The sequence below is a fragment of the Cellulomonas gelida genome (assembly GCF_006538725.1).
Lineage (GTDB): Bacteria > Actinomycetota > Actinomycetes > Actinomycetales > Cellulomonadaceae > Cellulomonas > Cellulomonas gelida.
Window position 1 is genome coordinate 1 of the sequence record NZ_BJLQ01000015.1, and the last position, 57,242, is coordinate 57,242.

Annotated in this window: 50 protein-coding genes (1 of these 50 running past the window's edge); 31 read left to right on the forward strand and 19 right to left on the reverse strand. The window is 72.8% G+C overall.

Going from position 1 to position 57,242, the window contains the following annotated elements:
• The first annotated feature begins 173 nt into the window (after nt 1–173).
• Together CGE01nite_RS08525 and CGE01nite_RS08530 are read left to right on the forward strand one after the other, a co-directional pair.
• On the forward strand, nt 174–1,043 hold the full coding sequence (locus tag CGE01nite_RS08525; RefSeq protein ID WP_141370254.1) for an AraC family transcriptional regulator: 870 nt from the start codon (nt 174–176) through the stop codon (nt 1,041–1,043).
• Nucleotides 1,044–1,239: 196 nt separating this feature from the next.
• Complete coding sequence (locus CGE01nite_RS08530; protein WP_141370256.1) at nt 1,240–1,755, forward strand: GNAT family N-acetyltransferase; 516 nt, start codon at nt 1,240–1,242, stop codon at nt 1,753–1,755.
• Between the two features lie 142 nt (nt 1,756–1,897).
• On the opposite strand, the gene CGE01nite_RS08535 is transcribed toward CGE01nite_RS08530, so the two are convergent.
• Nucleotides 1,898–3,034, reverse strand: a complete 1,137-nt coding sequence (locus tag CGE01nite_RS08535; protein WP_141370258.1) for an epoxide hydrolase family protein — start codon at nt 3,032–3,034, stop codon at nt 1,898–1,900.
• Nucleotides 3,035–3,098: 64 nt separating this feature from the next.
• Between CGE01nite_RS08535 and CGE01nite_RS08540 the strand changes: the two genes are divergently transcribed.
• On the forward strand, nt 3,099–4,061 hold the full coding sequence (locus CGE01nite_RS08540) for a helix-turn-helix transcriptional regulator (RefSeq protein ID WP_141370260.1): 963 nt from the start codon (nt 3,099–3,101) through the stop codon (nt 4,059–4,061).
• A gap of 37 nt (nt 4,062–4,098) precedes the next feature.
• Here CGE01nite_RS08540 and CGE01nite_RS08545 read toward each other — a convergent pair whose 3' ends face one another.
• Nucleotides 4,099–5,865 carry a hypothetical protein gene (locus tag CGE01nite_RS08545; RefSeq protein ID WP_141370262.1) on the reverse strand — a complete coding sequence of 589 codons (1,767 nt, stop codon included), beginning with the start codon at nt 5,863–5,865 and terminating at the stop codon, nt 4,099–4,101.
• A gap of 326 nt (nt 5,866–6,191) precedes the next feature.
• Nucleotides 6,192–7,367 carry an RICIN domain-containing protein gene (locus tag CGE01nite_RS08550; protein WP_141370264.1) on the reverse strand — a complete coding sequence of 392 codons (1,176 nt, stop codon included), beginning with the start codon at nt 7,365–7,367 and terminating at the stop codon, nt 6,192–6,194.
• A gap of 268 nt (nt 7,368–7,635) precedes the next feature.
• Here CGE01nite_RS08550 and CGE01nite_RS08555 point away from each other — a divergent pair, with 268 nt between their 5' ends.
• Nucleotides 7,636–9,324, forward strand: a complete 1,689-nt coding sequence (locus tag CGE01nite_RS08555) for a cellulose binding domain-containing protein (protein WP_229747581.1) — start codon at nt 7,636–7,638, stop codon at nt 9,322–9,324.
• Between the two features lie 168 nt (nt 9,325–9,492).
• Here the strand turns inward: CGE01nite_RS08555 and CGE01nite_RS08560 are convergent, their stop codons facing one another.
• Nucleotides 9,493–10,374: an alpha/beta fold hydrolase gene (locus CGE01nite_RS08560; protein ID WP_141370268.1), complete on the reverse strand. Its 882-nt coding sequence runs from the start codon at nt 10,372–10,374 to the stop codon at nt 9,493–9,495.
• A gap of 88 nt (nt 10,375–10,462) precedes the next feature.
• Between CGE01nite_RS08560 and CGE01nite_RS08565 the strand changes: the two genes are divergently transcribed.
• From CGE01nite_RS08565 to CGE01nite_RS08575, 3 genes are all read left to right on the forward strand, one after another.
• Complete coding sequence (locus tag CGE01nite_RS08565; protein WP_141370270.1) at nt 10,463–10,948, forward strand: MarR family winged helix-turn-helix transcriptional regulator; 486 nt, start codon at nt 10,463–10,465, stop codon at nt 10,946–10,948.
• A 15-nt stretch (nt 10,949–10,963) separates the two neighbouring features.
• On the forward strand, nt 10,964–11,632 hold the full coding sequence (gene pdxH / locus CGE01nite_RS08570; RefSeq protein ID WP_229747582.1) for a pyridoxamine 5'-phosphate oxidase: 669 nt from the start codon (nt 10,964–10,966) through the stop codon (nt 11,630–11,632).
• Nucleotides 11,633–12,150: 518 nt separating this feature from the next.
• Nucleotides 12,151–12,333, forward strand: coding sequence for a hypothetical protein (locus tag CGE01nite_RS08575; RefSeq protein ID WP_141370274.1), 183 nt, complete (start codon nt 12,151–12,153; stop codon nt 12,331–12,333).
• 372 nt (nt 12,334–12,705) lie between these two features.
• Here the strand turns inward: CGE01nite_RS08575 and CGE01nite_RS08580 are convergent, their stop codons facing one another.
• From CGE01nite_RS08580 to CGE01nite_RS08590, 3 genes are all read right to left on the reverse strand, one after another.
• The gene (locus CGE01nite_RS08580; protein ID WP_141370276.1) at nt 12,706–12,927 is read right to left on the reverse strand and encodes a VOC family protein; all 222 of its coding nucleotides are present in this window, start codon (nt 12,925–12,927) and stop codon (nt 12,706–12,708) included.
• 209 nt (nt 12,928–13,136) lie between these two features.
• Complete coding sequence (locus tag CGE01nite_RS08585) at nt 13,137–14,201, reverse strand: hypothetical protein (protein WP_141370278.1); 1,065 nt, start codon at nt 14,199–14,201, stop codon at nt 13,137–13,139.
• 190 nt (nt 14,202–14,391) lie between these two features.
• Complete coding sequence (locus CGE01nite_RS08590) at nt 14,392–16,275, reverse strand: DUF2075 domain-containing protein (protein ID WP_218022611.1); 1,884 nt, start codon at nt 16,273–16,275, stop codon at nt 14,392–14,394.
• Nucleotides 16,276–16,677: 402 nt separating this feature from the next.
• Between CGE01nite_RS08590 and CGE01nite_RS08595 the strand changes: the two genes are divergently transcribed.
• Nucleotides 16,678–16,977, forward strand: coding sequence for a hypothetical protein (locus CGE01nite_RS08595; RefSeq protein WP_141370279.1), 300 nt, complete (start codon nt 16,678–16,680; stop codon nt 16,975–16,977).
• Nucleotides 16,978–17,026: 49 nt separating this feature from the next.
• The gene (locus CGE01nite_RS08600; protein WP_218022612.1) at nt 17,027–18,085 is read left to right on the forward strand and encodes an HNH endonuclease; all 1,059 of its coding nucleotides are present in this window, start codon (nt 17,027–17,029) and stop codon (nt 18,083–18,085) included.
• 995 nt (nt 18,086–19,080) lie between these two features.
• Here CGE01nite_RS08600 and CGE01nite_RS08605 read toward each other — a convergent pair.
• Together CGE01nite_RS08605 and CGE01nite_RS08610 are read right to left on the reverse strand one after the other, a co-directional pair.
• Complete coding sequence (locus tag CGE01nite_RS08605; RefSeq protein WP_141370281.1) at nt 19,081–19,779, reverse strand: ABC transporter ATP-binding protein; 699 nt, start codon at nt 19,777–19,779, stop codon at nt 19,081–19,083.
• A gap of 16 nt (nt 19,780–19,795) precedes the next feature.
• Nucleotides 19,796–20,890, reverse strand: coding sequence for an ABC transporter permease (locus CGE01nite_RS08610; RefSeq protein WP_141370283.1), 1,095 nt, complete (start codon nt 20,888–20,890; stop codon nt 19,796–19,798).
• 151 nt (nt 20,891–21,041) lie between these two features.
• Between CGE01nite_RS08610 and CGE01nite_RS08615 the strand changes: the two genes are divergently transcribed.
• The 7 genes from CGE01nite_RS08615 (at nt 21,042) to CGE01nite_RS08645 (ending at nt 28,904) form a co-directional block, all read left to right on the forward strand.
• Nucleotides 21,042–22,352: a sensor histidine kinase gene (locus CGE01nite_RS08615; protein WP_141370285.1), complete on the forward strand. Its 1,311-nt coding sequence runs from the start codon at nt 21,042–21,044 to the stop codon at nt 22,350–22,352.
• The gene (locus CGE01nite_RS08620; RefSeq protein ID WP_141370287.1) at nt 22,349–22,975 is read left to right on the forward strand and encodes a response regulator; all 627 of its coding nucleotides are present in this window, start codon (nt 22,349–22,351) and stop codon (nt 22,973–22,975) included. The genes CGE01nite_RS08615 and CGE01nite_RS08620 overlap by 4 nt, the downstream gene beginning before the upstream one ends.
• A gap of 208 nt (nt 22,976–23,183) precedes the next feature.
• Nucleotides 23,184–25,043: a molecular chaperone DnaK gene (gene dnaK, locus CGE01nite_RS08625; RefSeq protein ID WP_048341315.1), complete on the forward strand. Its 1,860-nt coding sequence runs from the start codon at nt 23,184–23,186 to the stop codon at nt 25,041–25,043.
• Complete coding sequence (locus CGE01nite_RS08630; protein WP_048341314.1) at nt 25,040–25,675, forward strand: nucleotide exchange factor GrpE; 636 nt, start codon at nt 25,040–25,042, stop codon at nt 25,673–25,675. Before dnaK ends, CGE01nite_RS08630 begins: the two co-directional genes overlap by 4 nt.
• Nucleotides 25,676–25,709: 34 nt before the next feature.
• Entirely contained in the window at nt 25,710–26,681 is a 972-nt protein-coding gene (locus CGE01nite_RS08635; protein WP_048341313.1) for a DnaJ C-terminal domain-containing protein, read from the forward strand.
• A 61-nt stretch (nt 26,682–26,742) separates the two neighbouring features.
• Nucleotides 26,743–27,180 (forward strand): heat shock protein transcriptional repressor HspR, encoded by a 438-nt coding sequence (locus CGE01nite_RS08640; protein WP_141370289.1) that lies wholly within the window; start codon nt 26,743–26,745, stop codon nt 27,178–27,180.
• 122 nt (nt 27,181–27,302) lie between these two features.
• Entirely contained in the window at nt 27,303–28,904 is a 1,602-nt protein-coding gene (locus CGE01nite_RS08645; protein WP_229747585.1) for an FGGY family carbohydrate kinase, read from the forward strand.
• A gap of 40 nt (nt 28,905–28,944) precedes the next feature.
• Here the strand turns inward: CGE01nite_RS08645 and CGE01nite_RS08650 are convergent, their stop codons facing one another.
• Nucleotides 28,945–29,928, reverse strand: a complete 984-nt coding sequence (locus tag CGE01nite_RS08650; RefSeq protein WP_141370293.1) for a GlxA family transcriptional regulator — start codon at nt 29,926–29,928, stop codon at nt 28,945–28,947.
• Between the two features lie 71 nt (nt 29,929–29,999).
• Between CGE01nite_RS08650 and CGE01nite_RS08655 the strand changes: the two genes are divergently transcribed.
• The 4 genes from CGE01nite_RS08655 to CGE01nite_RS08670 all read left to right on the forward strand — a co-directional run bounded on the left by CGE01nite_RS08655 (nt 30,000) and on the right by CGE01nite_RS08670 (nt 35,741).
• Nucleotides 30,000–31,250, forward strand: a complete 1,251-nt coding sequence (locus tag CGE01nite_RS08655) for an MFS transporter (protein ID WP_141370295.1) — start codon at nt 30,000–30,002, stop codon at nt 31,248–31,250.
• A 43-nt stretch (nt 31,251–31,293) separates the two neighbouring features.
• Nucleotides 31,294–33,576, forward strand: coding sequence for a SpoIIE family protein phosphatase (locus tag CGE01nite_RS08660; RefSeq protein WP_229747586.1), 2,283 nt, complete (start codon nt 31,294–31,296; stop codon nt 33,574–33,576).
• 333 nt (nt 33,577–33,909) lie between these two features.
• A complete protein-coding gene (locus tag CGE01nite_RS08665; RefSeq protein WP_141370297.1) occupies nt 33,910–34,914 on the forward strand; it encodes an ATP-binding cassette domain-containing protein in 1,005 nt (334 codons plus the stop codon).
• Nucleotides 34,911–35,741 carry an ABC transporter permease gene (locus CGE01nite_RS08670; protein WP_141370299.1) on the forward strand — a complete coding sequence of 277 codons (831 nt, stop codon included), beginning with the start codon at nt 34,911–34,913 and terminating at the stop codon, nt 35,739–35,741. The genes CGE01nite_RS08665 and CGE01nite_RS08670 overlap by 4 nt, the downstream gene beginning before the upstream one ends.
• Nucleotides 35,742–35,814: 73 nt before the next feature.
• Here the strand turns inward: CGE01nite_RS08670 and CGE01nite_RS08675 are convergent, their stop codons facing one another.
• A complete protein-coding gene (locus CGE01nite_RS08675; protein WP_229747587.1) occupies nt 35,815–39,093 on the reverse strand; it encodes an AfsR/SARP family transcriptional regulator in 3,279 nt (1,092 codons plus the stop codon).
• Nucleotides 39,094–39,204: 111 nt separating this feature from the next.
• Here CGE01nite_RS08675 and CGE01nite_RS08680 point away from each other — a divergent pair, with 111 nt between their 5' ends.
• From CGE01nite_RS08680 to CGE01nite_RS08705, 6 genes are all read left to right on the forward strand, one after another.
• A complete protein-coding gene (locus CGE01nite_RS08680; protein WP_048341644.1) occupies nt 39,205–40,077 on the forward strand; it encodes an SDR family oxidoreductase in 873 nt (290 codons plus the stop codon).
• 433 nt (nt 40,078–40,510) lie between these two features.
• Nucleotides 40,511–40,768, forward strand: a complete 258-nt coding sequence (nrdH, locus tag CGE01nite_RS08685) for a glutaredoxin-like protein NrdH (protein WP_048341645.1) — start codon at nt 40,511–40,513, stop codon at nt 40,766–40,768.
• A gap of 78 nt (nt 40,769–40,846) precedes the next feature.
• A complete protein-coding gene (gene nrdI, locus CGE01nite_RS08690) occupies nt 40,847–41,263 on the forward strand; it encodes a class Ib ribonucleoside-diphosphate reductase assembly flavoprotein NrdI (protein WP_048341646.1) in 417 nt (138 codons plus the stop codon).
• A complete protein-coding gene (gene nrdE / locus CGE01nite_RS08695) occupies nt 41,233–43,380 on the forward strand; it encodes a class 1b ribonucleoside-diphosphate reductase subunit alpha (protein WP_048341647.1) in 2,148 nt (715 codons plus the stop codon). The genes nrdI and nrdE overlap by 31 nt, the downstream gene beginning before the upstream one ends.
• Before the next feature lie 48 nt (nt 43,381–43,428).
• Nucleotides 43,429–44,409: a class 1b ribonucleoside-diphosphate reductase subunit beta gene (gene nrdF / locus CGE01nite_RS08700; RefSeq protein WP_048341648.1), complete on the forward strand. Its 981-nt coding sequence runs from the start codon at nt 43,429–43,431 to the stop codon at nt 44,407–44,409.
• A gap of 193 nt (nt 44,410–44,602) precedes the next feature.
• Complete coding sequence (locus tag CGE01nite_RS08705) at nt 44,603–45,760, forward strand: hypothetical protein (RefSeq protein ID WP_141370301.1); 1,158 nt, start codon at nt 44,603–44,605, stop codon at nt 45,758–45,760.
• A 54-nt stretch (nt 45,761–45,814) separates the two neighbouring features.
• Here CGE01nite_RS08705 and CGE01nite_RS08710 read toward each other — a convergent pair whose 3' ends face one another.
• Entirely contained in the window at nt 45,815–46,840 is a 1,026-nt protein-coding gene (locus tag CGE01nite_RS08710) for an endo alpha-1,4 polygalactosaminidase (RefSeq protein WP_229747589.1), read from the reverse strand.
• A 208-nt stretch (nt 46,841–47,048) separates the two neighbouring features.
• Here CGE01nite_RS08710 and CGE01nite_RS08720 point away from each other — a divergent pair, with 208 nt between their 5' ends.
• Nucleotides 47,049–47,483 carry a hypothetical protein gene (locus CGE01nite_RS08720; RefSeq protein WP_048341167.1) on the forward strand — a complete coding sequence of 145 codons (435 nt, stop codon included), beginning with the start codon at nt 47,049–47,051 and terminating at the stop codon, nt 47,481–47,483.
• Nucleotides 47,484–47,492: 9 nt separating this feature from the next.
• A complete protein-coding gene (locus CGE01nite_RS08725; protein WP_141370303.1) occupies nt 47,493–48,494 on the forward strand; it encodes a hypothetical protein in 1,002 nt (333 codons plus the stop codon).
• Here CGE01nite_RS08725 and CGE01nite_RS08730 read toward each other — a convergent pair.
• The 5 genes from CGE01nite_RS08730 to CGE01nite_RS08750 form a co-directional block, all read right to left on the reverse strand.
• Nucleotides 48,469–49,074 carry a TetR-like C-terminal domain-containing protein gene (locus CGE01nite_RS08730; RefSeq protein WP_141370305.1) on the reverse strand — a complete coding sequence of 202 codons (606 nt, stop codon included), beginning with the start codon at nt 49,072–49,074 and terminating at the stop codon, nt 48,469–48,471. The genes CGE01nite_RS08725 and CGE01nite_RS08730 overlap by 26 nt on opposite strands.
• A complete protein-coding gene (locus tag CGE01nite_RS08735) occupies nt 49,067–49,900 on the reverse strand; it encodes an alpha/beta fold hydrolase (protein WP_141370307.1) in 834 nt (277 codons plus the stop codon). The genes CGE01nite_RS08730 and CGE01nite_RS08735 overlap by 8 nt, the downstream gene beginning before the upstream one ends.
• Nucleotides 49,901–50,093: 193 nt before the next feature.
• Nucleotides 50,094–52,274, reverse strand: a complete 2,181-nt coding sequence (gene helR, locus CGE01nite_RS08740; protein WP_141370308.1) for an RNA polymerase recycling motor ATPase HelR — start codon at nt 52,272–52,274, stop codon at nt 50,094–50,096.
• Between the two features lie 186 nt (nt 52,275–52,460).
• Complete coding sequence (locus CGE01nite_RS08745; RefSeq protein WP_229747590.1) at nt 52,461–53,231, reverse strand: GTP pyrophosphokinase; 771 nt, start codon at nt 53,229–53,231, stop codon at nt 52,461–52,463.
• Nucleotides 53,232–53,313: 82 nt separating this feature from the next.
• Complete coding sequence (locus CGE01nite_RS08750; protein WP_048341174.1) at nt 53,314–53,754, reverse strand: ScoMcrA-related endonuclease; 441 nt, start codon at nt 53,752–53,754, stop codon at nt 53,314–53,316.
• Between the two features lie 253 nt (nt 53,755–54,007).
• Here CGE01nite_RS08750 and CGE01nite_RS08755 point away from each other — a divergent pair, with 253 nt between their 5' ends.
• Entirely contained in the window at nt 54,008–54,625 is a 618-nt protein-coding gene (locus CGE01nite_RS08755) for a GNAT family N-acetyltransferase (RefSeq protein WP_170210929.1), read from the forward strand.
• A gap of 214 nt (nt 54,626–54,839) precedes the next feature.
• Nucleotides 54,840–55,139, forward strand: a complete 300-nt coding sequence (locus CGE01nite_RS08760) for a DUF1540 domain-containing protein (RefSeq protein WP_048341176.1) — start codon at nt 54,840–54,842, stop codon at nt 55,137–55,139.
• Nucleotides 55,140–55,196: 57 nt separating this feature from the next.
• Here CGE01nite_RS08760 and CGE01nite_RS08765 read toward each other — a convergent pair whose 3' ends face one another.
• Nucleotides 55,197–56,141: a phosphotransferase gene (locus tag CGE01nite_RS08765; protein ID WP_141370312.1), complete on the reverse strand. Its 945-nt coding sequence runs from the start codon at nt 56,139–56,141 to the stop codon at nt 55,197–55,199.
• A gap of 102 nt (nt 56,142–56,243) precedes the next feature.
• On the reverse strand, nt 56,244–56,999 hold the full coding sequence (locus tag CGE01nite_RS08770; RefSeq protein WP_141370314.1) for a hypothetical protein: 756 nt from the start codon (nt 56,997–56,999) through the stop codon (nt 56,244–56,246).
• A gap of 173 nt (nt 57,000–57,172) precedes the next feature.
• Here CGE01nite_RS08770 and CGE01nite_RS08775 point away from each other — a divergent pair, with 173 nt between their 5' ends.
• Nucleotides 57,173–57,242, forward strand: the start of a protein-coding gene (locus tag CGE01nite_RS08775; protein WP_141370316.1) for a sigma-70 family RNA polymerase sigma factor. Its footprint extends 3,869 nt past the window's final position; only the first 70 of its 3,939 coding nucleotides appear in the window; it begins with the start codon at nt 57,173–57,175; its stop codon lies off the right edge, out of view.

Sequence of the window (57,242 nt, forward strand, 5' to 3'; positions counted from 1 at the left end):
GCCGACCTCGGTTCGTCGGGCCGCGTCGTCGGGCTGCGGCGCCGACGCAGCGTTCGTCGGGAGAGGGCCGCGCGCGACTCGTCGGCCGCGGCGCGCGACTGATCGAGACGAACCGCGATGATCGGGTCCCAGGCGTGCGAGCACGGGGACAGTGGTCGTCGGAAGGGAGCACCGTGATCACCTGGCTCAACCAGCTCGTGGACCTCGTCGAGGACGACCTCACCGAGGACCTCGGCGTCGACCGGCTCGCCGCCCGGCTCGGGACCACCGAGTACCACCTGCGGCGGATGTTCTCGGCGCTGGCCGGGATGCCGTTGTCGGAGTACGTGCGGCGCCGGCGGATGACAGCGGCCGCGGCGGACCTCGTCGCCGGGTCCGACGACCTGCTGACCCTCGCCGTGCGCTACGGCTACGGGTCCGCCGAGGCGTTCGGCCGGGCGTTCCAGGCCGTGCACGGCGTCAGCCCGGGCCAGGCCCGTCGCGACGGTGGCCCCTTCCGCACCCAACCCTGTCTCAGGTTCCGCCTGACCGTCGAAGGAGCAGCTCCCATGGACGTCCGCCTCGTCACCCGACCCGCCTTCCACCTGGCCGGCCACGCCGCCCGCGTCCCGCTCGTGCACCAGGGCGTCAACCCGGCCATCGCGCAGCACGTGTCGTCGCTTGAGCCGCAGGAGCACCAGCGGCTCAAGTCGCTGGGCGACACCGAGCCGCACGGTCTGCTCGCCGTGAGCGCCGATCTCGACCCGGACCGCCGCGAGGGCTCCGAGCTCACCTACCTGCACGGCGTCGCGCTCGCCGACGCCCTCGCGGTTCCCGACGACCTCGACGTCCTGCCGGTCGAGGCCGGCGCGTGGGCGGTCTTCCGAGCGTCCGGTCCCTACCCGGACGCGTTGCAGACCCTGTGGGCCGCGACCGCGACCGAGTGGTTCCCGTCGAACCCCTGGCGCCTGCGGCCCGGGCCGGAGATCGTCGTGGTGGTCGACCGCGCCGAGGACTTCAGCACCGCGACGGTCGAGCTCTGGCTGCCGGTCGAGCCGAGCTGAGCCGGCCCGTCAGAGCGGCATGTCCCCGAGCTGGCCGACGCCCGTCAGGGCAGGACAGGACCGCGCCGACGACGACCGCCACGACGTGCGGCAGGACGACGTGCGGCACGTGCCAGGACCGGCGGATCAGCCGCCTGACCGTGGCGGGGTCGAGTCGCCGCTCGGCGTCGCGGCCTCGTCGTGACACCATCGCCGCATGGCGGCGATCCGCGGGCTGGGCACCCTCGAGACCGAACGCCTCGTGCTGCGGCCCCGACAGGTCGACGAGGCCGCGACCTACCGCTACCTGTGGACGGAGAGGGACCCGCGGGTGCCTCCGCACCGAAGGATCGACGCCGACGGCCGGCCGACCGTGGCGGAGATCGCTGCGCTGATCGAGGACGAGCCCGGACTCCTCGCCGTCCAGCGCAGGGACACGGCCGAGGTGATCGGGTACTGCGGCCTGACCGGCTACGGGAGCGCGTCGCCCGACGAGCAGGAGCTGGCCTTCGAGCTGCTGCGCGCAGCCCACGGCCGCGGCTACGCCACCGAGGCGGGCGGCGCGGTGGTCGCGTGGGCACGCGAGGCGGGCTGCCCCCGGCTGTGGGCGACGGTGTGGGACTGGAACGTGGCGTCGCGCCGGGTGCTCGAGAAGCTCGGGTTCCACGAGACGGGCGCGGTGGTGGCCGAGTCCGTCCACGGCCACAGCCTGGCCACGGTCCGGCAGTTCTGAGAGGCGGTCCTGCGCGCCCGCCCGCCCTGTCCAGCCGGTCGCTCGGTCGCGATCCGCTCGACTCGACCTGCAGCCAGGGTGGCACCGCGGCCCGGACCGGCCGCATCGAAGAGGTCTCTGCGCGGCCGGCCCGGGCGCCGGGTCACGAGAGGCTGCGGACGAAGGTGCGCAGGTCGTCGGCGAGCAGCTCCGTCGCGTCCATCGCGGGGAAGTGGCCCCCCTCGTCGAACTCGCTCCAGTGCGCCGCCGCACCCCACGGGTCCAGCGCGCGGCGCATGAGCGGGTGGGTGTCGAACACGGCCCACCCGGACGGCACCGTGGGGGCGAAGGCGAAGTAGTCGATCGTCGAGTGCTCCGCCTCGTAGTAGAGCTGGGCGCTCGACGCCCCGCCGCGGGTGAACCAGTACAGGCTGACGTTCGTCAGGAGCTGGTCGCGGTCGACCGCCTCGTCGGGCAGCCGGGCGGCGCCGCGCGGGCTGAACTTCTCGGCGATCCAGGCGAGCTGGCCGGCCGGTGAGTCGGTGAGCGCCGGCCCGATCGTGTCGGGACGGTGGTTCTGCAGCTCGAGGTAGCCGCGTTCGCCGACGAGCTCGGCGCGCACGGTCTCGAGCGCGGCGACCTCGTCGTCGGACAGCCCCTCGGGGACGGGGAATTGGTGCCCGACCATGGCGAGCAACCGCCGGTCGCAGCCCACGTGCGTGCCGATGACCCGCTCGGGGTGGCGGGCCGCGAGCAGGCTCGTGGTGCCCGAGCCGATGTCAGTGCCGTGGACCGCGAACCTGTCGTAGCCCAGCCGCGTCATGAGCTGGGCGTAGGCCTCCGCGGTGCGCGCCAGCTCCCAGCCGGTGCCGGACAGCGGCGTGGAGAAGCCGAAACCGGGCAGCGACGGCACGACCACGTGGAAGTCGTCGGTGAGCAAGGGGATCAGGCGCTGGTACTCCACGAACGAGCCGGGCCAGCCGTGGTTGAGCACGAGCGGCGTCGCGTCGGGGTTCGTCGAACGCGCGTGCAGGACGTGGAAGGTCTGGCCGTCGACGACCGTCGTCAGGTGCTCGTGCTCGTTGAGCCGTGCCTCCTGCGCGCGCCAGTCGAACTCGTGCTGCCAGTACTCGGCGAGCTCCCGGAGGTAGGTGAGCGGGATGCCGCGGCTGAAGTCGGTCCGGTCGTCGCGGCCGGGCACGGGGTCGGGCCAGCGGGTGCGCGCCAGGCGCTGGCGAAGGTCGTCGACCTCGGCCTGCGGGATGTCGATGCGGAAGGGGATGAGTGCGTTCTCGGTCATGGAACGAGACGCTCCCAGGCGATGCGGCAGACTTCCTTCCGCGATCGGTGTCAGGATCGCGGCCATGGTGGAGACCTCGGCGCGACTGCTCCGGATGCTCTCGTTGCTGCAGGCCAAGCGCGACTGGACGAGCGCCGAGCTCGCCGCACGCCTGGACGTCAGCACGAGGACCGTGCGGGCCGACGTCACCAAGCTGCGCTCGCTGGGCTACCCGGTGGACGCGCGTCCCGGCGTGGCCGGCGGGTACCGGTTGGTCGCGGGGACGGCGATGCCGCCGCTCCTGCTGGACGACGACGAGACGGTCGCCGTCGCGGTCGCGCTCGGTGCCGCCGCCGGCCGGGGGCTCGCCATGGCGGAGACGTCGCTCACGGCCCTCGCGAAGCTCGAGCAGGTCCTGCCCTCGCGGCTGCGCCGCCGCGTCGAGGCGGTCCGCGACTCCACGAGCGCCGTGCCGACGGCGGGCCCCTCGCTCGACCTGTCGGTGCTCGGCGCGGTGGCCGCCGCCATCCGCGGCCGTGAGCGCCTGCGGTTCGGCTACACCACGCGTCACGGCCGGGCCGCCGCGCGCCACACCGAGCCGCAACGGCTCGTCGCCTGGGGCCCGCTGTGGTACCTGCTCGCGTGGGACCTCGACCGGGACGACTGGCGCGTCTTCCGCGTCGACCGCATGACGCCCCGCCCACCCACGGGTGCCCGGTTCCGGCCGCGCTCGATCGGCGAGGACGAGGCCGTCGCGCTCGTCGTCGCGCGCGTCAGCAAGGCGGCGTGGGCGTACCGCGCGCGGGTCCTGGTCCACGCCCCCGCGGCCACGGTCAGGGCGACGCTCCCGATCTCCCTCGACATCGAGGAGATCGACGGGTCCGCCTGCCGGTTCGAGCTCGGCGCGGACGACCCGGACCGGCTCGCGCTGTGGCTGACCCAGCTCGACGCGGACGTCGAGGTGCTCGACGGCGACGAGCTGGCGCGGGCGTTCGACCGCCTCGCGACGAGGCTGCACCGCGCCGCTCGCGTCACCCCGGCGCGGTGACCTGCATCGACGCCCGTCGGAGCGGACCGGAACGAGGTCAGCGTGGCTTGGGCGGCATCCTCCACGTGAGGGCATAGGGGGTGTCGGCACCCGCGACGGACCGGTAGGCCAGCGCGAGGACGTGCCCGCGCTCGCTCAGGTCGACGACCTTCGCGACACCCTCACCGCTCTCGCCGAGCATCAGCAGGTCGCCCGGCTGCCACACGAACGCCTGGCGCGTCCCCTCAGCGGGGTCCAGCAGGGCGACCCCTGCCACCTGCCCGGCGTCGTTGACCTGGTTGGCGAACGTCTGCAGCCCCTTCGGGCCGACGAGCGTGAGCCTCCCGCGCTGCCACAGGTACGTGCGGCCGAGCGGCCACTCCGAGAGGTGTGACCCGGTGACGACCACGGCCTCGCCGCGCTCGTTGATCGCCGTCGCCCAGGACGCCTCGTCGGCGCGCAGCCCGGGGACGTGCACCTGAGTGATCCGCCCGTCGGCCCAGATCGCCGCCCGGGGTGCCGTGCCGTGGCGCTGGACCGCGCCCGCGACCTGCCCGGCGTCGTTGAGGTCGAGGCCCCACATGGCACCGGTCGCGTCGCGCAGCACGCGTGTGCGTCCCCGTTCGACGACGAAACTCGCCTCGACACCGTCGCGAGTCACACCGAGCCCCAGGAACGTGCCCTGGTCGTTGACGTCCTGGAACCGCAGCGTGCTGTGGCTCTCGATGCCGCAGCCCTGTCCGCCGATGCTCGCGAGTCGCGTGATCGCCGGGCTGACGACGAGGTCCGTCCTGACACCGGCCCGCCACACGTAGGCCGTCTCGGGTCCGATGCGGTCGCCGTCCGCGTCGTAGCGGGTCCCGCCCGTCCAGCCGTTCTCGGTGATGCGGTGCACGGACGAGTTCGTCGCGAGGACGGTCAGGGCGCCGTCCTGCCAGTGGTAGGCGGGGTCCCCGACGATCTCGCCCGCGTTGTTGATGGCGCACGGCTGCCAGTCGCCCTCGAGGTCCGTCGTCGCTCCCTCCTGCCAGATGAACGGCGTCCGGTCCTCGTTCGCCACGTCGCCGTAGTGGTAGCCGACGACCTGGCCGCGGTCGTTCACAGCGGTCGGGACGACGACCCCGTCGTCACCGACGCGCACAGAGCTCTGCGGGTACAGGCGCTCGAGATCGAGGTACGGGCCGAAGGGCTCGTCCCAGCTCTGCGTCAACGTCCGGCCGGGGAGCAGCGTGAACACGTTCGCCTGCTCGAGGGTGTCCTTGTCGTTCGCGAAGTCGGGCGCGTACGGGCCCGGCACGACTGCGCCGACCTTCACGTCCCCTGCCGGAAGGCCGGTGATGCGGTAGCGGTCGCTCTCCGCTCGTACGGACTTCAATGCGTGCCCGGTGACCGAGTCGTACACCGTGACGGTGGCGCCGAGCACGGGGTCGAAGTTCGCGAGCACCTGCCCCTCGATCGCGGCCCCGGCGTTCGCGACCGTGATGCGGTCCGCGTCCTGCAGCCGGTGGCTGCGGGTGTCGCGGACCGTGAGCCGGTGGTGGCCCGTCCCGACGAGCGTCACGCCGGTGAACGTGTGCACCCCGCCGTCCGCCCGCGTGAACGTGTAGTCCGGCGGCAGCGCGCGCACCTGCCGGTCGTCGGTCGAGAAGCTCACCGTGCCGACGTAGGGGCCGGTGTCCCGGCCGGTGGGGCGGAGCCGGACGGTGACGTCGAACGGGACACCCGCGACGACGCGCGTGGGTGCGGACAGGCTGACGACGTGACCTCGTCCCGTCGCGGCGGCGGGCGATGCGGCGACCAGCCCGAGCGCGGCGAGACCGAGCACCGCGACCGACCACCGTCCAGCTCCCCTCCGAGCCGCTCTGGTGTGTCGTCCTCCTCGCGAGGTCGCCATGTCGTGCGCTCCTCCCGGGGCAGAGCGAGGCGGCGCCTCGACTCTCGCTGCCCCTTGACCCCGGGGTAGACCGCGGTCGCCGAGCGGCACAACTCTCAGTGGCGACTTCACCCTGCTCGGCACGCGCGCGTCGGAGCTCACCCACCGCGACGGTCCGGACGAAAGGGACCAATGCCCCAACGTCCGGCGTCGTCGGCGGCGGGTCCTCGTCGGACCTGCCGGCCAGTGCGGGTGCCCCCGGTCTCAGTCCGCCCTTCTCAGCCCACCTTGACGAGCTGCCACTGCTGGTTGGCGCCGTTCCAGTCGGAGTACTGGACGATGTTCCCGCCGTCGGCCGTGGAAGCGCCCTGCACCTCGACGGCCTTGCCGCTGTGGCGGGCGATCAGCTGGACGTACCCGTCGATCGTCTGGATGCTGAACTGCTGGTTGGCGGCGTTGTTGTCGCTCCACTGGATGATCGCCGCACCGTCGGCGGTGGACCTGGCGGACACGTCGAGGATCTTGCCCGACAGCCGCGACTTCACCTTGTAGTAGCCGTTGCCGGCGTTGACGAACTGCCACTGCTGCTGGTTGCCGTTGTTGCGCGACCACTGGGTGATGCGCGCGCCGTCGGCGGTGGAGAAGTTGTAGACGTCGAGGGCCTTGCCGCTGTTGCGGTTGACGAGCGCGTACCAAGCGGAGGTGTCCACGGGACCGGAGCCCTGGCCCGGGTCGGAGCCGCCGCTGGGGTTCCCGATGCTCCCCGGCACGGCGCGCAGCGCGGTGAACCAGGCGGCGGCCATCTTGTCGTAGCCCGTCGCGTTGGGGTGAACGCCGTCGCCCAGGTCGGCGGTGGTCAGCGCCCGGTACATGTCGACGAGGTGGACCTTCTTCCCGGCGGCGGCCCTGCTCGACACGATGCCGGGGATGGCGGAGTTGTAGGCCCGGACCTGCGAGTCGGCGAACGACACCGGGATCAGGGTCGCGACGAACACGTCGGTCTGCGGGGACGTGCTCGTGATCTTGTCGATGACGGACGCGAGCCGGGCGGGTGCGTTCGCCAGGTCGCGGTTCTGGGTGATGTCGTTGGTGCCGATGTGCAGCAGCACGGTGCGCGGCTGGTAGGTCCGTACCCAGTTCACGACGTTGGCGTCGATCTGGTCGATCCGCCAGCCCCCGTGCCCCTCGTGGTCGTGGTCCCACAGGCTGGCCGGGCCGTTGAAGGCCGACCCGACGAAGTCGGTGGTGTAGCCGTACTGCGCCAGGCGCTGCCACAGCCCGACGCGGTAGCCGCCCCCACCGGGGTAGCCCTCCGTGATCGAGTCGCCCAGGGGCATCACGCGCGTGCCCCCGTTGCTCTCGGCGGTGGCGGGCGCGGACTGCGCCACGACACCTCCGGCCAGGGCGACGCAGAGGGTGACGGCGAGCAGCAGCCGTCGGCCGATCCGGTGCATGTCTGCCTCCGATGTGAGCGCTCACAGGGTACGAAATCCCCACTGTGGCACGGGGCTCGTGGGGCCTGCGATCGGCCCAAACGGTTAGGGGCTGGGTCGCTGGACAAGGTCGATCCGGGCCGCGAGAGTCACGCCGACCGGTGACCTCCGGCCCCAGTCCGCCGACTGCCCACGGGGACCGTCGGCGCGCATCGAACGACCAACGGCGATCGGACGAATCATGCGAGGAACTCAATGGCGGCGCCGGCTCTGGCCCGCGGCTCTGGCGGTGGCGACGCTGGTCACCGGGGGGACGGTCGCGGTGGCGCCCGCGGCGACCGCCGCGACCGGCTGCCGGGTGGACTACGTCGTCCCCTCGCAGTGGAACGGCGGTTTCACGGCCAACGTCAAGGTCACCAACCTCGGTGACCCGGTCAGCAGCTGGCTGCTCTCCTGGACCTTTCCCGCGGGCCAGACCGTGACCCAGGCGTGGAACACCACCCTCACCCAGAGCGGCGCCGTGGTCTCCGCGAGGAACGCGTCGTACAACGGCTCGCTGGGCACCGGGGCGTCGGCGGAGATCGGCTTCAACGGCAGCTCCGGCGGCTCCAACCCGGCCCCCACCGCGTTCACGCTGAACGGGACCACGTGCACGGGGTCGACCACCGGCACCCCGACGCCGACACCGACGCCTACCCCCACGCCCACCCCCACGCCCTCCGCCACGCAGACGCCGCCGCCACCGACCTCGTCGGCGGACCTGACCGTCAACACCGGCACCAAGTACCAGACGATCGACGGCTTCGGTGCCGCCGTGTCGATCTGGGGAGGTGCGTGGTCGACGGCCGACACCCAGACGCTCGTCGGGATGGGGGACAACCAGCTGGGCCTGTCCATCGTGCGCACGGGCATCTCGCCGGTCTCGAGCGAGTGGGGAACCCAGGTCAGCGCGCTCAAGACGGCGAAGTCGTACGGCTCGAACGTGAAGATCCTGGCCTCGCCGTGGACCGCGCCCGCGGCGTGGAAGACGAACAACAGCCGCACCGGCGGCGGGTCGCTCAAGTCCGACTACTACGACGACTACGCCAACCACCTGAACAGCTACGTGCAGTACATGCGGAACCAGGGCGTCACGATCGACGTGACGTCGGTGCAGAACGAGCCCGACTGGCACCCCGACTACGACTCGATGGCCTGGACCGGGGAGCAGATGCGTACCTTCGTGCGCGACCAGGGCGCCAAGGTGCAGAACACGAAGCTGATGGTGGCCGAGTCGCTCGGGTTCAACCGGTCCTACAGCGACCCGACGCTCAACGACGCCGCGGCCCGCAACAACATCGGGTACGTCGGCGGCCACATCTACGGCCAGGAGAACGGGCCGAACCTCTCGCCGTACCCGCTCGCCGCGCAGTACGGCAAGAACCAGTGGATGACGGAGTGGAACTACCACCAGGCCGACGGCAACGGCTCGAACATCTGGGGCGACCCGTCGAACGCCGCCGCCTGGAACGAGACCCTCGACAAGGTCATGTACACCGTGGACCGGTCGATGCAGTCCAGCTGGAGCGCGTACGTCTGGTGGTACGGGCGGCGCTACTACTCGTTCATCGGCGACGGTGAGTCGGCGTTCGGCACCACCGGCGGCGCCGTCCTCAAGCGCGGCTGGGCCTTCTCGCAGTACGCCAAGTACGTCCGCCCGGGCTACCAGCGGGTCGGCCTGACGAAGAGCTCGAAGGCGTCCCCGCTCGAGGTCACGGCCTACGAGGGCGACGGCAAGATCACGCTCGTCATGCTCAACCGCTCGACGAGCGCGGTGAACGGCGCCGTCATCCAGGCGCCGCAGGGCGTCAGGTCCGCGCTCCAGACGATGACGTCGCAGTACTCGAGCCGCGCGGCGCGGACCACGAGCGTCAACGGCAGCCAGGTGACGGTCGACGTCCCCGCCCGGAGCATCTCGACCGTCGTCATCACGCTCTGAGCCCTTGAGCGTCCGGCGGACGCGACCGTCCGACGACGGTGCCCCACACCGAGCTGGCGTGGGGCACCGTCGTCGTCGTCGTCGTCGTCGTTGTCGTTGTCGTCGTCGTCGTCGCGGGAGTCCGCCCGACGAGCGCCTGTGGCGAGCCGGGCAGCCGCGCCCCCGGGGTCAGGGCGCGTCGACGGAGCTGGTGAAGTCGAGGATCGCCGCCGCGAGCGCATCGGGAGCCTCCAGCGCGGCGTAGTGACCGACGCCGTCGAGCTGGACCGCGGTGACCTCACCCGCCGTAACCTGACCGAGCGTCGCGGAGGTGAACGGCCCGCCGCCGGCGCCGACGGCGAGCACGGGCACGGTCAGCGGTCGCGATGCCGCCAAGGCCCTGAGGTCGTCGCCCTCGGCCAGCATCGAGCGGTAGAGGCCGACGGCTCCGCGCCAGCCGCCGGGCCGGGCGTACGTGCGGGCGAACTCGTCGACGTCGGCGTCGGTGACGGACCCGGCGACGGCGGTCATGCTCGGGAAGGCCCACTGGCCGAGCAGCTCGCGCTCGCGGCCGGCGAACAGCAGCTGCGGGATGCCGGCCGCCGTCAGGGCGCCGATGTGCCAGGAGCCGCCGTGCGTGACGTCGGCCAGCCCTTCCAGGCCGAACCCGGCCAGGCCCATCTCGATCGCCGTGAGGCTCAGGACGTCCTGCGGGTGCGCGGCCACGAGCCGGAACACGGCCCCTCCGCCGATGTCCTGCGCGCTCACGTGTACTGGCCCCCAGCCGAGGTGCTCGATGAGCCCGTGCAGGTCCTCCGCGGCGGTCGTGCTGTCGTGGTCGTTCTCGGCGGTGCTGGAGTCGCCGAAGCCGCGCAGGTCGACGGCGACGACCCGGTGGGTCCGTGCGAGCAGCGGGATGACCTTGTGGAACGTCCACCAGGTCTCCGGGAAGCCGTGCACGAGCAGGAGGGGCGACCCGGTGGCCCCCGCGGTGACGTAGTGGAGCTGCACACCGTTGATCCGCGCGGTGTGGTGCGCGACGGCGGGGATGGTCGCCTGCGTGGTGCTCATCGTCGACTCCTCAAATAGACAACTAGGTTGTCCATCACAGTAGACAACTTAGTTGTCCATGTCCATCGGGGTGTCTAGGCTCGTCGTCATGTCCCGGTCCGGCGCTGACCTCGCCCTGCTGCTGCTCGGCGGCTTCCGCACGCTCGTGGACGGCGCGATGGCCGAGCTCGCCGCCCGCGGCTACGACGACTTCCGCCCGACCCACGAGTTCGCGATGCGCGCGATCATCGCCGGCGCCGACAGCGCGTCCGACGTCGCACGACGTCTGTCCGTCTCCAAGCAGGCGGCAGCGAAGACCGTCGCGGTGCTCGTCGCGCGCGGCTACGTGTCGAGCGAACCGGACCCGTCCGACGCGCGACGCAACCGGCTCCAGGTCACCGCGCGCGGGCTCGACGTCCTGCGCGAGGGCGAAGCGGTCTTCGAGGACCTGCGCGCCCGGTGGGAGGAGAAGCTGGGCGCCGCGGAGCTCGCGCGCCTCGAGGCGGACCTGGCGACGCTCGTCGGGGACGCCGCGGTGGACCCGGGCGCGCCCGGCTGGGTCGGCCAGGACGCGGTCGCGATCGAGCACGAGTGAGTGAAGGAGGGCGGCGTGCGCAGCGAGTACGCGGGTGAGGGCCTGAGCGAGGACGGCGTGGCGCCGACACCGTTGCGGCAGGTCCGGGCGTGGGTGGCCGACGCACAGGCGCGGCAGGCCGAGCGCGGGGACGTCGTCGAGCCCACCGCGCTGTCCGTCGCGACGGTCGACTCCGACGGGCACGCGAACATCCGCACCGTGCTCATGCGGTTCCTCGACGAGCGCGGGCCCGGCTTCGTCACCGACCTGGGGTCGGCCAAGAGCCGGGAGATCGTCGCCACCGGGTCGGTCGCCGCGTCGCTCACGTGGCCGGCGATGTACCGCGCGGTCCGGTTCCGTGGGCGGGCGGTCCCTGTGGGCCGCGACGAGATCGCCGCCTACTTCGCGACGCGACCCTGGGGGTCGCGGATCAGCGCGTGGGCGTCGGACCAGTCGCAGCCGGTCGCGGACCGGGCGACGCTGGTCGCCGCCTACGAGCGGTACGCCGCGCTCTACCCGGACACCGGCTCCCCCGACGACGTCCCGGTCCCCGACGGGTGGGGCGGCTGGCGGATCGCGTGCGACGAGGTCGAGCTGTGGGCGGGCCGACGCGACCGGCTGCACGACCGGCTCGTCTTCACCCGCGTCGCCGACGGGGATCTCGACACGGCCGGCGCGTGGACGCTCCACCGCCGCCAGCCCTGAGCGCCGCCCCGCCGCGATCGTTGCCTATCCCTCCGCTACCGACCACGACGCTGCTCGGGCTCCGAGAGGACCGGAGGCGGGGACGGCCGTGCAGGTCAACGTCCGCTTCGGGTCCGCGCCGCGCCTCGCAGCGACGACCGCCCACCAGCCCTGACTGTCGACGTCGACACTGATGTCGAGCCCGTCGCCGTCGTCGGCCGGGAGCTCGAGCTGTCTCTGCTCCTGCGCGGCCGCGAGGCACGCGCGACCGTCGGTAAGGCGTACGGATAGTTCCACGACCATGCCATCGGCCACGAGAAGAAGAGCTGGAGCTTGAAGGTCATTCGGGAGCGCGGGACGAGCGCCAAGCCAGCACACATGCAGTTGGCGATCGAGTACCTTACCGGGATCGGCCCCGTGAGCGTCACCATCGACAAGGGCATCCGGTTCAAGGCACACGGCACGCACTACTGGTACGAGACGAGCTGACGATGATCCCTTTCAGTGGACCGTGGTACGAAGGCCTTTGGACTGCGTTGGTGCTCGTCAACGTTGCGTTGATCGTGTTCGCCTACCGAGAGCTCTCGGCCGCGGAGCGGCTGGACGCATGGGCGAAGGTCGCGCTGGGGCTCGCTGCGATCTTCTTGCCGTTCGTCGGCCCAGTGCTCGCGGTGCTCATCGCGCGGGCCTACGGCAGCACGCGGAGGACACGGCCCGCCTGACCCGCTCGGGCGAGGTGGCCCCGGTCGTTGACGATTCTGGCGCGGCTCGGGCGGAGCCTCCGCTCGGCCCACCCGCGACGGCACCTGCCCTCACGTCGCTCTGCACCCTGGCGGCGGTTCACTCCACCCGCGAGCGGACAAGGGAGGCTGGGCTTCCCCGCCTCGGCGCTCCTCGTGCGGGCGTCCTCGGCTGTCGACCGCAGGCCGGGCCGGGGCGGGCGCGACCCAGGAGCGCAGCGGAGCAGGGCGGACGGCGGGGGTAGGCGTTCGCACAGGCTCCGGACGGGGAGGCGCTGGTGCGCACCGCACCAGCGGAGGCAGCGTCGGCCCAGGCACCCGCACACCTCGTCGAGGTGCCACGGCCGTGCTGCGTCAGCCCTGTAGGAGCTCGGGCCGCGGTGCAACCGTCGTGATGCAGAACGGGTGCCCTGCGGGGTCCAGCAGGACCCTCCACCGCGGGTCCGGCTGCGGGTCGGCGAGTCTGGCGCCGAGAGCCACGGCCCGCTCGACAGGCTCGTCCAGCTCGGCCGGGTCGGCGCAGTCCAGGGACACGCCCACGAAGCGCAGGTCGCCGGGCACCGCTGGGGCCGTCATCGCGCCATGGTGTCACCCGGGCGACGAGGGGGTGGAGGTCGCCCCAGCGCCGCCCTGGAGGATTCCCGAGACCTGGTCGCGTCCCGAATGCAGGGATCGTCTCCCGTGCGTGGGCTGCGGTCCGCGCCAGTCATTCGCACGGGGTCGGGACGCGGGAGCCGGTGTGCGGCCGTCTCCCGGCGCTGACCCGGGCCGGGGCGCCCGGCGCCTCAGGTGTGCGCCGGTACCTTCACCAGGATGAGGCGCCGGATGGCAGCACTTGCCTCCTGCGGGGCCGGCAGTCGGATGTACGCGCCGTCCCCGCCGCGGAAGACGCAGTCCACCCCGTACCGGTGGAGCAGTGCGACCGCGGAGTCGTCGGGTTGGTGGGGGAAGAGCGCGGTCAGCACGTCAGGTGGGTCAGAGGCCATTGCCGCGGCGTAGTCGAGCAGCTGGGCCAATGCCTGGCGGACGTGGTGGCGCGCGGCGCTGCTCTTCGCCTCGACGAGCTCGTGCCGACCGCCGATCCAGACGTCGAGGTCCGTGATTCCGACAGCGGTGAGCAGGCGCCTCGCGCTTGCGGCTCGGGGCAGACGGCTGACGTAGTCGTGAACCAGGAGGTTCTCGCCACGGTGCAGCGTGGTCGCCGGGCGCGATGAGACGGTGGCGTCACCAGCGGTGACCACCTCGATGGCGATCTCGCGCACCCATGACAGATCGGTTGCCACCTTGTCGTCTGCGTCCTCGTACTCCTGGAGCGCACGGAAGAGCGCCTCGGAGGCAGGCTCGTCCTCGAGCAGCGGCGCGATGAGGTCGGGGTAGTTCGCGATGATCGCCGCGGCACGGTGGTCGTCGATGTAGGACGGCGTCTGGAACCAGGCAACGCCGGCATCTCGCAGGCCGGCGAGCGGTGCAGCAGCGTGCGCGAACGGCTCCAGGCTGTAGACGTGCAGATAGCTTCCTTCGCGGGGGCGGTTTCGCCACAGGGCGTCCCCGAGCGAGGCGTTCTGCGTCGTGAAGGCGGCACGACCGACGCCCGTCACGTGACCTGTGCCCGTGAGGACGACGACGTCGCCGGGGGCCAGTCGGCGGACGATCGACCCGTGGCGGCCGTACGTCCCCCAGAAGCGTGCCCGGCCGTCCGGGTGCGCCCGTTCGAGCGCGCGGCGGTCGTCGTCGGTGAGTGCCGCCGCCACGGCGCCGGACCGGAAGTCGACCGGTGTCTCGATGGTGGCCTGCCAGTGTTCCCGCGCCTCGGCGTTCGCAGGGCTGACGCCGGTGGGATGGACCAGCACGGCCGGGCCCGACGATGGCGAGGCGGGACGTGGCAGCCCGGACACGGCGGATACCCCCGACCAGCACGAGAACTCGTGCGGAGGGGGCGTGTCCCGTCGGCGTGCGCCGCAGGAAGCCCGTCGAACCGCTTGGTGATGCAGACCCTAGCGAGGGCACCACACCGATCGGTCCAGACGGGCCACGGGCGTGTCACCTGCCCGGCAGGTCCCCGGGTCGGTTGACGAGCTCGCGCAACGCATCGCGGGTCTCCTCGTCCGGCGAGTACAGCAGCGTGCCGACCATCCCGCGGGTGAGCAGCACCTTGTAGACGTGCCGCACCAGGCGGTCGAAGGTGGCGTCGTCCACGCTCGTCCTGCTGCGGAAGTCGGGGTCGCGGTTCTGGTCCCGCCGGGCGACGAACCTGCCGTCCCGCCACACGAGGTCAGGGCCGAGGATGACGCCGTTCCAGTCGTACTCGAAGCCCTGGGCCGTGTAGACGCACCCGACCTGCCCGAAGCCGGCGGGATCGGTCGCCCACAGCGACGACGGAGGTGCCCCGCCGGTGGCGCGGTCGCCCTTGAGGTTCCACGGGCGTGACCAGTCGCCGATCTGGACGTCGGGGACCAGGGTGCCGTCAGGTCGCGGGTCGCTCCAGCGCCAGCAGTAGCCGGCGGTCATACGCGCCTTGAGGCCGGTGTCCTGGTAGGCGCGCAGCCGGGCCTCGAGCTCGTGCGGCGTGTCGACGACGTCGACACGGAAGCCCGGCTCGTCCGCCCAGGCAACGGGTCCGTCGCCGTGCAGCCCGAGCAGCCGCTGCACCCACTCGACGTACCGCTCGCTACCTCCGGCGCGGAACTGCGCCCCCAGGTCGACGTGCCTCACGGTGAGGCCCCGCGCGCGGGCGGCCTGCTCGATCTCCGGGACGCTGCCGAGCTCGCCCGGGCGGACCACCTGGTGCTGGTCGAGCAGGAAGACCGGGACGCGGGCGGCGTCGAGGAGCTCGTCGACCTGAGCGCGTGCCCGCTCACGCAACGTCTTCGGTGTGTAGCGGTTGACGGACTTCTCCCGTAGGCGGTGCGCCTCATCGAGGATGAGCACGTCCAGCCCGTTCTTCTCCGCCGTCATGAAGCTGTTGAAGTACATGAACAGGCTCTTGGTCCGGGTCGAACCCTTGCCGGCCACCTGGCGCAGGGTCTGCGTGAACGACCGCGACCCGGTCGCGTGCAGCACCGTGCGCCCCTGGCGCGCCAACTCGCCCAGAAGCGACAGCGCGATCACGCTCTTGCCGCTGCCGGGACCACCGGCCACGACGACCACCGTCTTCGTGTCCGACGACCGCGCCTCGTCGACGGCCGCCAGCACCATCTCGTAGGCGATGCGCTGCTCGTCGAGCAGGACGAACTGCTCGCGCTCGCGGATCTCGGCGGCCGCGACGCTGAGCAGCTGCCGCGACGGGCGGATCGCCGAGCCGAGGAGCTCGTCGGCGGCGTGGACACCGGGCTCCGGTGCGAGCAGACCCCGCAGCAGGTCGTGCAGCTCGCCGCGGCGCTGGCCGGTGACGAGCCGGGCGGACGACGACGCAGGCATCGCCCGCAGGTCCTGCACGCCATAGTCCGTCGCGTTGTGCAGGTAGGCCACACCGGTCACCGACGCGTGGCCGTCGGCGAGCGACGCCGTGAAGTCCTGCAGGTAGTCGACGTACCCCGCGACCTGCAGCGAAGGGTGTAGCGACGGCCGGTAGGGAGCGCCTTCCACCTCGACGAGCGAGTCGCTGGTCTCCCAGCGCACGGCCGTGCCCCACTGCTTGAGCTCGACCACCACATACGACGGCGCGCCGGTCCGCGGGTGCACACCGGCCAGCACCACGTCCGCGCGCTTGCTGCTCAGCGGCAGGCGATGCTCGAGGATCACCTCGACCCTGCCCAGCCCGGCGTCACGCAGGTCTCGAGCGAGCACCGGCAGGCTGCTCCGCCACGACCGCCGCTCACCGATACTCGGGACTGCGACACCTGCCTGGAAGAGATGGTCCGCGAGCACGCGCTCGATCTCCGAGGAGTCGCTGTCCGTCATGGCGGCGAGCGCGTCGGCGCTCATCCGGTTCAAGCCCACCGAGATCGTCCCCTGGCAGCACGAAGGATCGTGCGGAGGGGACATGTCCGCCGGGAGCGCAGAGCGCGGGGCGGAAGTCCGTCGGGCCGCTTACGTGGGGGACTCTAGCTGGGGCGGATGCGCGCCAGCGGCGTCCCGCGGGTGGAAGGACCGAGGAGCAGCTCCGAAAAGAGGTATGGCGAATCGGGGGTGTGCGGCGAACAACGGGGGTCCGTTCCTCGTGGATGTCAGTGCCGGCGCGGTGCGCCACGGCCGCCCAGTGACCGGCCGAGGCGACGCGAACCAGGGCGCCGCTCAGCTCGAGGATGGCAGGGGCGCCAGGTCCGGTGCGCACCTGTGGGTTCGCGCGCCCCATTCGTCGGACCGAGATTTCCCGGCCGTGACCCTGTGCATTCGCGTGTCGTCATCATGTCCCGCTCGCCGCCGGCGTCGGCCGGGAGCCAACCACGTCATCCACGTCGAGCGGCACTGGAACCCGCCAAGGAGGCGCAGGCCACCGGCCGCAGCCACCGCATCGGTCAGACGCGCGAGCTGCAAGTGCACTATCAGGTCGCCTTACACCCCGACGTGGACTCCTTCGATGTCAACCTTGATCGGACGCTGCGCGCGAAGGCGGCGCTCAAGGATGCGGTGGTGGTGCCGCAGGAGGTGAGGCAGGAGGAGAGCCGGAGCGGGCGCTCGGGCTGAGCGGTGGACTAGTCCTCAAGGCGGCACCGGCGGATGACGACGACCAAGCATGACCCGGATGCGCTATACCCCGGCCGACTACCTCGACCTCACACCTGAGGACGCGCGACGCCAGTGGCTTGCGATCCTGGATCGCCGGCCGGTCGAGCAGGGCCAGCGGCAAGAGAACTTCACGCCCGTCGAGACGGTCCTGTGCCTCGCGGCGATGTACCTCGTCGACAGCTCGCGGTTCAGCAATAGGGCCGCGGTGCACGCGCCGCATCCCGTGCCCGAGCTCGCGCGGCTGTTCCGCCGCCCGCCTACGAGCGTCATCGCCAAGATGGACAACCTCGACGGGGCGCGCCCCAAGGGCAACAAGAACGACGTCCTCGTGGCGGCCGCATTAAGGAGCGACCGTGCGCACCTCGCGGCGGTCTACCGGGCGTGCTTCGCCGGCGCTCGGAGCGTGGGGATAGACGAGGCGGCACTTCCTGACTTCCTCGGGATCGAAGCTGCCGGGGAGGTCTGGCTGCTCGGGCAGGACGAGCTCGGGCCGAGCGTCCTCGAGCTCGCCGTCGCAGAGGCGCTCGGGACTTTCGCTGGTGCCGGATACGACGAGCGGGAGACCGAGCGGATCACGCTCGCCGCCGTCCGTGTCGGCCAGCACCGATTCGCGCGGGACGTCCTCACCAACTGCGGCCACGCGTGCGTGTTCTGCGGGTTCGCACTGCCGAGCGCAGGGCCTTCGCACCTGCTGCGGGCCAGCCACGTGAAGCCGTGGCGCGACGCGACGAAGCGTGAGCGGCTGCACGTCGCCAACGGACTTGCCGCCTGTCCCACGCACGACGCGGCATTCGACCAGGGGCTTCTCACCATCGAGGACGACCTGCGCATCACGGTTGCACCGGGCCTCGCCCTCGACCGTGACCGTCGGCCGGAGGTGCAGCGGTACTTCGGCGCACCGCACCTGTTCGAGCGGGTGGAGCTGCCGCAGAGGGCGGTCGTTATCGACGTGCACTACGCGCAGTGGCACCGAGAGCACGTCTACAGACCGAACGAAACGACGGTTTCCGCGCCGATGCGAGCCTTCCGCCTGACCAAACCTGGGGGCGCGCCGGCGGGGCAGTGACAGGGGCGGAGGCACGGAGCTCTGCGCGGGCGGATCCTGGGCCGGTGCCGTGCAGGCCTTACTCCTGGGCGGCCGGCACGAGCCCTGCAGCGTATGCGCGGTGGACCACGGCGTCACCTCCCGTCGTGTGCGTCGAAGGTGGCGCGATTGGGCGACTCGTCGTTGAGCGGTGGGGTGTCCACTCGCAGTTCGGTGTGTGCCGGCGTGCTGTGACCGTGCGACACGCGCGCCAGTTCCTTCCACCGAGCCCGCGCGGCCGCATGGTGCTCCTCGATCAGCCCCACGACCGGCAGCCGGGTGTCGTGCACCGAGATCCGCCGCCCGTCCAGTACGGCCAGGCTCTCGTGCCGCTCCAGCAGCGTCGGCGCGACCTGGGTCGTCTACGTGCGCGGGTGGAACGTCAGCACCAGCCGGTCGGACAGGCGGTGCAGTCGGCTCGCAGCAGCAGACCGCTGTCGTCCGCGTACTCGGGGCGGTCGGAGAACCGGTACAGGTGCGCCGCGGCGAGACCATCTCCGGCTGCGCCCTTGTGTCCGCGCACGTCGGTCCGAACCGGTCGAGGAGCCGCTCCCGGAAGCGCTGCTGCCCGGCGCGCCGTCGCGCGACGATGTCGACATGACCGCCGACGATCGCCTGCCGTCCCGGACGATCAGGTCACCGTGTGCGATGGCTTGTGTTGACGACTTCCGAGTAGTACACGTCGCGCCGCCCATGGAAGTCGCCGTAGGGGCGGTCGATCAGGTCGTCACCGGTCCGCATGAGGTAGTTCCGGGCCGACGGCAAGGACCCGACACTGCGGCCGCTGGGCGCCATGCGCCGAGGCCAGTAGGAAGGCCTGGCAGCGGGCAAGCTCCCGGTGACGGTTCACCCGCCCGCCGCTACCGGGGGTGGGCGGGTGCGGGTGACGAGAGGGCTGCGTCCGGCTGTCTCATCAAGGTGTCTCGTCGTGCGCGCCGTCGTCAGGCACAGCGGCTCTCGCGGGGCCATCGGTGCACTCACGTCCCGACGGCCGATCGCAATCCTTCTTCCAGTCGTCCGTCGAGCATCCGGACGGTCCGGTCGACCGAGTCGAGGGTCGAGGCGTCGTGCGACACGACGAGTGTGGCCGCGTCGAGCTCGCGGGCAAGGCGCGTGATGAGGTCGATGACCTGGGTGCCGCGCGCGTGGTCGAGCGCCGACGTAGGTTCGTCGACGAGGAGGACCTGCGGGGCGCCGATCAGCGCGCGGGCGATCGCCACACGCTGCCGTTGCCCGCCGGACAGCTGAGCGGGTCGCTTGTGCGCGTGGTCGCTCATCCCCACCTGGGCCAGGAGGTCCAGGGCCCGCGTTCGCAGGCTGGCGGGTCGGTCGCCGCGCAGGTGTGCGTGGAGCTCGAGCTGTTCGAGCGCGGTCAGGGATCCCAGCAGCTGCGGCGACTGGAAGACGATGCCGATCCGGTCGAGACGCGTCCGGGTGGCCGCGGCGACCGTGGTACCGGGGTGGAAGGCGACGTCCTCGCCGATCCGGACCGTGCCCGCGGTGGGCCGGGTGAGACCGGCGGCCACGGCGAGCAGGCTCGACTTGCCGGAACCGGACGGTCCCAGCAGCGCTGTCGTGGTGCCCGAGGGGACTGTCAGGTCGAGGTCCTCGACGGCGGTGAGGGTCGAGTCGCCGTCGGGGTAGACGAGGGTGATGGCGTCCAGGTGCAGGTCCATGGCGTTCCTCCGGTGCTCAGCGCGCGGCGAGTGCGACGTGGGGGTCGATGGTGGTGATGCGGGCGATCGCCAGGACGGCGCCGACGAGGCCGAGGGCGACCAGGGCCGCCGCGGGCAGCAGCGTCGTCGTGGTGGTGACGACCACCGGGACGACGTCGGCCAGGAGGGTCGCGCCGACGGCAGCCACCCCGGTGCCAAGACTGACGCCGATGACCAGCACGAGGAGCGCCTGGCCGATGGCGTCGCGCAGCAGGTAGCGGGTGGACGCGCCGAGCGCCTTGAGGACGGCGATGTCGCCGAAGCGGCTGATGGTCCAGACGGTGAAGAACGCGCCGACCACCAGCGCCGAGATCGCGACGAGGAACGCCTGCATGGTCAGGAGCGAGCCGTTCTCCGACGAGAACGAGCTGATGGCGGCTCGCGACTCGCCGACGCCCAGCGTGGCGGTGCCCGCAGCGGCGTCGGTGCGGCGGACGGTGTCGTCCTGGACGTCGCCCGTCACCGCGACGACCGTCGCGACGTCCCCCTCGTCGGGCGCTGGTGCTCGCCCGCCGATCGTCTGCCAGTCCGCCAGGGCGACCCAGACGACGGGGGTGTGCGCGTAGGACGCGTCGACGTCCAGGACCGCCCCCACCCTCAGGTCGTGCCCCCCGAGGCTGAGGGTGTCGCCGGTGGCGATCGACAGGCCGTCGGCAGCGCCTCGGGACACCGTCACCGTTCCGCCGGCGGGCGCAGGCGCGTCGGCGGGCAGCAGGCTCGATGCCGGCTCGACCCCGAAGGCGGTGACAGCCGCGGTCGTGGCCGCCGACTGCGCGCGTGCGGTGGCCACGCCCAGGAGCTCGGCGTCCTCGACACCGGTCGCCGCCGACCAGGCGTCCCGCTGAGCGGAGGTGACGGTGGACGCAGTGAAGTCCGGGCTGTCGCCCGGCTCGGGCATCGCGAACGCGAGGTGGCCGACCGGGAGGTCGGTGACGGCCGACGTCGACTCCCGGGCCAGGCCGGCGGTCAGCGAGGAGAGGAACGCCACGAGGAAGGTGATCAGGGTGATCACGACGAGCATGAGGGCGAAACGGCCACGGGCGTGGCGCAGGTCGCGCAGCGCGACGAACATGGGACCTCCTGGTCTGCGAGCTGCCACCAGCCTGCGCCGATCGACGGCTCGGTCCATCGGCCCCTGGGACGCACGTCCGCGGACGAAGGGTGGCCGCCCGGCTCCACCTTTCGGCCGATGCGGCGCGGCGGAGCCTGGCTACCGTGGCGACATGCGTGCGCAGACCCTGCCGACGGTGACGCGGCGCCTGCTCGTCGGGCTCGACGTCCTGGTGGCCGGGCTCCTGACAGTGGCCGTCCTGCGCCCCGCCGACTCCGCCCGGCCGTCGGCCACCCTGCTGGCCGCCGCGGCGTTCGCGGCCCTGTACGCGGCCGGGCGCGCCACGATCCGGGTCCACGAGGCACCCTGGGACGCAGGTCGCGGACGGTGGTGGCCGGCGGGTGCGTGGATCGCGGCGCTGATCGTCGTCTGGACGATCCTCCTGCAGGTCAGCGACGGCGCCCTGTGGCTCGCCTTCCCGCTGATGCTGCTGCAGATGCACGTCCTCGGGCCGCACGCCGGGGTGCTCGCCGTCGTCGTGACCACCGTCGTCGCCGCCGTCGACGGCATGCTGCAGCGCGCCCCCGCGGACACCTCCGTCGCGCCGGCGCTCGGCCCGGCCGTCGGTGCGGCGGTCGCCGTGGCCGTCACCCTGGGGCTCGAAGCGCTCGTGCGCGAGTCCCAGGAGCGGCTACGGATGCTCGAGGAGCTCGCCCGCGCCCGTGACGACGTCGCCGCCGCCGAGCGGGAGGCCGCGGTCGCGACCGAGCGCGAGCGCCTCGCCCGCGAGATCCACGACACCCTCGCGCAGGGCTACTCCGCGATCGAGCTCCTCCTGCGGGCAGCGGAGCGGACCGTGGGCCACGACGAGACCCGCGCTCGCGCCTACATCGACCAGGCGCGCACCACCGCGCAGGAGAACCTCGCCGAGGCCCGCCGGTTCGTCCGCGCGCTCGCCCCGGCGGATCTGGACGGGGCGACCCTAGTCGCGGCACTGCACCGCATCGCGGACCGGACCGAGGCCGCTGCGGCCACGTCCCCCGGCGCGGACGACGAGCCTCGGGACGCGGCGCCCGGGTCGCTGATGGTGCGTGTCCAGACCTCGGGCGAGCCCCGAGCCCTCCCGCTCCAGGTCGAGGCCGCGCTCGTGCGCATCGCCCAGTCGGCCCTGGCCAACGTCGTCCAGCACGCCGCCGCCCGGCACGCCACCCTCACCCTCAGCTACCTGCCGGACGAGGTCATCCTCGACGTGGTCGACGACGGACGCGGCTTCGACCAGGACCGCCAGCCCCCACCCGACCGGCCCGGCGGGTTCGGCCTCACCGCGATGCGTTCCCGCGCGCGTGAGCTCGGCGGCTCGCTGACGATCGAGACCAGCCCCGGCGACGGCACCGCCGTCGCGGTCCGCCTCCCCGCGCACGACGAGGACGTCCGAGACCAGGCCCCGACCACCCGTCCGACGCAGCACCAGGAGGACCGGTGATCGACGTCGTGCTCACCGACGACCACCCCGTCGTGCGTGCCGGCCTGCGCGCGGTGATCGAGAGCGAGCCCGACATGCACGTCGTGGAGGAGTTCGGCACCGCCGAGGAGCTCCTGGCCCACGTCCGCAGGGGCGGACGTGCCGACGTGCTGCTGCTCGACCTCCAGTTCGGTCCGGGGCGCCTCGGCGGGGCGGACGCCACCCGGCAGATCGTCCAGGCCGGCGGTCCCCCCGTGCTCGTCCTGACGACTTACGGCTCGGACGCCGACATCCTCACCGCCGTCGAAGCCGGAGCGACCGGGTACCTGCTCAAGGACGCCCCGACAGACGAGCTCACCTCCGCGATCAGGGCCGCAGCCGGTGGAGCCGTGACTCTCGGGCCGGCCGTGCAGGCGCGCCTCCTGGACCGCATGCGCCGCCCCGGCATCTCGCTCACGCTGCGCGAGCTCGAGATCCTCCGCATGGTCGCGCTCGGCCGCTCCAACGACGCCATCGCCCGCGAGCTCGTCGTCTCCCGCGCGACCGTGAAGTCCCACCTCGCCCACGCCTACGACAAGCTCGGCGTCCAGTCCCGAACCGAAGCCGTCGCCGTGGCACGCGAACGCGGCCTGCTCCCGAGCTGACGGAGCCCCGGCACTCCGGGCGGTCCGCGCGTCCTACTGAACTGAGCGCCACCCGCGGGAATGACTGTGCTCGGCGCGGAGTTGAGCCTGACAGACTCAAGTTTGCTGCTCGAACTTGCGACGGCCCGGCGGTCGGGTGCAAGGTTGAGCGCAGCGGACTCAAGAGCGTCCAGTGCATCTGCATCACGATCGAAAGAAGGCACCACACATGGCACGAGCAGTCGGCATCGACCTGGGCACGACGAACTCCGTTGTCTCCGTCCTCGAGGGTGGCGAGCCCACGGTCATCGCCAACGCGGAGGGGTCGCGCACGACTCCGTCGGTCGTGGCGTTCTCCAAGACCGGCGAGGTCCTCGTCGGCGAGATCGCCAAGCGCCAGGCCGTCACCAACGTCGACCGCACGATCACGTCCGTCAAGCGTCACATGGGCACGGACTGGTCCGTCGACATCGACGACAAGAAGTACACGTCGCAGGAGATCTCCGCGCGTGTGCTCGGCAAGCTCAAGCGTGACGCCGAGGCGTACCTGGGCGAGCCCGTCACCGAGGCCGTCATCACGGTCCCGGCGTACTTCAACGACGCCGAGCGCCAGGCCACCAAGGACGCGGGCGCGATCGCGGGCCTCAACGTCCTGCGCATCATCAACGAGCCCACGGCGGCCGCGCTCGCCTACGGCCTGGAGAAGGGCAAGGAGGACGAGCTCATCCTCGTCTTCGACCTCGGCGGTGGCACGTTCGACGTGTCCCTCCTGGAGGTCGGCAAGGACGACGACGGCTTCTCGACGATCGAGGTTCGCGCGACCTCCGGTGACAACCGCCTCGGCGGCGACGACTGGGACAACCGGATCGTCGACTTCCTCGTCACCGAGGTGAAGAACTCGTCCGGCGTCGACCTGTCGAAGGACAAGATCGCGCTGCAGCGGCTGCGTGAGGCGGCGGAGCAGGCCAAGAAGGAGCTCTCGTCGGCCACCAGCACGAACATCTCGCTGCAGTACCTGTCGATGAGCGAGAACGGCCCGATCCACCTGGACACCAAGCTCACGCGGGCGAAGTTCCAGGAGATGACGAAGGACCTGCTGGACCGCACCAAGGCGCCGTTCAACTCGGTCATCCGCGACGCGGGCATCAAGCTCTCGGACATCGACCACGTCGTGCTCGTCGGCGGCTCGACCCGCATGCCCGCGGTCACCGAGGTCGTCACGGAGCTGACCGGCGGTCGTGAGCCCAACAAGGGCGTCAACCCCGACGAGGTCGTCGCCGTGGGTGCCGCGCTGCAGGCCGGCGTCATGAAGGGCGACCGCAAGGACGTCCTGCTGATCGACGTCACCCCGCTGAGCCTCGGCATCGAGACCAAGGGCGGCGTGATGACCAAGCTCATCGAGCGCAACACGGCCATCCCGACGAAGCGCAGCGAGATCTTCTCGACGGCCGAGGACAACCAGCCGTCGGTGCTGATCCAGGTGTTCCAGGGCGAGCGTGAGTTCGCGCGGGACAACAAGCCGCTGGGCACGTTCGAGCTGACCGGCATCGCGCCGGCGCCGCGCGGCGTCCCGCAGATCGAGGTCACGTTCGACATCGACGCGAACGGCATCGTGCACGTGTCCGCCAAGGACCGTGGCACGGGCAAGGAGCAGTCGATGACGATCACCGGCGGCTCGGCCCTCCCCAAGGAGGACATCGAGCGCATGGTGCGCGAGGCCGAGGAGCACGCGGCCGAGGACAAGAAGCGCCGCGAGGACGCCGAGACCCGCAACTCCGCCGAGCAGCTCGTCTACTCCACGGAGAAGCTGCTCGTCGACAACGCGGACAAGCTGCCCGAGGACGTCAAGACCGAGGTGCAGTCCAAGGTCGACGACCTCAAGAAGTCGCTCGAGGGCACGGACGCCGACGACGTGAAGGCCAAGACGGCCGCGCTGTCGACCGCCGCGCAGAAGATCGGCGAGGCGATCTACAGCCAGGCGCAGGCTGACGCGCCGGCGGACGCCCCGGCCGCTGACGCCACCGACGCCTCGTCCGACGAGGACGTCGTGGACGCCGAGATCGTCGACGACGAGGACGACAAGAAGTGACGGACCAGCCGACGACCCCCGGGCCCGAGCAGGGCCCGGGGGGCGGTTCCGACGAGGAGACGCCCCGTTTCACGGACAAGCGCCGCATCGACCCGGAGACGGGCCAGGTGCGTCAGCCGACGCCCGAGGAGGCCGTGATCGCCGAGGCGGAGGCCGCCGCGGCGGCCGGCTCCGAGGGGCTCTCCGACGCGCAGAAGCTCGCCGACGAGCGGCTCGAGGAGCTGCAGCGCGCCAACGCGGCGTACTACAACCTCGAGCAGCAGTACTCGGCGTACGTCAAGCGCTCGAAGGCCGACGCGCTCGCGGCGCACGACCGTGGCGTCGCCGCGGTCGCCGAGGCGCTCATCCCGGTGCTCGACGACATCGAGCTGGCCCGTCAGCACGGCGACCTCGCCGAGGGTCCGTTCGCGTCGATCGCGGAGAAGCTCGAGACGACGCTCGGTCGGTTCGGGGTCGAGCGTTACGGGGCCGCGGGCGACGAGTTCGACCCCGCGATCCACGAGGCGCTCATGCACTCGCACTCGGCCGACGTGACCACGTCGACCGTGCAGATGGTGCTGCAGCCGGGCTACCGCACGAAGGACCGGATCCTGCGCGCGACGCGGGTCGCGGTCGTGGACCCGGAGGGGTGACGAGGACGAGGACGACGAGCAGGAAGGAGGCGCCGTGACCGGGCAGGACTGGTTGGAGAAGGACTTCTACGCGGTTCTCGGCGTCCCCAAGGACGCCGACGCGGCGACCATCAAGAAGGCCTACCGCAAGCTCGCGCGCGAGAAGCACCCGGACCACAACCCGGGTGACGCGAAGGCCGAGGCGCAGTTCAAGGACATCGGCGAGGCCTACTCGGTGCTCTCGGACGCCGAGCAGCGCCAGCAGTACGACCAGATCCGCGCGATGACCGGCGGTGCCCGGTTCACGTCGGGCGGTCGGGGCGCCGGCGGTTTCGAGGACATCCTCGGCGGCATGTTCGGCGCCGGGGCGCCGGGCGGGGGCAACACCCGCGTCCGGTACTCGCAGGGCGGGGCGGGCGGCTTCGAGGACATCCTCGGCGGGATGTTCGGCGGCGGGTTCCAGCGGGGCCCGCAGCCGGGCGTCGACCTGGCCGCGGCGGTCGAGCTGCCGTTCCGGCAGGCCGTCGAGGGCTCGACCGTCTCGCTGCAGGTCGAGAACCGCACGGTCAACGCGCGGATCCCGGCCGGCGTGCGCGACGGGCAGAAGATCCGCCTGCGCGGCAAGGGGCGCCCGGGCGAGCCGGGTGCACCCGCGGGCGACCTCGTCGTCACGGTGCACGTCAAGCCGCACCCGGTGTTCTCGCTCGACGGTCGCAACCTCAAGATCACCGTCCCGATCGCGTTCGACGAGGCCGCGCTCGGGGCCACGGTCGACGTGCCGACCCTCAGTGGCGACACGGTCCGGGTCAAGGTGCCCGCGGGCACCCCGTCCGGCCGCACGCTGCGCGTCAAGGGGCGCGGCGTGCCGGGCAAGGACGCGAAGGACGCGGGCGACCTGATGGTGTCCGTCCAGGTCGTCGTGCCGCAGCGACTGTCGGAGGCGGCGCGCGAGGCGGTCCAGGCGTTCGGCATCGCGACGAGCGGTGAGGACGTCCGCGCTTCCCTCATGGACCAGGCGCGCCGGTGACGACCCAGCTGGTCGTCGGACTCGGTCGAGGCGGGGGCGGCGCGCGACGCGAGGGGGTGCGATGAACGAGGACACGCCGATCTTCGTGATCTCGCGCGCCGCCGAGCTCGCGGGCATGCACCCGCAGACCCTGCGCCAGTACGACCGGCTCGGGCTCGTCTCGCCGCGCCGTACCGCCGGGCGGGGACGCCGCTACTCGATGCGCGATGTCGTGACGCTGCGCGCCGTGCAGCGGCTGTCGCAGGACGAGGGCATCAACCTCGCCGGGATCAAGCGGATCCTCGAGCTCGAGATGCAGGTCGACCGGCTCGAACGACAGGTCGACCACCTGCGCTCGCTCGTCGAGCCCGGCCGACGCGTGTTCACCGCCGACCCGCGCGGCGACGTCGTCGCGACCCGTCGCGCACCCCGCACGCCGCGCGTCGCCCAGCCGCCGCGCGCGATCACGTCGTCGGCGGCCGCGGTCGTCCTGTGGCGCCCGACCGCGGACGACCGCTGACCGGCATCTGACCGACGTCTGACCGTCGCAGGCGCCCGCGCGCCTGACGCACCCTGGCACGGCCCGGCGCGCGGTCCGCGACCGAGGCCCGCTGCCCCGCGGGGGACGGCAGGATGCTGGGCGTGACCACCGCGCTGGGGATCGACGTCGGGACGACGCACACCAAGGTCGCGCTCGTCGACGTCGACGCACCGCGCACGCTCTCGGTCGCGTCCGCCCCCACCCCGGGGCCAGCCGACCTGCTGCGCGTCGTCGCGGACCTCACGCGCCGCGTGCTCGCGGCGGCGCCGGACGCACCCGTCCCCGCGGCGGTCGGGGTCGCGTCGATGGCGGAGACCGGCGTCCCGATCGGTCCCGACGACGAGCCGCGCGGCGACTGGCTGCGCTGGGACGGCCACCGCGCGGGCGCTCAGGCCGACGCGCTCGCGGCCCGGCTGGGCCGTGCCGAGCTGTTCGCGGCGACGGGCGTGCGCGCGTCGGCGAAGGTCCCGCTCGCGACCTGGGCGTGGCTGCGCGACGAGCAGTCCGGCCGCCGCGCACGCTCCCGTGCGGCCGCGGGAGCGGGAGAGCGCGGGGGCGCGGTCGGCTCGCTGCACGGTGACGGTCGGTGGGCCGGTGCCGCGGACCTCGTCGTGCTGGGCCTGACGGGCCGGCTCGTCACCGACCACACGCTCGCGGGCCGCACCATGGCGTACCGCCTGGGTGACGTGCGGACCGGGCTCCCGGCGGCGTTCGACGCGGACCTGCTGGCCGAGGTCGGCCTCCCGCCGCACCAGGTCCCGCGGGTGCTGCGCCCGGGCGAGACGGTCCCGCTGCGCGCCGGCGCGCTCACCGACGCGGGGCTGCTCGCCGGCACGCCCGTCACGGTCGCGGGGCACGACCACGCGGTCGGCGCGTTCGCGGCGGGGGTGCGCGCCGCGGGCGACGTCGCGGACTCGGTCGGCACCTCGGAGGTGGTGTGCACCGTCCTGGCGGCGGACCCCGAGCGGGTCCCGGTCGCGGCGGCGGGCATGAGCCTGGTGCGCACGGTCCGTGGGGACGCGCCCGCCCTGGTCGCGGGGTCGTCGAGCGCGGGTGGCGCGGTCGCGGCCTGGCTCGCGCACGTGGCGCCCGCCGACGAGCGCGCAGCGCTGCTGGCACGCGCGTCGGCGGTCGACGACGCGCTCGTCGCGCTGCTCGTCGGCGAGGTGGCGCGGATGCCGGATGTCGCGGGCGTGCCCGCGGCCACGGATGCGATGGTCGGCGCGGTCGCCGAGGGCCGCGACCCGTTCGTCGTGCTGCCCTACGTGCACGGGCGGCAGACGCCCGCGCCCGACGCGGCCGCGACGCTCCGCGCCGTCGGGCCCGTGCCGACCGACCCGGTCGCGGCACTGCGGGGCGTGCTGCTCGGTGCCGCGCTGCAGGCGCGCTGGATGCTCGACGCGCAGGCGGCGCTCGCGGGCGCTCCGCCCGCCCGGGTGCGCGCGCTCGGCCGCCCGATGATCGCCAACCCCGCGTGGGCCGCGCTCAAGCGGTGGTGCAGCCCGGTCCCGCTGGACGTCGTCGCCGACGAGGAGGCGGTCGCGGCAGGCGCCGCGCTGCTCGCAGCCGAGCGCGCCGCCCTCGTCGGCCCGGCGCCGGTGCTGTCCGCGCTCGCGGGCCCGGCGCAGGGCCTGCAGCCCGACCCGGCCGCCGTCGAGCGGCGTCTCGCGGGCTTCATCAGCGCGGCTCGCGCTCCGCGATGACGGACGGTCCGCTGTCGGACGGCCCGCGGGAGCCGTCGCGTCACACCGGCGACGACCTCCCGACGAACGTGCGGCGGTAGTCCGAGGGGCTCACGCCGACGAGGCGGTGGAAGTGCAGGCGCATGTTCGCGGCGGTCCCGAGGCCGCACTCCTGGGCGACACGGTCGGTGCTCCAGTCGGTGCGTTCGAGCAGCTCGCGTGCGCGGTCGACGCGCGCAGCGGTGAGCCAGCGCAGGGGTGACGCGCCGGTCTCGGCCGCGAACGCCCGGGCGAGCGTGCGCTGCGACATGCTCGCGTGCCGCGCGAGATCCGCGACGGTCAGCGGCTCGTGCAGGTGGTCGAGGGCCCACGCGCGGGTGCCCGCGAGTGTGCTCGCGGCGTCGGGCGGGGTGGTCCGGGCGATGAACTGCGCCTGCCCGCCGTCGCGGTGCGGTGCCGCGACGATCGCGCGCGCCACGTGGTTGGCGACCGCGGCACCCAGGTCGGTGCGCAGCAGGTGCAGGCACGCGTCGATGCCGGACGCGACGCCCGCGGAGGTCAGGACGTCGCCCTCGTCGACGAACAGCACGTCCGGGTCCACGCGGACCAGCGGGTACCGCGCCGCGAGGCGGTCGGTGTAGGCCCAGTGCGTCGTCGCACGCCGACCGTCGAGCAGTCCGGCGGCGGCCAGCGCGAACGCGCCGACGCAGATCGACACGACGCGTGCGCCGCGGGCGTGCGCGGTGCGCAGTGCGTCGAGCACGTCGTCGGCGGGTGGCTGGTCGATGTCGTCGTACGCGGGGACGATCACGGTGTCGGCCGCGACGACGGCCTCGAGCCCGGCCTGCGCGACGACCGGGAACCCGCCCGCGGTGGGCACGGGACCGGGGCTCCGCCCGCACAGCGTCAGGCGGTAGTGCTCGGCGGTGCGGCTCTGGAGCACCTGGAACGGCATGCCGACCTCCATCGGCAGCGCGCCCGGCAGCGCCAGCACGGCGACGTCGCGCACGCGCGAGGGCCTCGGCACCGGACCGTCCACGCTCATGGCGAGAATCTAGCGCACAGTGGCAATCCTGCCGCTCGTCGGACGGAGCCCGACCCCGCCAGGGTGGTCGCGTGACCCCACCTGACGCCCCGACTCGCGCGCTCGTGGAGCCCCCGCGCGTCGACGGGCCGCGCCTCACGCGCCGGCTCGTCCCCGCGCAGTCGCTCTACACGTTCGGCATCTCGATCGACCTGACCCTCACGGGCATCGTCGGGGCGCACCTCGCGCCGACGCGCGCGCTCGCGACGCTCCCGTTCAGCCTCATGCCCGTCGTCGCGGTGCTCTCGACGTTCGCGCTCTCGCGGTGGATCGGGCGCAGCGGGTACCGGCGCGTCTTCACCCTCGCGCCGCTGGCGGCCGTCGCGGCAGGCCTCCTGTCGGCGTACGCGGTCCACCGTGGCTCGTTCGCGCTGTTCTGCGTCGGGACGGCGCTCGTCGGGGTGTACCAGGCGGGCGCGGGCTACTACCGGTACGCGGTCGCGGAGGCGAACCCCGACGAGCGGGCGCGCGCGATCACGACGCTGCTCGCGGGCGGCCTGCTCGCGGCGCTCGTCGGGCCGTTCCTCGCGACGGCCGTCGGCGGGCTCGGCTCGACCCCGTACGTCGCGTCGTACCTGCTGGTCGCCGGGTTCGCGGTGCTCGCGTGCGGGTGGAACGCGCGCCTCCCGCGGGACCTCGCGCACCTGACCGGACCCCGCCGGGCCGACGAGGGTGCGCCGGCGGCCGCGGCGCGCTCGCACCGCGAGCTGTGGCGCCAGCCCGTCCTCGTGCTCGGCGTCCTGGTCACCGCGCTCGCGGCCGCCGCGATGAGCTCGCTCATGACCGCAGGGCCCGTCGCGGGCATGGACATGGGGCACACCGAGCAGCACGCGGCGTTCTCGGTCCAGCTCCACATGATCGGGATGTACGCACCGGGGCTGCTGGTCGCGCGGTGGATCGGGCGGCTGGGCGAGCGGCGCGTCGCGGCACTCGGTGCGCTCGTGCTCGCCGCCGCGGGCCTGGCGACCGTGCGGCCGGACATGGTCGCGTTCGTCGTCGCGATGACGCTCGCCGGGGTGGGGTGGAACCTCGCCGGCAGCGGCGGCGCGGCGATGGTCGCGGCGTCGTACCGGCCCGCCGAGCGCGGGCGTGTGCAGCCCGTGGCCGAGGTCGTCGCGACCGCCGCCGCGGTGGTCGGTTCCCTCGGCGCGGGCCTCGCGACGACCGCGACCGGCTGGCCCGTGCTCGGGGTGCTGGTCGCCGTCGCGTCGGTGCTCGTCGTCGTCGCGCTCGTGCGCCCGACGCGCGCGCGCCGGGCCCGTACGGAGGAGGTGGTGGCGTGAGTTAGGTTGCACACCGAAAATGTCGACGAGGAGGTGCCAGCGGATGTCCGACCGCGAACCGATGGCCGACCTGCTCGAACCCGGGGAGCCCGTCGACCTCGACAACTGCGCGCGTGAGCCGATCCACGTGCCCGGCTCGGTCCAGCCGCACGGTGTGCTGCTCGCGGTCACCGAGCCCGAGCTCGTCGTCGAGCACGTGTCGGCCAACGTCGCGGACCTCCTCGGCCGCAGCGTCCAGGACACGCTCGGGGCGGACCTCGACGCCGTGCTCGGGAGCGAGCCGGCCGAGCAGATCCGCGCGCACGTGCGGACGTTCGGCAACCTCCGGCAGCGCAACCCGCTCGTCGTCGTCGCGGCCACGCCCGACGGCCCGCGTGAGGTCGACGCGGTGCTGCACCGCGTGGTGGTCGGCGACCGGACCCTGCTCGTGGTCGAGCTCGAGGCGTCGACCGGCCCGCGGCCGTTCTCGTTCCCGAACACCTACCAGGCGGTGCGTGACGCGCTCGAGCGCCTGAGCGCGAGCCAGTCGCTCGCCGAGCTGTACGACGTGGCCGCGCACGAGGTGCGGGCGCTGACCGGGTTCGACCGCGTGATGATCTACCGGTTCGACGCCGAGTACAACGGCGAGGTCGTGGCGGAGGCCAAGCGCGCGGACCTCAACTCGTTCCTCGGGCTGCACTACCCCGCCTCGGACATCCCGCCGCAGGCCCGCGCGCTGTACGAGCAGAGCTGGATCCGGCTCATCGCCGACGTCGGGTACACCCCCGCGCCGCTCGTCCCGGGGGTCGACGCGGCGACCGGGGAGCCGCTCGACCTCACGCACTCGGTGCTGCGCAGCGTCTCGCCGATCCACCTCGAGTACCTCGGCAACATGGGCGTCGCCGCGTCGATGTCGATCTCGCTGCTGCGTGACGGGCGGCTGTGGGGCCTCGTCGCGTGCCACCACTACTCCGGTCCGCACCACCCTCCGTACGGCGTGCGCGCGGCTGCCGAGTTCCTGGGGTCGTCGCTGTCGTTGCGCCTGGTCGCCCGGGCCGAGGAGGACGAGCTGCAGGCGGCGCTCGCCGCGGAGGCGACGCTCGTGCGCCTGCTCATCGCGTCCCGCGACGCCGCGCACACCCTCGGTGACGCGCTCGTCGGGCGGACCGCGTCCGGGGTGTCCCTGCTCGAGCTCGTGCCCGCGCAGGGGGTCGTGGTCTTCGGCGACGACACCCGGAGCGTCGAGGGCGTGGTGCCCGACGACCCGTCGCCGCTGCGCGAGTGGATCGCCGCGCAGCCCGAGGACGTCACCGCGCGCACCGAGCTCAGCGCGCAGGAGCCCGCGCTCGCGGACGCGCTGCCGGGCGTCGCCGGGCTGCTCGCGGTGCGGCTGCCCGAGGACCGCGCGATCGTCTGGCTGCGCCGCGAGGCCGTGCACGACGTGTCCTGGGGCGGGGACCCGCAGAACAAGGCGATCGCACGGCGTGAGGGCGACGAGGTGCGGCTCAGCCCGCGCAAGTCGTTCGAGAAGTGGACCCAGACGATTCGCGGCCGGAGCGCGCCGTGGACCGCGCAGGAGCTGCGCTCGGTCACCGACCTGCGCCGACGCCTGCTCGAGACGCTCCTGCTGCGCACCCGCTGGGCGCTCGGCGTCGCCGAGACCGTGCAGCGCTCCCTGTTGCCCGCAGAGCTGCCGCACGTCGAGGGGTGGCAGCTGCACGCGCGCTACGTGCCCGCACCCGGCGGTCGGGTCGGGGGCGACTGGTACGACGCGCTCGAGCTGCCCGACGGGCGGATCGCCGTGGTCATCGGGGACGTCGCCGGGCACGGCCTGTCCGCCGCCGCGGCGATGGGCCAGCTGCGCAACTCGCTGCGGGCGTTCCTGCTGCGCGGCGACGGTCCGGCCGACGCACTGCGCTGGACCGACGTGGTGGCCCGCCGCACGATGGCCACCGACATGGCCACGGTCGTCGTCGCCGCGGTCGACCAGGCGACGGGCGAGGTCGAGGTCTCCATCGCGGGTCACCCCCGCCCGCTCGTGCTCGACGCGGTCGGCGGTGCCGAGCTGCTCGAGGTCAGCGTGGACCGGCCCGTCGGCGTCGGCTCGGGGGAGCCGCCCACGCACCGGTTCGTGATCGAGCCCGGTGGCGGCGTCGTGCTCTACAGCGACGGGCTCGTCGACTCGCGCTCGACGAACCTGCGCGCGGGCCTGGCCCGGCTGGTCGGCGCGTTCACGCGCGAGGACCCGACGCGCCCGGTCGACATCGACGACGTCGTCCGCGAGTGCAGCGACCCGTCGTCGGTCGACGACACCACCCTCCTCCTCCTCTGCCGCGACCTCTACTGACCCCACCCCCTCCGCGACCCAGCGCCTGCTCCGGCTCATCGCGGGTGTGGCCTGAGCAGACGCTGGGTCGCGGGGTGGCGGTGGCGCGAGCAAGCGGTTGCTCCGGCTGTGGGGCGGGTTGGCCTGAGCAGTCGCTGGGTCGCGGGGTGGTGGTGGCGTGAGCCAGGGGTTGCTCCGGCTGTGGGGCGGGTTGGCCTGAGCAGTCGCTGGGTCGCGAGGTGGGGGCGGGGCAGGGGAGCGGCGCGCGGGGGTCCGGTGGGGCGGGTCGGGGTGGTGTCGGTGGTGTCGGTGGGGTGTCGGGGCCGTGTCAGCCGGGGCGGTCAGGGTGGCGGCATGAACCCAGACCTGGTGATCGAGGCCGAGGGCCTTGTGAAGCACTTCGGCGAGACGAAGGCGCTGCAGGGCGTCGACCTCGTCGTCCCCCGGGGCACCGTGCTCGGTGTGCTCGGCCCCAACGGCGCCGGCAAGACGACGACCGTCCGCATCCTGTCCACCCTGCTCACCCCCGACGCGGGCACGGCCCGCATCAACGGCCTCGACGTGGTCCGCGACGCCGAGAAGGTCCGGCACATGATCGGCCTGACCGGGCAGTACGCGTCCGTCGACGAGGACCTCACGGGCCGCCAGAACCTCGTGCTGTTCGGCACCCTGCTCGAGCTCGGCCGCAAGGGCGCCCGCGCCCGTGCCGTCGAGCTGCTCGAGTGGTTCGACCTCGCGGACGCCGCCGACCGTCCCGCGAAGACGTACTCCGGCGGCATGCGTCGCCGCCTCGACCTGGCCGCGAGCCTCGTCGGACGGCCCGACGTGATCTTCCTCGACGAGCCGACCACCGGACTCGACCCCGCGAAGCGCGAGGCGATGTGGGACGTGGTCCGCTCGCTCGTCTCGGACGGCTCGACCGTGCTGCTCACCACGCAGTACCTCGAGGAGGCGGACGCGCTGGCCGACGAGATCACGGTCGTCGACCACGGGCGAGTCATCGCGCACGACACCCCGGACGGGCTCAAGCGCATCGTCGGCGGCCAGACGCTCGAGGTGCGCCCGACGGACCAGACCCGCCTGGCGGAGACCGCGCAGATCCTCTCGCAGGTCAGCACGGGTGCCGCAGCCGACGAGATCCGCAAGGGGATGCTCGCGGTCCCGGTGGCCGGCGACGAGGCGCTCACGGCGACGGTCGCCCGCCTGGGCGCCGCGGGCATCGGTGTCACGGAGCTCTCGCTGCACCTGCCGAGCCTCGACGAGGTCTTCTTCACCCTGACCGGCCGGACCACGTCCGACGAGGCCGAGCCCGGCTCCGACGACAGCGCCCGCGACACCAGCAAGGAGGTGGCGGCATGACCACCACGGCTCTCGAACCGACCCGCACGCAGCCCGCACCGCGCGCGGCCGCGGCCGCGCCGGCCCGCCCGTTCCCGCTGGTGCGCCACTCCGCCGCGCTGACCAGGCGCAGCCTGATCAAGACGTGGCGCACGCCCGAGGCGCTGATCGACGTGACGCTGCAGCCGATCATCTTCCTCGCGATCTTCGTGACGATCTTCGGCAACGCGGTCGCCGGCAGCACGGGCGACTACCTGCAGTTCCTGCTGCCCGGGATCCTCGGGCAGACGATCGCGATGGGCGCGATCGCGATCGGCGTGAACCTCAACACCGACATGGAGAAGGGGATCTTCGACCGGTTCAAGTCGCTGCCGATCCCCCGGTCGGCACCCCTGCTGGGCGCGGTGCTGGGCGACGTGGTGCGGTACGTGATCGTCGCGGTCGTGACGATCGGCACGGGCTACGCGATGGGCTTCCGGATCGCGACGAGCCCGCTCGAGGCGGTCGCCGGGTGCCTGCTGGCCGTGCTGTTCGCGGTCTGCCTGTCGTGGGTGAGCGTGTGGGTCGGGATGATCGTGCGCACGTCCGGTGCGGTGCAGGGCGTGATGTTCCTGCTGATCATGCCGCTGACGTTCGGCTCCAACGTGTTCGTGCAGACCGACGACCTGCCCGGCTGGATGCAGGGCTTCGTCGACGTCAACCCGCTGACGCACCTGGTCGACTCGATGCGCGGGCTGTTCCTCGGCACGCCGGTGGGCAACCACGTGTGGTGGACGCTCGCATGGTGCGTGGGCCTGGTCGCGGTGTTCATGCCGCTGGCGCTGCGCGCCTACCGCCGCAAGGTCTGACGGTCGAGCGGGGTCCGCGTCGCTGGGCGGCGCGGACCCCGTCGTCTGCCGGGTCGACCCGGGGCCGGCGGGGTCAGCGCTGCGTCGCGGGGCCCAGCAGGCGGGACGCCAGCGCGAGGATCGAGCGGCTGATCTCGGACGCGGGACGCGGCCGCAGCTCGTCGGCCCGGGCCTGCCCGCGCGTGCCCGCGAGGCTGCTCGCGAGCGACCGGTTCTTGCCCACCTGGAGCGCGATGCTCGAGACGCTCGCCCCCATCCGGGTGCCGAGCGCCCACAGCTCGACCGCGGTGTCCTCGTCGTCGCCGCGCCACGCGACGAGCTCGGCGCAGCCGAGCGCGAACGCCCCGACGACCGGCATGTCGCTCAGGCCCCGTGCGTCGGTGATGGCGGCGGTCAGCGCCGCGACGACGTCCGCGTCGACGGCTGCGCGGCGGGCCGGGTCGGTCTCGTCGCGCTCGGCCTGCAGCAGCAGCACGACCGCCGAGACGCGGAACACGATGCGTGCCTGCGGGACGGACGACTCGTCGTCGGCGACCGTCTGCACGGCGCGCAGCGCATGCGTCACGGCGCTCGCGTTGTCGCCGTCGGACAGCGCGACCATCGCGAGCCCGAGGAGGGCCTGCGCGCGGTCCATCGCCTCCTCACGCGGGGAGGTGACCACGTCGTGCAGCGCGGCTCGACCGTCCTGGTCGCCCTCGACTGCGCGCTGCACGTCGAGCAGCACCCGCAGGCTGCGCGCGTCCTGCACGGCGCCGACGAGCTCGAGGTGGTGCACGCTGCGCTCGAGCCACTCCACGGCGTCGTCGCCGCCGTGCGCCGCCGACCACTGCGCGACCCCCTGCGCGGCCATGCCCATGCCCCAGTGGTTGCCGATCCGCTCGAACATCGCGAACGCCGCGCGGGCGTCCTGCGCGGACCCGTCGGTCTCGCCGGCGTTCTCCCGCACCGCGGCGCGCAGGAACAGGCCGAGCGCCTGGACGTACTCGTCGTCCTGCGCGGTGAGGGACCGCGCAGAGTCCTCGAGCGCCGCCAGGTCGGTCGAGACGAGCGACGGGACTGCCGCGGCCAGCGCCGCCGAGCCGGGTCGGACCTCGTCGGACTGCTCGCGTGCGAGCCGCCGCAGCACGCGGCCGGCGAGCGCGGTCAGCCGCAGCGTCGTCGTGATGCCGCCGTTGACCGCCGTCTGGAGCATGACGGTCGTGGTGAGCTCGCCGTGCGGCACGCGCCGCCCCGAGGCCGCGCCGACGAACAGCGCGGAGCGTCGCCGCGCGGCCGGTTCGCTCACGTGCACGAGCCGCGAGGCCCACGTCACGACCTCCACGTGCATACCGCGCACGGTCCACCACGGGAACAGGGCGGACGCGACCTCGACGGCCGCCGCCTCGTCGTGCTCGATCGACCATCGCAGCGCCGCGACCAGCGCCTCCTGCTCGTCGCTGCACCGCGCGAACGCGTCGAGCTGCCCCTCGCCGGTCATCCGGTCGCTCAGGTCCACGGCTTCGCGCGTGGCCCACGCGACCAGCCCGGCCATCGCGTCGGCGCGCGTGCCCGCGGCGTCGAGGCGCGCCTCGCCGTACTCGCGGACCGTCTCGAGCATGCGGTAGCGCGCGGGGCCGGGGCCGGCGTCGTCGAGCACCAGCAGGGACTGGTCGACGAGGTCCGCGAGCCCGCGCCGCGTGTCCGGCACGCCCGCGACGCTCGCGGCCAGCGCCGCGGTGAACGAGCCGGGCACCACGGCGAGCCGGGCGAGCAGCTCGCGCTCGTCGTCCGGCAGCAGCTCGCGGCTCCAGTCGACGAGCGCCCACAGGCTCGCGTGGCGCTCGGGCAGCCCGCGCAGCGCGTCGTCGAGCAGCGCGAACCTGTCGGCGAGGCTGTCGAGCAGGTCCTCGAGCGGCATCGAGCGCAGGCGGGCGGCCGCGAGCTCGAGCGCGAGGGGGAGGCTGTCGAGGCGGTGGCACAGCTCGAGCGCGCGCGCGTCGTCCCAGACGAGGCCGGGCCGGGCCGATTCGGCGCGGGCGCGCAGCAGCGCGAGGGCGTCGGTGTCGGGCAGGGCGGGCAGCCGGTGCACGCGCTCGCCGACGAGGCCGAGCGGCGCGCGGGACGTCGCCAGGATCGTGACGTCGGGCGGGACCACGTCGAGCAGGTCCGCGACGAGGTCCGCGGCCGCGGCGAGCACGTGCTCGCAGTTGTCGAGGACGACGAGCCCTCGCAGCTCCTGCGCGGCGGCGCGCAGCCGTTCGAGCCGGGGCAGCACGCGCCGCTCGACGCCGACCTCGGGGAGCGCCGGGACCGTCTCGGAGCCGCCGAGCTCGCCGATCACCGCGGGGAGCACGTCGTCGGCGGACCGCAGCCCCGCGAGCTCGACGACGTGCACCTGCTGCCCGGCCTCGGCGGCGAGCCGCGCGACCTCAGCCGCGAGCCTGGTCTTGCCCGCACCCCCGGTCGCGACGACGGTGACGACCGCCGCGTCGCGCAGCGCGGCGGTCACCGCCGCGACGTCCGCCTCGCGACCGACGAGCGGCGTGGGCGGGCGACGCCACGCGGAGGGCAGGTGCGCGGTCGGTGCCGTCGAGCGCCCGGCGGCGTCGAGCGTGTGCGCGGCGGCGGTCGACGACCCGGCCGGCGGCCCGACGGTGGGCGCGGCGGCGGGGCGCCCACCGTCGGGCGCGCGCGTCGGGCCGAGCTCGCCGCGCAGCAGCGCGACGTGCGCGTCCGCGACCACGGCCGACGGGTCCGTGCCGTACCGCTCGGCGAGGTCGCGCCGCAGCGTCTCGACGACCTCGAGCGCCTCGGCGTCGCGGCCCTGCGCGGCCAGGACGCGCACGAGCAGCGCGACGGACGGCTCGTCGGGCGGGGTGCGCGTCGCGAGCAGCCGCAGGTCGGTCTCGTCGTACGGGCCGTCCGTGCGCAGCGCGACGCGCGCCGTGACGTCGGCGGCCTCGGCGAGCAGGCGGACCGCGGCGGCGTCGTCGGGCGCCGGCGGCAGGAGCGCGCGGGCCCGCGCGGCGGCGTCGGCGGCGGCCACGAGATCGCCCGCCTCGAGGGCAGCGCGCGCCACGCCGACGAGCCCGCGGGCCTCATCGGAGTCGACCGACAGATCGTCGGCGGGCAGCCGGTAGCCACCCGGCACGGACTGCACCGGCAGGCCGAGCCGACGCACGCGTGAGACGAGCGCCTGCACGGCGCCCTGCTCGTCGTCGGGCGGCGCACCGTCCCAGACGGCCTCGACGAGCGCGCCGACGGACACCGCACGCCCGCGCGCCGCGACGAGCTCACGCACCACGGCGGCGAGCCGCTCGCCGCGGACGGGCCGGCCGTCGAGCGCGAGCGGTCCGAGGGTGGTCACGTGCACGTGACCAGCATCCCTCACGTGCCCGTGGGGGCGGGAAAGGTTCTGGCGCGCGGGGTGTTGTGCCGGGGGAGCGACGCGAGACACGGGTCGCCCAGCAACGGGAGGAAGCACATGTCTGTCGTCGTCACCGGGGCCAGCGGCCACCTGGGCCGTCTCGTCGTCGAGGGTCTGCTCGAAGCGGGGGTCGCGCCCGGCGAGATCGTCGCGGGCGGGCGCCGGACCGAGCGCCTCGCGGACCTGGCCGAGCGCGGCGTGCGCGTGGCGGTGGTCGACTACGACCGCCCCGAGACGCTGCCCGAGGCCTTCGGGGGTGCCGACACGCTCGTGCTCGTCTCCGGCTCCGAGGTCGGCAAGCGCATCCCTCAGCACACCGCGGCGATCGAGGCCGCGCGGGCGGCCGGCGTCCGCCGCATCGTCTACACGAGCGCGCCGCACGCCGACACCACGACGCTCGTCGTCGCACCCGAGCACAAGGCGACCGAGGAGCTGCTGGCGGCCTCCGGCCTGGTCGTGACGGTGCTGCGCAACAACTGGTACACCGAGAACTACGTCCCGGCGCTGCAGCAGGCGGCCGCGACGGGCGAGATCGTCTCGTCGACCGGGGACGGGCGCGTGGCCTCCGCGAGCCGCGCGGACTTCGCCGCGGGCGTGGTGGCGGTCGTCACGGGCGAGGGGCACGACGGGCGGACCTACGAGGTCTCGGGCGACTACGCGTGGACGCACGACGAGCTCGCGGCCGCGGCGGCGCAGGTGCTCGGCCGTCCGGTCGTGCACCGGCGGGTGACGCCCGACGAGCAGCGCGCGGGCCTGCTGGCGGCCGGTCTCGACGAGGGCACCGTCGGGTTCGTCGTGGCGCTCGACCAGGACATCGCCGCGGGTGGCCTCGCGGACGCGACCGACACGCTGCGCACCCTCATCGGCCGCCCGACGACGCCGCTCCTCGACGGCCTGCGCGCGGCGTGGGCGGACGCCTCCGCGAGCTGAGACGCCGCCCGGCGGCCCGCGGACCGGACACTTCGGGACTCCATCGGACATATCGCCTGTGGACGACTCTGGGGACGAGACGGTCCCCGATGTGGACGACCTGTGGGCCGCCTGTGGGTCGAACCACAGCGATGTCGTTACGCCCGCGCAAACCTGCAGGCCAGAGGCTCTGTCAGGGGTCGTCGGTACTGTGGACGAGTCATGCACGGGGTGAAAAACGACACGGATGTAACACAACACCTAGTGGTTGGTTGCGGTGTCAGACACTAGGTGTAGTGTCTTCTCTACGCGATCGACCGAGGCGTCGAGCGGTCGCCGGAGGCTCCACGAGGGCCTCCGGGAACGCTCGGTCAGGGCGACCTCCGAGGGTCGGGAAGAGCGCGGACGAGCATCAGAACCACTGAGTTTCTTTGAGTCTCCGGGGAGAGGCACCATGACGATCACGGTCTACAGCAAGCCGGCCTGCGTGCAGTGCAACGCGACCTACCGTGCTCTCGACAAGCTCGGTGCCGAGTACACGGTCGTGGACATCAGCGAGGACGCGGACGCCCGCGACTACGTCATGTCGCTCGGCCACCTGCAGGCCCCGGTCGTCATCGTCGACGGGGTCGACGGGGACCACTGGTCGGGCTACCGCCCGGACCGCATCAAGGCGCTCGAGCAGCGCCTGCAGGCTGTCACCGTCGCCTGAAGCGCCGCCTTCGACGGCGGTCACACCGGCCCACGGAGGCCGGCGGAAGCCAGCGCTCGAATCGCTGAGGAGGCATCGATGAGCTCGCTCGTCTACTTCTCCTCGGCCTCGAACAACACCCACCGCTTCATCGAGAAGCTGGGCCAGCCGGCCCAGCGGATCCCCCTGCGCCCGACCGAGGCGTTCTTGCACGTCACAGAGCCGTACGTGCTCGTCGTGCCGACGTACGGGGGCGGGAACGAGGGCGGCGCGGTACCGCGGCAGGTCGTGAAGTTCCTCAACGACACGGCCAACCGCTCACTGCTCCGCGGCGTCATCGCCGCGGGCAACACCAACTTCGGCGAGGCGTACTGCATCGCGGGGGAGATCATCGCGGCCAAGTGCCGCGTCCCCTACCTGTACGGCTTCGAGCTCATGGGAACGAACGAGGACGTGCAGCGCGTCCGCGACGGATTGGAACGGTTTTGGCAGCGACAGTCACTGATCAGCGCGTAGAGGCGTCGGGCCTGGACTACCACGCCCTCAACGCGATGCTGAACCTGTACAGCGCGGACGGGAAGATCCAGTTCGACAAGGACCGCGAGGCGGCCCGCGCGTACTTCCTGCAGCACGTGAACCAGAACACGGTGTTCTTCCACGACCTGGACGAGAAGCTCGACTACCTCGTCGAGAACAAGTACTACGACCCGGCGGTGCTCGCGCAGTACGACCGCGCGTTCATCAAGACGCTGTTCCAGTACGCGTACTCGAAGAAGTTCCGCTTCCAGACCTTCCTCGGGGCGTTCAAGTACTACACGTCGTACACGCTCAAGACGTTCGACGGGAAGCGCTACCTCGAGCGCTTCGAGGACCGCGTGTGCATGGTGGCGCTCTCGCTCGCCGCGGGCGACCAGGACTACGCGATCTCCCTGGTCGACGAGATCGTCTCGGGCCGGTTCCAGCCGGCGACGCCGACGTTCCTCAACCTCGGCAAGGCGCAGCGCGGCGAGCCCGTCTCCTGCTTCCTGCTGCGCATCGAGGACAACATGGAGTCCATCGCGCGCGGCATCAACTCCGCGCTGCAGCTCTCCAAGCGCGGCGGCGGCGTGGCCCTGCTGCTCTCGAACGTCCGTGAGCACGGCGCGCCCATCAAGCACATCGAGAACCAGAGCTCCGGCGTCATCCCCGTGATGAAGCTGCTCGAGGACTCGTTCTCGTACGCGAACCAGCTCGGCGCGCGTCAGGGTGCCGGCGCGGTGTACCTGCACGCGCACCACCCGGACATCTACCGGTTCCTCGACACCAAGCGCGAGAACGCCGACGAGAAGATCCGCATCAAGACGCTGTCGCTCGGCGTCGTGATCCCGGACATCACGTTCGACCTCGCGAAGAAGAACGAGCCGATGTACCTGTTCTCGCCGTACGACGTCGAGCGTGTGTACGGCGTGCCGTTCGCGGACATCAACGTCACCGAGAAGTACTACGAGATGGTCGACGACTCGCGGATCCGCAAGACGAAGATCAGCGCCCGCGAGTTCTTCCAGACGCTCGCCGAGATCCAGTTCGAGTCCGGCTACCCGTACGTCATGTTCGAGGACACGGTGAACCGGGCCAACCCGATCGACGGCAAGGTCACGCACTCGAACCTCTGCTCGGAGATCCTGCAGGTCTCGACCCCGTCGACCTACAACGAGGACCTGTCCTACGACCACGTCGGCCGGGACATCTCCTGCAACCTCGGCTCGATGAACATCGCGCTGTCGATGGACTCCCCGGACTTCGGCAAGTCCGTCGAGACCGCGATCCGTGCCCTGACGGCCGTCTCCGACCAGACCGACATCGAGTCGGTCCCGTCGATCAAGCGCGCCAACCGCGGCGGGCACGCGATCGGCCTGGGCCAGATGAACCTGCACGGGTACCTGGCGCGCGAGCGGATCTTCTACGGGTCCGACGAGGGCCTCGACTTCACGAACATCTACTTCTACACGGTCGCTTACCACGCGATCCGTGCGTCGAACCTGCTCGCGCAGGAGCGCGGCGAGAAGTTCTACGGCTTCGAGAAGTCGACGTACGCGACCGGCGAGTACTTCGAGAAGTACATCGAGAAGGAGTGGGCGCCGCGCACGGAGCGCGTCCGCGAGCTCTTCGCCGAGGCGAACATCCACATCCCGACGCAGGACGACTGGCGCACGCTCGCGGCGCTCGTCGCCGAGCACGGCCTGTACAACCAGAACCTGCAGGCGGTCCCGCCGACCGGCTCGATCTCGTACATCAACCACTCGACGAGCTCGATCCACCCGATCGCGTCGAAGATCGAGATCCGCAAGGAAGGCAAGATCGGTCGCGTCTACTACCCGGCGCCGTTCATGACGAACGACAACCTGGAGTACTACCAGGACGCGTACGAGATCGGCTACGAGAAGATCATCGACACGTACGCCGAGGCCACGCAGCACGTGGACCAGGGCCTGTCGCTGACGCTCTTCTTCAAGGACACCGCGACCACGCGTGACCTGAACAAGGCGCAGATCTACGCCTGGCGCAAGGGCATCAAGACGATCTACTACATCCGCCTGCGCCAGCTGGCACTCGAGGGGACTGAGGTGGAGGGTTGCGTCAGCTGCATGCTATGACGCTCTGACCTGCACTTTTACCGTCACGACGAAGAAGCGAGCACGAGAATGAGCCCTACGGGGAAGCTGAAGCTGGTCGACCGGGTCTCGGCGATCAACTGGAACCGCCTCCAGGACGACAAGGACCTCGAGGTCTGGGACCGCCTGGTCGGCAACTTCTGGCTGCCGGAGAAGGTGCCGGTCTCCAACGACATCCAGTCGTGGGCGACCCTGACCGAGGCCGAGAAGACCATGACGACCCGCGTCTTCACCGGCCTGACGCTGCTGGACACCATCCAGGGCACGGTCGGCGCGGTCAGCCTCATCCCCGACGCGCTCACCCCGCACGAGGAGGCCGTCTACACGAACATCGCGTTCATGGAGTCGGTGCACGCCAAGTCGTACTCCTCGATCTTCTCGACGCTCATCTCCACCAAGGAGATCGACGAGGCGTTCCGCTGGTCGGAGGAGAACCCGAACCTGCAGCGCAAGGCCGAGATCGTCCTGAACTACTACCGGGGCGATGAGCCGCTCAAGCGCAAGGTCGCCTCGACCATGCTCGAGTCGTTCCTGTTCTACTCGGGCTTCTACGCGCCCATGTACTGGGCGTCGCGCGCCAAGCTCACCAACACGGCCGACCTCATCCGCCTGATCATCCGCGACGAGGCCGTGCACGGGTACTACATCGGCTACAAGTTCCAGAAGGGCCTCGAGCTCATCACGGAGGCCGAGCGCGCCGAGCTCAAGGAGTACACGTTCGAGCTGCTCTTCGAGCTGTACGACAACGAGGTCGAGTACACGCAGGACCTGTACGACGAGCTCGGCCTGACCGAGGACGTCAAGAAGTTCCTGCGCTACAACGCCAACAAGGCCCTCATGAACCTGGGCTACGAGGCGCTGTTCCCGCGCGACGAGACCGACGTCAACCCGGCGATCCTGTCGGCCCTGTCGCCGAACGCCGACGAGAACCACGACTTCTTCTCCGGCTCCGGCTCGTCGTACGTCATCGGCAAGGCCGTCAACACCGAGGACGACGACTGGGACTTCTGAGTCTCCTCACGGCGCCGGTTCGGCGCTGCGAGAACTGACAGCGACGAGGGGGAGGCGCCAGCACCTGGCGGCTCCCCCTCGTCGTCTCCCTCGTCGCGCGGGCGGTGCGCGCTGTGGCTACCGTCGGGGTGACGGGGTACCCAGCGAGGGGATCGGGACCGTGCGTGCTGTCACTCGGGTAGGTGCCGGCCTGGTGCTGGCGGTCGGGATCGGGATCGGGTCTCTGGCTGGTGCACCCGCGGTGTGGGCGTCGCCGGTCGTGGACCTCGGGGACGACGACCAGATCGCGCTGACGCGCGACGGCGAGGAGTACACCGGCGCGCTGACGGTGACGAACCCCGACGACGCGGTGATCGACGTCGACCTCACGGTCACGGGCTGCACCGCCGACGCCGACCCGGGCAAGGTCGGTGCGGGTCGGCAGGAGTCGGTCGACCTCACCGTGAGCGGGTGCGAGGTCGGCGCAGTCACGACGGGCACCCTCACCGTCGGCGACAAGACGATCACGGTCTCGTTCGACGTGACGGAGCCGACGGATCTGTCGGTCAGGGTCGTGGTGTGGCCGTTCGTCGTCGCTGCGGCGCTCGCCGCTCTCACGCTGCTGGTCGTCGGCGGGCGGTTCGAGGACGCCCACCGGGACGAGGAGAAGCGGCCGACCCTGCGGTCCCCGGTGACGGGGCTCAGCGCGTCGTGGTCCGCGGACTCCTGGGCGACGAACCTCACCGTCGTCTCCACGGCCGTCGTCGCTCTGTTCGGCGTCGCCGATCCCCTCACCGCGCTACTCGGGAGTGAGCCTGAGCAAGCGGTCGCGCACGTCCTGGTCGCGGGCCTGGTGGCGTCCCTCCTGGCGTTCGTCTCCGCCGCGGTGATGAAGGCGATCAGCGCCGGCGACGACGTGACGGTCGGGGCCGCGATGCTGGGCGGGTGGCTGACGCTGACGGCCGCGGCCGGGCTGCTCGGGAGCGTGACGGTCGCGCTCTGGGGCACCGACGAGCTCCGGCTGCCGGTAGCCCTGACGTGCGGTGCCCTCGTGGTCGTCGCGGTCTGGTACGTCATCTCGACGCTCGGTGGCGCGCTCAACACGCTCACGCCCGAGACCCCTGTCGCTGCGGACGCGACGACGGCCCTCGCCGCCGTGACCGCCGTCCCGCCGAACGGCGACGAGACGGTCTGGGCGCGCAGCGTCGTCAGGTACGCCGGGGCACTCGCCAAGGAGCTCGCTCAGCCGACGATCGAGCCCGCGCCCCCAGGGACGCGCACGGCGGCACCCCAGACCGACGTCGCCGCGCCCGTTCCCGCCCGTCCCGTCTTCCGCCCGCGAGGAGTGCAGCGGCGCTCGGCGGTGCTGTAGCCGCTCGCTCCGAGCCGCTGTTCGTCGTCCACGAGGCGCCGCGCGACGAGCGGGTCAGCAGGTGGCGTAGCGGTGGCCGGGCTTGCCTGGGGGGACGAGGTCGCGGTCGCGCAAGATCGTCAGGGGTGCGCGGTCGGTCAGGGCGCAGACCTGGGCGAAAGTCAGACCTGCGTCGTCGAGGGCGTCGGGGTACTCGATCTGCAGGACGTGGTCGCCGTACACGTCGGTGTAGGCGGCGCACTCGTCCCAGGCGGCGCACTCCTCGGTGACGGCGAAGTCGAAGCCGAGTCGATCGTGTGCGAGCCGGGTGATCTCGGCGGCGTTCTTCTGCGCGATGGCCAGGCCCGCGGAGTGGGCGAGGTCGACGTACGCGCGGGCCAGGGCGTGGGCGCCGGCCTCGTCGATCGCGTCGAACCGGGTCCACGTGTCGAGGTTGTCGATCTCGACGGCGTCGAACCCGTCGGCGGCGCACCCGGTGACGACCGGGCCGAGGACGCTCAGGATCGTCCGGCGCTGCGCGGGCGTGGACGGGTCAAGGACGTACTCGTCGGGCCAGTCGGGGTCGACGACCAGATCGCCGCCCTCGTCGTGCAGGAGGACGTCGGTGTGCCTGCGCCACAGCGAGGCCTCGCCGGGCTGCGTCTGGAAGCCGTTGACGTAGCAGACGGTGTACGCGCCGGGCAGCGGGGCCGCCGTCGCGTCCCGCACGACGACGTCGATCGCGCGCGTCGTCGCGCCCACGCGGACCGTCGGTGAGGGGCCGCCGAGCTGGTAGTCGAACACGCCGGCGGTCGGCGGCAACGTCACGCCGGGGGCCGGCGCTGGAGCGGGCGCCGGTGCGCGGCTGGGACCCGCAGCCGGGGCGGTGGGCGCCGCGGGGGTGCTCGACGCGGGGGGTGCGGCGGAGGTGGTCGCCGCGGCCGACGCGGACGGGGTGCCCGGAGCGGCGGGGCCGGTGGTGGTGGCGGGCGCGCGGGTCGACGTCGCGGACGGCGACGCGAGCGCCTCGTCGTCCCCGTGCGTGCACGACGCCACGAGCAGGGCGACGGCGAACGGGAGGGCAAGGGCTGTGCGCCGCACTCGGGCTCCGAACGTCGGTCGTGGCTCCGGCCGCACCCCGGCCGGACCCGGCGAGTCTAGGCAGGATCCGCACGTCCGAGCGCGTGCGACGACGACGAGCGCGGGGACTGGCCGTCCGATTCATCCTGGTCGCCGGGCGGGTGCGGGAGTACGTTGCGCGTGAGTCGGCGCGCGGGCGCGCCGAGCCCGAGCGACCCGGGGGATCGCCATGGACGACGACCGGTCCAGCACTGCGGACGACGCCGACGAGCACGACCAGCTCCAGATCCGGATCCCCCTGAAGCTCGACGACGCCGGGCGCGCGGTCGTCGAGGTGCGGTCCGCGACTCTCGACCGCGCGGCCGACGAGGTGCAGCTCGTCGTCGTCGACAAGCTCGCGCACCGCACGCTCGACTGGACCGTCGACGCCCAGGAGATCCCCGGCGCAGCCGTCTGGTCCGGGACGAGCTTCGCGGCCCCGGTGATCGCCCGCGAGGTCTCGACGATCCTGAGGTCGGTCCTGCCGCGCTTCTACGAGGACAGGATCGGCGCGTTCTCGACGCCGCCCGCCGCGATCCGCCCCGGCTCGTCTCCCAGCGCGACGGAGGCGGACATGGCGCCCGGGACGCCGCCCGGTCCGGGAGACCCGGGCGGGGATCTCTGAGGGCGTCCGATGGGAGACGTGGTCAAGTCCGTCCTCGGGGGCGGGTGGGGCCTGGTCGTCGGGTGGATCCTGCCCGTGTTCCTCGCCGCGCAGGGCTTCGCCTACGTGATCGCGCGGCTGGCGTTCGTCGACCTCAGCGAGGAGTTCGAGGGGCTGACGTGGGCGTCGCAGCAGCTCGCGCTGCTCGCGGTGGCCGCCGTCCTGGGCCTCGTGCTGGCTGCCGCGCAGGCGCCCCTGTACCGCGTGCTCGAGGGGTACTACCTGGGGTGGCCGTGGCTCGTCGAGCGACGCACGAACGCCCACCGCGCGCGCCGGACCCGCCTGCTGGCGACGTACGAGACGTCGACCGCGGCGGGGCAGGCCGTGCGCGCAGGGCTCGCCTACGAACGCGCCGCGCGCTACCCGGCCGACGAGACGCAGTTCGCCCCGACTCAGCTCGGCAACGCGATCCGGCGGTTCGAGACGTACGCGCGCAACCGGTACCTGCTCGACTCGCAGCTGCTCTGGCACCGGCTCAAGGGCGTGGCGCCGCAGAGCGCGGTCGACGCGATCACCACCGCGCGCGCGAACGTGGACTTCTTCGTCGCGCTCCTGTACGGAGCGGTGGTGCTCGTCGTGGGCGCCGTCGTGGGTCTGGTCGTGACCGGGGACCCGCTGCTGTGGCTCGCGGCGGCGGGGTCGGTCCTCGTCGTCGTCGGTGCGTACCGCCTCGCCGTGCTGGCGACCGACGAGTGGGCGGCCACCGAGTGCGCGATGGTCGACCTGGCGCGCGTGAAGCTCGCCGAGGCGTACGGGGTGACGATCCCCGACGACCTCGCCGACGAACGCGCGATGTGGCGCGTGATCTGCACGTTCGTCCGCCGCCCGTACACCTACTCGGAGTTGAAGGACGTCCCCGCCCTCCTGACGCGCTACCGCACCGCGTCCGAGGGCAAGGCCGGGCCGGTGCTCGATGAAGCAGGGGCCGGGAGTGAACCCCACGCGGTCAGACGGTGGTGGCAGTGGGGGTGAGCCCGTCGCCATCCCGCAGCGTGGTGCGCAGGGCGCGGTCGGCGGCGTCGACGAGCCAGGTGAAGCTCTCGTCGAGGTCGGTGGCGAGCTGGAACCCCCCCGCGGCCTCGAGGACGGCGAAGCCGTGGAACAGGCTGCGCAGCATCCGCAGGGCGTGGACGGTGTCCTCGGGCGCGACGGGGTAGCCGACCAGCACCGCGGACAGCGAGTCGAGCACGCGTGCGCCGGCGGCGACGAGCTGCTCGTCGAGCTCGTCGGCGTCGATGCGGACCGTGGCGGAGTAGCGGCCGGGGTGCGCGACGGCGTAGCTGCGGATCGCGCGGGCGGCGGCGTCGAGCGCGTCCTTGCCGGCGCGGCCCTGCAGCGCGTCGCGCAGCGCTCCGCCGAGCTCGGTGAGCGCGAGCACGGCGACGCGCCGGTTGAGGTCGCCCTGGCCGTCGACGTGCTTGTACAGGGACGGGGCGCGCACGCCGAGGCGTTCGGCGAGCACGCTCATGGTGACGTGGGCGAGCCCGACCTCGTCGGCCAGTCTGGCGGCTGCTGCGACGACGACCTGCGGGTCCAGCCCGGCCCTAGGCACGCGCGTGCGCCCGCGCGAAGGAGAGCACCAGCGCGGCGGTCTCGTCGGGGAACTGCGTGTGCGGGTAGTGCCCGGCGCCCTCGATGACCTCGAGCTGCGCGAGCCCGGCGGGCATCGCGGCGACGATCGCCTCGCCCTCGGCGCGCGGGTCCGCCCAGTCCGGGTCGAGCGAGCCTTCGACGACGAGCACGGGGCACCGGACGTGCGCGAGCTGCGCGTGGGCGTCCACGGCGGGCTTGGCCATGCGCTGCATCGCGCGCATGCGGCCGGGCTCGCGCAGGTTCGTGGCGTTGCGCGCCAGCTGTTCGTCCCAATCGGCGGGGCGAGGGCCGGGGTAGGCGACGTCGAGGTACTTGTGCCACCACGTGACGCTGCCGAGCGCGCCCGTCATCAGCAGGCGCGTCATCCCCGTGCGGTACCGGCGCACCCGCAGGTCGCGCACGCTCATGGCCTGCGTGCGGGTGAACGGCGCGAGCTCGACGATCCCGGCGACGAGCTCGGGCGCCTGCGCCGCGGCGATGGTCACGGCACCGCCGGACAGCGAGTGCCCGACGAGGACCGCGGGGCCGCCGCCGAGGTGCCGGACGAGCGCGAGCAGGTCACCCGCGACAGCCGTACGGCTGTAGGTGGGCCACGTGGCGGTGGACTCGCCGCAGCCCCGCAGGTCGAGCGCCGCGACCCGGTAACCGGCGGCCACCAGCCGGGGTGCCACGAAGCGGTAGGCGGCGCGGCTGTCACCCATGCCGTGGGCGAGCACGACGAGCGGGCCCGTCCCGGTGACGTCATAGGCGAGCGTGCCGCCGTCGACGACGAGGTACTCGGTCATCCCGACCTCCTTTGGCTAAGACCATTAGCCCTAAAGCTAACGCCCGTAGCCGCCTCGGTCAAGCCCTCGCCGACGAGGTCGCCCCGCCGTCCACGCCCCGCCACCCGCTTGTGGGTGGAGAAACGCCCGCCTGGCGACGCTTTCTCCACCCACAACGCCCGATCACCGGGGCGCCGCGCGACACGTGTCGGGGTCAGGTGAGGATCACGAGCTCGCGCGTGGCGCGGGTCATCGCGACGTACCGGTCCACCGCCCTCTCGATGCCCGTCGCGTCCGCGTCCTCGGCTCCCGTGCCGGCGGAGGACGAGCCGGGCGACGACGGCTCGACCAGCACCACGAGGTCGAACTCGAGGCCCTTCGCGAGCTCGGGGGTCAGCGACCGCACGCGCGGGGAGTCCGGGAACGTGGGGTCGCCGATCACGCACGCGAGCCCCTCGTCGTGGGACTCGAGCCACGACGCGACGATCGCCGTCAGGTCCCGCACCGAACCGTGCGCGACGGGCAGGCCGGTGCTGCGCACGGACGTCGGCACGTTCGCGTCGGGGAGGACCGCGCGGATCACCGGCTCGGCGTGCGCCATGACCTCGGCGGGCGTGCGGTAGTTGATGCCCAGCGACGCGATCGGCACCTGGCTCAGCCCGACGCGCGCGAGCCGCTCGGCCCACGACGAGGTGAAGCCGTGCCGGGCCTGTGCACGGTCGCCGACGATCGTCAGGCTCCGCGACGGGCACCGCGCGAGCAGCATGTGCCACTGCGCGTCGGTGAGCTCCTGCGCCTCGTCGACGACGACGTGCGCGAACGGCCCCGCGAGCGGGTCGGCCTCCGCGGCCGGCAGCGCGGCCTCGTCGACGAGCGCGTCGCGCAGGTCGCCGAGCTTGAGCATGCTCATGACCTGCAGCTCGGAGTCGTCGGACTCGACCAGACGGTCGACGACGTCGTCCATGTAGGCGCGGTCGGCGGCCTCGGTCGCGGATGCGCGTCGCCGGCGGTCCGAGGCCCCGGCGTCGCCCAGCCGCCGGCGGGCGGCGTCGAGCAGCGGCAGGTCCTCGAGCGTCCACGCGGTCGGGTCGTCGCGTTGCAGCAGCGCGACCTCGTCGGGTGTCAGCCCCGGCGCGCACCGGCGCAGGTAGGCGGGGACGGACCACAGGTCCGCGACGAGCTCGGGCGCCTCGAGCAGCGGCCACGCGCGGTGCAGCGCGCCGACGAGGTCGCGGTCGCGGGCCAGTGCCTCGCGCAGGCGGTCCTCGGGCACCTCGTCGTCGTCCACCTTGGCGACCAGGATCTCGACGAGCTCGTCCCAGACCTGGTCGCGCGCCTCGTTGTGCGGCGTGCCGGGCTCGGGCGCGTCGAACGCGTCGGCCCAGTCCGACGGGCTCAGCCACAGGTCGACCCACGGCGTCTCGACGAGCAGGCCCTCGCGCGGCGGCCGTTCGGAGAACTGCACGGCAGGCTCGATCGCCCGCACCAGCCCGGCCGACGCCTTGAGCCGCGCGACTGCCGGGTCGCTCTCGGGCACGGCCGACGAGCCCTCGGGCACCAGGTCGCGCAGCGTGCACGTGCGCACGCCCTCCTCGCCCAGGCTGGGCAGCACGTCGGACACGTAGTCGAGGTACGGCTGGTGCGGCCCGACGAACAGCAGGCCGCCGCGCCGGTGCCCGAGCCGCGGGTCGGAGTACAGCAGGTACGCCGCGCGGTGCAGCGCGACCACGGTCTTGCCGGTCCCGGGACCGCCGTCGACGACGAGCGCGCCCCTCGACCCCGCGCGGATGATCGCGTCCTGATCCGCCTGGATCGTCCCGAGCACGTCGCGCATCTGCGCGGACCGGGCGCCGCCGAGCGACGCGAGGAACGCGGACTGGTCGTCGAGCGCCGCGCGGTGCTCGAGCCCCTCGGGCGTGAACACCTCGTCCCAGTAGTCGGTGACCCGGCCGGCGGTCCACCGGTACCGGCGTCGGCTGACCAGGCCCATGGGGTGCGCGTGCGTCGCGCCGAAGAAGGGCTCGGCGGCGGGTGAGCGCCAGTCGACGAGCAGGCGGCGACCGTCGGCGTCGGTCAGCCCGAGGCGCCCGACGTACACGGCCTCGTCGTCGGCGCCGACCGCGCGCCCGAGGCACAGGTCGAGGCCGAACCGGCGCAGCAGGTGCATCCGCGCGGTGAGCCGGTGCACCTCCTGGTCGCGCTCGAGCGCGGCCGTGCCGCCACGGCCGGGTGCCTTGCGGGCCGCGGCGAGCCGCCGGGTGAGGTCGTCGAGCTGGTGCTCGAGGGTCGTCGCGATCGCCGCGAAGTGCTGCTCGTCGCGGTCGATCGACGCCGGGTCGGCCTTGGCGGCGAGCCGCTCGGGCAGGTCGAAGGCGGTGGTGGGGAGAACCGGCACGTCATCAGCTCCGTGGGGTCGCGCGCGCCCGGTGCGCACGCGACGGGGTCGCGAGGCCGACGATTCTGCGCCGCGACGGGGGCCTTGCCGCAAGACCCCCCGTGAGCTATACCTTGAAAGTGGAGAGCACCGCGGTGCTCTCCTTCTTCATGCCGGCCCGGAGCTCCCGCCGGCCTCGTGCCCGGCTCAGTCGGTGGTCACCGGCGGGACGATCTCGACCGTCGGCGGCCGGACCTCGTCGCGCAGCCGGCCCATGCGGGCGTCGAGCTCGGTCGCGACCCGCGCCGCGTCGTCGAGCTCGGCTGCGAGGTGCGCGGGCATCGCCGAGCGGTACTTGTACGACAGCTTGTGCTCGACGCTCGCCCAGAAGTCCATCGCGATCGTGCGGATCTGCACCTCGACGGGCACCTGCTCGACGTGCTGGGACAGGAACACGGGCACCTCGACGATGAGGTGCAACGACCGGTACCCGTTCGGCTTGGGATGGGCGATGTAGTCCTTGGTCTGCAGCAGGCGCAGGTCGGGCTGCGCGCTGAGCATCTGCGCGATCCAGTAGACGTCGGAGACGAAGCTGCAGGTCACGCGGATCCCCGCGATGTCGCGGATCTCCGCGCGGATCGCCGGGATCTCGAGCGCCACGCCACGCCGCAGCGACTTCTCGAGCAGGCTCTCCGCGGACTTCAGTCGCGTCCGCACGTGCTCGATCGGGCTGTAGTCGTGGATCGACTCGAACTCCTGGCGCAGGATGTGGATCTTGGTCGAGACCTCGTCGATGCCGAACTGGTAGTACTTCAGGAGCTTGACGACCTCGTCGCGCAGCGCGCGCGAGCGGGTCAGCAGCGCCTCGGCCTCGTCGAGGTCGGCGGCCGTGACGTCGGTCCGGGCGCTCGCCATGTGCGCGACCAGTCGCCGCTCGAGGTCGTGCAACGGCCGCCCCGGGGCCGTGTCGTCGATCATGTGCTGGTGCCTCCCGTCGGCCTCCACCGTAACGAGGCCCGGGACGACGACCGTGGGACCGGTCGGCCCCGGCAGCCAGGGGTCAGCCGCAGTAGTCGCAGATGCCGGTGCCGGGCAGCGTCATCGAGCAGGTCGGGCAGATCGGGGCGACGCGCTCCGGCGCCGCCGTGCTGCGGCGCGTGGTGGCCGCGCGCGTGGTCGCCTTGGCACGGGCCGACGAGCGGGCGGCCGCACGCACGGCCGCGGTCGGCTCGGTGACCTCGAACCCGCGCTTGCGCACGAGCGTGGTCGCCGCGTTCAGGCTCGCCGTGATCTCGTTCGCGGGCGCGATCCGGCCCGTCGCGAAGCGGTGGGCGACGCCCAGGATCGCGGGCATGTCGTACGTGGTGCCCCCGTGCTCGATCGTGTAGTCGCCGTTGGCCGTGTAGCCGTACACGCCGAGGAAGTCGTCGCGGCCGCGGGTGTCGTACTCCGCGATCGCCTGAAGGATGTGCTGACGCGTCACGCCGGAGAAGGTGGCCACCTGTCGAGCCTACGTCTCCCGCAGGCGGCTCCGAGCGGTCGGACGTGTGTGATTGCCCGCTCGCGCGTGTTCGGGCCGGGTCTGGACCTCGGTGGCAGATCCGACATCGGACGTTCGTCACATCCTCCAATCCTTTCGGTTGCGGCGTCGCCGCCGATGCGTAGGCCCGAAGGCCCATGTGCGAACCGGACATCGCACGGGACCATCGCAAGGTGGACAAGCGTCCAGGAATCACGTGGAACGGAGCGAGCGGGTGACGGTGCTGGGTGCGGCGACGAGCGCCGACCTTCCCGACGTCGCCTGCGTGCTGGGTGAGGCGTTCGAGGACGACCCCGTGATCGTCAGCATCGTGGGTCCCGGCGCCGCGCGCCGTGAGCGCGCCACGCACCTCTTCAACGCACTCCTGCGCGCGGAGCACGGCAACGGCGTCGTCGTCGATGTCGCGCGCGACACCTCGGGTGCGCTGCTCGGCGCCGCGGTGTGGGAGGAGCCGGACGGCCAGGGCGCGAGCCTGCCCGCGCTGTTCGCCCAGGCGGGGACGTTCGTCCGCGCGGTCGGCGTCCTCGGCATCCCGCGCGCGCTCGCGACCCGCTCGGCGCTCGCCCGCTACCGCCCCGGCCGACCCCACTGGTACCTCGGCCAGATCGGCGTCGCGTCGTCGGTCCGCGGGACCGGTGTGGGGTCGCACCTGCTCGCGCACCGGCTGCGCCAGGTCGACGACTCACGCGCCGGCTCCTACCTCGAGTCGTCGACCGAGCGGAACCGCGCGCTCTACCTGCGGCACGGGTTCGCGTCGCACGGCGTGATCGAGGGCGTCCCGGACGCGGCGCCCGTCGCGATGTGGCGAGCCCCGGTGGGCGTCCGCGCCTGAGCCTGGCAGCCGCGCGAGGCCGCGCGACGCGCTGACCTCGCGTGGAGCGTCCACGCCCTGCATTACGCAACGATCGCGTGCCCAAAAGGGCCCCTGACCTGCGGGATCGAGTCTCTCGCGGGTGGTGGCGCGATCCGCGTGCCGGGTCTACCGTCGAACGAACGAGCCCTCGGATCCGCTCTCCCGACGTGGATCACCAACCCGGAGGTGCACCATGACCGACCTCGTGGACCTGCCCGCCATCGCCGAGTGCTCGGTGGCCGGCTGCTCCTACAACGACCACTCGCACTGCCACGCCGCGGCGATCACGGTCGGTGGCGGGAGTGGCGACGCGCAGTGCACCACGTTCATCCCGCTCACCGTCAAGGGCGGCCTGGACAAGGTCCTCAGCCACGTCGGCGCGTGCCAGCGTCCCGACTGCACGCACAACTCGCACCTCGAGTGCACCGCGGACTCGATCCGCGTCGGCGGCGGTCACGACCTGGCCGACTGCCTCACCTTCGCCCCCCGCTGACGCGCGCCCGCCGACCCGCGGAACGACCCGCGGGACGACGACCTGCGGGTCGACGCGTCAGGACGCGACGCGGATCAGGTCGCGGACCAGCTCGCCGGCCTCCTCGACCAGCTCGCGCTCGCCCGTGACCAGGCCCGGGTCGGCGCGGCGGGTCCGTGTGGCCTCCTCGAGCGCGTCGATCGGGGAGACCGCGCTGCGCACGAGGAACGCTGCGAGCAGCGCGCGGGCTGCGTGGGAGTAGTCGCCACCGGCGTCGACGGCGACCTCGGCCAGGATCAGCGCCGAGAGCGCGACGTCGAGCTCGGCGGTCGCGGCGCGCGCGTTCGCCCAGTCGACGAGCGTCGGGCCGCGCGTGTCCGAGAGCACCACGTTGCCCGGGTGCAGGTCGAGGTGGACGACGACCGGCCCGGTGGGCACGAACGGCCACTGCGACTCGTCGACCGGGGCGTCGGGAGCGGGCGGGATCGCGTGCAGCTGCTCATGCAGGTCCACGAGGATCTGGGCCGCGTCGCCGATCGCCACCTCGCCGGCCGCGAGCGCCTGCAGCAGCGTCGGCCCGTGCAGACGCTCCATGAGCAGGTTGGGCCCCTCGCTCAGGTAGACCGCCGGGACGGGGAAGCCGTGCGCGGCGACGTGCCGCAGGATCCGTGCCTCGTGCGCGGCGTCGTGGTTGCCGCGGTAGCGCCGCAGGACGTAGTCGTCGTCGAGCGCGAAGACGTCGGCGCTCGAGCCGTTCGCGAGCAGGGGGCCGGGGTCGTCGAGCGTCAGCACGCTCGCGTCCGGCACGGGCCGCGGGAGGCGGTTGGCGGCGTGCGCGCCCACGACGTGCGGGCCGGTCGCGTGCGGTTCGGTGCGGGGGCTCAGGGTGTCCGGAGCGTCAGCCGCCTTGTGCTCGTTCTGCCGCGGGAGGGGGTTCGGCGCCGGGGTCGCCGCCGCGTCGTCGCCCGCTGCCCCGTGGGGTTGCGGGGCAGGGTCGTGCGGGGCGAGGCCGGACGGGGTCATGCATCGAACATAACCCCGGTTCTGGGTGGATGCACCCGTCGAGGGGGTCGCGTGATCGCGACACGCCGAGGCCGGTGCGTGACAATCCCCGCCGCCGCGGTCTCAGGGCCGGGCGAGCTGCGCCAGGCGCTGGGTGGCGTGCGCGTGCGTCGCGGGCAGCGGCTCGACCCAGCAGCGCAGCGGCCGCCGGGTCACGTCCCGCAGCCCGAGGCCGGAGGCGTGCTCGTCGACGAGCACGCGCAGCCGCGCGGTCGGCTCGTCGTGCGGCTCGTCCTCCCCCAGCAGCACGACGAACACGCCACTGCCGAGGCTCGCCATCGCCCGAGCCGGCCCGAACACCTCGCGCAGCGAGGCGCCGACCGCCGCCGAGCGGGCGATCCGGCTCAGACCGTCGGGGGTGCCCGCGGCGACGTCGACCACGAGCAGCCGGCCCGTCGGACCGTCGTCGGGGTAGCACTCCGCGAGGCGCAGGCGCAGGTAGTCCGCGGCCGGCAGCCCGGAGCCCGCATCGAGCCCCAGCGCGAGCGCGACCCCGCCCGCCTGGGCGTCGGCCCACCCCGTGCACAGGGCGCGGAGCACCTCCAGCGGAGGCTCGGCGCCGGTCGTCGTGCGGTACAGGCACGCGAGGTCGTCGATCGTCTCGGCGATGCCCACGCCCGCGTCGCCACGCGCGAAGCCGAGCCGGGCCGCGGCAGGCTCGGCCTCGTCGTGCAGCAGCAGGGCCATCGCGAGCTCGTCGACGGCGGGGTGGTACCAGTCGGAGGGGCGGCGCCACACGGAGGCGACGCTCTCGTCCCGCCACCGCTCGAGCAGGCGCGACGGCTGGCTGGGCAGCAAGGGTCCGGTCTCGGTCGTCACGTGCGATGAGAGGGGACGCCCGACGAGGTGTGACGCGGGTTCGCAACGTTTCACCCGGTCGGAGCACCTAGCGGGGTGGCCTGGGGGTTTCCTGCGGGTCCGTGAGGTATGTCACCCTGGTACCGGTTCGCGGCGGGAGGCCGCGCGGACCGGCGACCGAGGACGGGGTACGGGTGGAGGCGCAGGCGGCTGTCGCGCGCAGCGACGCGGAGCTGATCAGTGCCGCGCGCGCGGGTGACGAGA

What these genes read in the sequence shown, in the direction of transcription:
- CGE01nite_RS08530 (WP_141370256.1), top strand. Translation starts at nt 1,240, where the DNA reads ATGGCGGCGATCCGCGGGCTGGGCACCCTCGAGACCGAACGCCTCGTG.
- CGE01nite_RS08535 (WP_141370258.1), bottom strand. Translation starts at nt 3,034, where the DNA reads ATGACCGAGAACGCACTCATCCCCTTCCGCATCGACATCCCGCAGGCC.
- CGE01nite_RS08540 (WP_141370260.1), top strand. Translation starts at nt 3,099, where the DNA reads ATGGTGGAGACCTCGGCGCGACTGCTCCGGATGCTCTCGTTGCTGCAG.
- CGE01nite_RS08550 (WP_141370264.1), bottom strand. Translation starts at nt 7,367, where the DNA reads ATGCACCGGATCGGCCGACGGCTGCTGCTCGCCGTCACCCTCTGCGTC.
- CGE01nite_RS08560 (WP_141370268.1), bottom strand. Translation starts at nt 10,374, where the DNA reads ATGAGCACCACGCAGGCGACCATCCCCGCCGTCGCGCACCACACCGCG.
- CGE01nite_RS08565 (WP_141370270.1), top strand. Translation starts at nt 10,463, where the DNA reads ATGTCCCGGTCCGGCGCTGACCTCGCCCTGCTGCTGCTCGGCGGCTTC.
- CGE01nite_RS08580 (WP_141370276.1), bottom strand. Translation starts at nt 12,927, where the DNA reads ATGACGGCCCCAGCGGTGCCCGGCGACCTGCGCTTCGTGGGCGTGTCC.
- CGE01nite_RS08590 (WP_218022611.1), bottom strand. Translation starts at nt 16,275, where the DNA reads ATGAGCGCCGACGCGCTCGCCGCCATGACGGACAGCGACTCCTCGGAG.
- CGE01nite_RS08600 (WP_218022612.1), top strand. Translation starts at nt 17,027, where the DNA reads ATGACCCGGATGCGCTATACCCCGGCCGACTACCTCGACCTCACACCT.
- CGE01nite_RS08605 (WP_141370281.1), bottom strand. Translation starts at nt 19,779, where the DNA reads ATGGACCTGCACCTGGACGCCATCACCCTCGTCTACCCCGACGGCGAC.
- CGE01nite_RS08610 (WP_141370283.1), bottom strand. Translation starts at nt 20,890, where the DNA reads ATGTTCGTCGCGCTGCGCGACCTGCGCCACGCCCGTGGCCGTTTCGCC.
- CGE01nite_RS08615 (WP_141370285.1), top strand. Translation starts at nt 21,042, where the DNA reads ATGCGTGCGCAGACCCTGCCGACGGTGACGCGGCGCCTGCTCGTCGGG.
- dnaK (WP_048341315.1), top strand. Translation starts at nt 23,184, where the DNA reads ATGGCACGAGCAGTCGGCATCGACCTGGGCACGACGAACTCCGTTGTC.
- CGE01nite_RS08640 (WP_141370289.1), top strand. Translation starts at nt 26,743, where the DNA reads ATGAACGAGGACACGCCGATCTTCGTGATCTCGCGCGCCGCCGAGCTC.
- CGE01nite_RS08650 (WP_141370293.1), bottom strand. Translation starts at nt 29,928, where the DNA reads ATGAGCGTGGACGGTCCGGTGCCGAGGCCCTCGCGCGTGCGCGACGTC.
- CGE01nite_RS08660 (WP_229747586.1), top strand. Translation starts at nt 31,294, where the DNA reads ATGTCCGACCGCGAACCGATGGCCGACCTGCTCGAACCCGGGGAGCCC.
- CGE01nite_RS08665 (WP_141370297.1), top strand. Translation starts at nt 33,910, where the DNA reads ATGAACCCAGACCTGGTGATCGAGGCCGAGGGCCTTGTGAAGCACTTC.
- CGE01nite_RS08670 (WP_141370299.1), top strand. Translation starts at nt 34,911, where the DNA reads ATGACCACCACGGCTCTCGAACCGACCCGCACGCAGCCCGCACCGCGC.
- CGE01nite_RS08680 (WP_048341644.1), top strand. Translation starts at nt 39,205, where the DNA reads ATGTCTGTCGTCGTCACCGGGGCCAGCGGCCACCTGGGCCGTCTCGTC.
- nrdH (WP_048341645.1), top strand. Translation starts at nt 40,511, where the DNA reads ATGACGATCACGGTCTACAGCAAGCCGGCCTGCGTGCAGTGCAACGCG.
- nrdI (WP_048341646.1), top strand. Translation starts at nt 40,847, where the DNA reads ATGAGCTCGCTCGTCTACTTCTCCTCGGCCTCGAACAACACCCACCGC.
- nrdF (WP_048341648.1), top strand. Translation starts at nt 43,429, where the DNA reads ATGAGCCCTACGGGGAAGCTGAAGCTGGTCGACCGGGTCTCGGCGATC.
- CGE01nite_RS08720 (WP_048341167.1), top strand. Translation starts at nt 47,049, where the DNA reads ATGGACGACGACCGGTCCAGCACTGCGGACGACGCCGACGAGCACGAC.
- CGE01nite_RS08725 (WP_141370303.1), top strand. Translation starts at nt 47,493, where the DNA reads ATGGGAGACGTGGTCAAGTCCGTCCTCGGGGGCGGGTGGGGCCTGGTC.
- CGE01nite_RS08735 (WP_141370307.1), bottom strand. Translation starts at nt 49,900, where the DNA reads ATGACCGAGTACCTCGTCGTCGACGGCGGCACGCTCGCCTATGACGTC.
- CGE01nite_RS08745 (WP_229747590.1), bottom strand. Translation starts at nt 53,231, where the DNA reads ATGATCGACGACACGGCCCCGGGGCGGCCGTTGCACGACCTCGAGCGG.
- CGE01nite_RS08760 (WP_048341176.1), top strand. Translation starts at nt 54,840, where the DNA reads ATGACCGACCTCGTGGACCTGCCCGCCATCGCCGAGTGCTCGGTGGCC.
- CGE01nite_RS08765 (WP_141370312.1), bottom strand. Translation starts at nt 56,141, where the DNA reads ATGACCCCGTCCGGCCTCGCCCCGCACGACCCTGCCCCGCAACCCCAC.